Origin of the sequence: Microbacterium testaceum (genome assembly GCF_029761935.1) — a bacterium.
Lineage (GTDB): Bacteria > Actinomycetota > Actinomycetes > Actinomycetales > Microbacteriaceae > Microbacterium > Microbacterium testaceum_A.
Genome location: NZ_CP121699.1, coordinates 1,410,134 through 1,467,600, shown reverse-complemented (window position 1 = coordinate 1,467,600; position 57,467 = coordinate 1,410,134). Strand labels below are relative to the sequence as shown.

At 70.8% G+C, this 57,467-nt stretch carries 46 protein-coding genes and 1 riboswitch (2 of these 47 running past the window's edge); of the genes, 23 read left to right on the top strand and 23 right to left on the bottom strand.

All coding sequences use genetic code 11. From position 1 onward, the window contains the following. The 5 genes from QBE02_RS07110 to purH all read left to right on the top strand — a co-directional run. Positions 1-1,070, top strand: partial view of a uroporphyrinogen-III synthase gene (locus QBE02_RS07110; RefSeq protein ID WP_279367687.1) — the 3' portion only. 70 nt of this gene lie to the left of the window's left edge; 1,070 of the gene's 1,140 nt are visible here — the last part of the coding sequence; its start codon lies off the left edge, out of view; its stop codon occupies positions 1,068-1,070. Continuing rightward, positions 1,067-1,924, top strand: coding sequence for a sirohydrochlorin chelatase (locus QBE02_RS07105; protein ID WP_279367686.1), 858 nt, complete (start codon positions 1,067-1,069; stop codon positions 1,922-1,924). The genes QBE02_RS07110 and QBE02_RS07105 overlap by 4 nt, the downstream gene beginning before the upstream one ends. 40 nt (positions 1,925-1,964) lie before the next feature. Further along, a complete protein-coding gene (locus tag QBE02_RS07100) occupies positions 1,965-3,587 on the top strand; it encodes a cell division protein PerM (protein WP_279367685.1) in 1,623 nt (540 codons plus the stop codon). Positions 3,588-3,727: 140 nt separating this feature from the next. Further along, the gene (purN, locus tag QBE02_RS07095) at positions 3,728-4,327 is read left to right on the top strand and encodes a phosphoribosylglycinamide formyltransferase (RefSeq protein ID WP_268103388.1); all 600 of its coding nucleotides are present in this window, start codon (positions 3,728-3,730) and stop codon (positions 4,325-4,327) included. 65 nt (positions 4,328-4,392) lie between these two features. After that, entirely contained in the window at positions 4,393-6,003 is a 1,611-nt protein-coding gene (gene purH, locus QBE02_RS07090; protein WP_056226652.1) for a bifunctional phosphoribosylaminoimidazolecarboxamide formyltransferase/IMP cyclohydrolase, read from the top strand. Between the two features lie 342 nt (positions 6,004-6,345). On the opposite strand, the gene QBE02_RS07085 is transcribed toward purH, so the two are convergent. Together QBE02_RS07085 and QBE02_RS07080 are read right to left on the bottom strand one after the other, a co-directional pair. Further along, positions 6,346-6,867 carry a DUF1697 domain-containing protein gene (locus QBE02_RS07085; protein ID WP_279367684.1) on the bottom strand — a complete coding sequence of 174 codons (522 nt, stop codon included), beginning with the start codon at positions 6,865-6,867 and terminating at the stop codon, positions 6,346-6,348. A 115-nt stretch (positions 6,868-6,982) separates the two neighbouring features. Then, on the bottom strand, positions 6,983-8,410 hold the full coding sequence (locus QBE02_RS07080; protein ID WP_279367683.1) for a dihydrolipoyl dehydrogenase family protein: 1,428 nt from the start codon (positions 8,408-8,410) through the stop codon (positions 6,983-6,985). Positions 8,411-8,553: 143 nt separating this feature from the next. Here QBE02_RS07080 and QBE02_RS07075 point away from each other — a divergent pair, with 143 nt between their 5' ends. The 4 genes from QBE02_RS07075 (at position 8,554) to QBE02_RS07060 (ending at position 14,630) form a co-directional block, all read left to right on the top strand. Further along, on the top strand, positions 8,554-10,161 hold the full coding sequence (locus QBE02_RS07075) for an AlkA N-terminal domain-containing protein (RefSeq protein ID WP_279367682.1): 1,608 nt from the start codon (positions 8,554-8,556) through the stop codon (positions 10,159-10,161). After that, on the top strand, positions 10,158-10,655 hold the full coding sequence (locus QBE02_RS07070) for a methylated-DNA--[protein]-cysteine S-methyltransferase (RefSeq protein ID WP_268103394.1): 498 nt from the start codon (positions 10,158-10,160) through the stop codon (positions 10,653-10,655). Before QBE02_RS07075 ends, QBE02_RS07070 begins: the two co-directional genes overlap by 4 nt. 295 nt (positions 10,656-10,950) lie before the next feature. Next, positions 10,951-12,816 carry an ABC transporter ATP-binding protein gene (locus QBE02_RS07065; protein ID WP_279367681.1) on the top strand — a complete coding sequence of 622 codons (1,866 nt, stop codon included), beginning with the start codon at positions 10,951-10,953 and terminating at the stop codon, positions 12,814-12,816. After that, entirely contained in the window at positions 12,813-14,630 is a 1,818-nt protein-coding gene (locus tag QBE02_RS07060) for an ABC transporter ATP-binding protein (RefSeq protein WP_279367680.1), read from the top strand. Before QBE02_RS07065 ends, QBE02_RS07060 begins: the two co-directional genes overlap by 4 nt. Before the next feature lie 183 nt (positions 14,631-14,813). Here the strand turns inward: QBE02_RS07060 and QBE02_RS07055 are convergent, their stop codons facing one another. Beyond that, complete coding sequence (locus tag QBE02_RS07055; protein WP_074694046.1) at positions 14,814-15,266, bottom strand: GNAT family N-acetyltransferase; 453 nt, start codon at positions 15,264-15,266, stop codon at positions 14,814-14,816. Positions 15,267-15,353: 87 nt separating this feature from the next. Here QBE02_RS07055 and QBE02_RS07050 point away from each other — a divergent pair, with 87 nt between their 5' ends. Together QBE02_RS07050 and QBE02_RS07045 are read left to right on the top strand one after the other, a co-directional pair. Beyond that, positions 15,354-15,887, top strand: a complete 534-nt coding sequence (locus tag QBE02_RS07050) for a hypothetical protein (protein ID WP_279367679.1) — start codon at positions 15,354-15,356, stop codon at positions 15,885-15,887. 114 nt (positions 15,888-16,001) lie between these two features. Beyond that, entirely contained in the window at positions 16,002-18,221 is a 2,220-nt protein-coding gene (locus QBE02_RS07045; RefSeq protein ID WP_279367678.1) for an NADP-dependent isocitrate dehydrogenase, read from the top strand. 304 nt (positions 18,222-18,525) lie between these two features. On the opposite strand, the gene QBE02_RS07040 is transcribed toward QBE02_RS07045, so the two are convergent. The 3 genes from QBE02_RS07040 to QBE02_RS07030 all read right to left on the bottom strand — a co-directional run bounded on the left by QBE02_RS07040 (position 18,526) and on the right by QBE02_RS07030 (position 21,852). Beyond that, the gene (locus tag QBE02_RS07040; protein ID WP_279367677.1) at positions 18,526-19,926 is read right to left on the bottom strand and encodes a L,D-transpeptidase family protein; all 1,401 of its coding nucleotides are present in this window, start codon (positions 19,924-19,926) and stop codon (positions 18,526-18,528) included. 127 nt (positions 19,927-20,053) lie between these two features. Next, entirely contained in the window at positions 20,054-21,469 is a 1,416-nt protein-coding gene (locus QBE02_RS07035; RefSeq protein ID WP_279367676.1) for an FAD-binding oxidoreductase, read from the bottom strand. Further along, entirely contained in the window at positions 21,466-21,852 is a 387-nt protein-coding gene (locus QBE02_RS07030) for a YrdB family protein (RefSeq protein ID WP_279367675.1), read from the bottom strand. Before QBE02_RS07030 ends, QBE02_RS07035 begins: the two co-directional genes overlap by 4 nt. Before the next feature lie 171 nt (positions 21,853-22,023). Continuing rightward, positions 22,024-22,109: riboswitch (ZMP/ZTP riboswitch) on the top strand. A gap of 57 nt (positions 22,110-22,166) precedes the next feature. On the opposite strand from QBE02_RS07030, the gene glyA reads away from it, so the two are divergent. From glyA to QBE02_RS07015, 3 genes are all read left to right on the top strand, one after another. Continuing rightward, entirely contained in the window at positions 22,167-23,441 is a 1,275-nt protein-coding gene (gene glyA, locus QBE02_RS07025; RefSeq protein ID WP_279367674.1) for a serine hydroxymethyltransferase, read from the top strand. 268 nt (positions 23,442-23,709) lie between these two features. Beyond that, entirely contained in the window at positions 23,710-24,594 is an 885-nt protein-coding gene (locus QBE02_RS07020) for a bifunctional methylenetetrahydrofolate dehydrogenase/methenyltetrahydrofolate cyclohydrolase (protein WP_279367673.1), read from the top strand. A 90-nt stretch (positions 24,595-24,684) separates the two neighbouring features. Beyond that, positions 24,685-25,176, top strand: coding sequence for a cytochrome C5 (locus QBE02_RS07015; protein WP_279367672.1), 492 nt, complete (start codon positions 24,685-24,687; stop codon positions 25,174-25,176). 48 nt (positions 25,177-25,224) lie between these two features. On the opposite strand, the gene QBE02_RS07010 is transcribed toward QBE02_RS07015, so the two are convergent. From QBE02_RS07010 to hxlB, 3 genes are all read right to left on the bottom strand, one after another. Further along, a complete protein-coding gene (locus tag QBE02_RS07010) occupies positions 25,225-25,956 on the bottom strand; it encodes a DUF6882 domain-containing protein (protein WP_279367671.1) in 732 nt (243 codons plus the stop codon). Positions 25,957-26,078: 122 nt separating this feature from the next. Further along, a complete protein-coding gene (gene hxlA, locus QBE02_RS07005) occupies positions 26,079-26,702 on the bottom strand; it encodes a 3-hexulose-6-phosphate synthase (protein ID WP_141375260.1) in 624 nt (207 codons plus the stop codon). 28 nt (positions 26,703-26,730) lie between these two features. Beyond that, positions 26,731-27,303, bottom strand: a complete 573-nt coding sequence (hxlB, locus tag QBE02_RS07000; RefSeq protein WP_279367670.1) for a 6-phospho-3-hexuloisomerase — start codon at positions 27,301-27,303, stop codon at positions 26,731-26,733. Positions 27,304-27,405: 102 nt separating this feature from the next. Between hxlB and QBE02_RS06995 the strand changes: the two genes are divergently transcribed. Beyond that, positions 27,406-28,245, top strand: a complete 840-nt coding sequence (locus QBE02_RS06995) for a helix-turn-helix transcriptional regulator (protein WP_246077935.1) — start codon at positions 27,406-27,408, stop codon at positions 28,243-28,245. Here QBE02_RS06995 and QBE02_RS06990 read toward each other — a convergent pair. The 6 genes from QBE02_RS06990 to QBE02_RS06965 form a co-directional block, all read right to left on the bottom strand. Beyond that, complete coding sequence (locus QBE02_RS06990; RefSeq protein WP_279367669.1) at positions 28,239-29,039, bottom strand: HpcH/HpaI aldolase family protein; 801 nt, start codon at positions 29,037-29,039, stop codon at positions 28,239-28,241. The two genes, QBE02_RS06995 and QBE02_RS06990, sit on opposite strands and share 7 nt — an antisense overlap. Continuing rightward, the gene (locus QBE02_RS06985) at positions 29,024-29,809 is read right to left on the bottom strand and encodes a fumarylacetoacetate hydrolase family protein (protein ID WP_279367668.1); all 786 of its coding nucleotides are present in this window, start codon (positions 29,807-29,809) and stop codon (positions 29,024-29,026) included. Before QBE02_RS06985 ends, QBE02_RS06990 begins: the two co-directional genes overlap by 16 nt. Before the next feature lie 259 nt (positions 29,810-30,068). After that, a complete protein-coding gene (gene hpaD, locus QBE02_RS06980; protein ID WP_279367667.1) occupies positions 30,069-31,223 on the bottom strand; it encodes a 3,4-dihydroxyphenylacetate 2,3-dioxygenase in 1,155 nt (384 codons plus the stop codon). Positions 31,224-31,269: 46 nt separating this feature from the next. Beyond that, positions 31,270-32,790 carry a 5-carboxymethyl-2-hydroxymuconate semialdehyde dehydrogenase gene (gene hpaE / locus QBE02_RS06975; protein ID WP_279367666.1) on the bottom strand — a complete coding sequence of 507 codons (1,521 nt, stop codon included), beginning with the start codon at positions 32,788-32,790 and terminating at the stop codon, positions 31,270-31,272. A gap of 104 nt (positions 32,791-32,894) precedes the next feature. After that, positions 32,895-33,581: a GntR family transcriptional regulator gene (locus QBE02_RS06970; RefSeq protein ID WP_279367665.1), complete on the bottom strand. Its 687-nt coding sequence runs from the start codon at positions 33,579-33,581 to the stop codon at positions 32,895-32,897. Further along, complete coding sequence (locus QBE02_RS06965; RefSeq protein ID WP_279367664.1) at positions 33,578-35,041, bottom strand: fumarylacetoacetate hydrolase family protein; 1,464 nt, start codon at positions 35,039-35,041, stop codon at positions 33,578-33,580. The genes QBE02_RS06970 and QBE02_RS06965 overlap by 4 nt, the downstream gene beginning before the upstream one ends. A gap of 118 nt (positions 35,042-35,159) precedes the next feature. Between QBE02_RS06965 and QBE02_RS06960 the strand changes: the two genes are divergently transcribed. Continuing rightward, the gene (locus QBE02_RS06960) at positions 35,160-36,542 is read left to right on the top strand and encodes an MFS transporter (RefSeq protein WP_279367663.1); all 1,383 of its coding nucleotides are present in this window, start codon (positions 35,160-35,162) and stop codon (positions 36,540-36,542) included. A 357-nt stretch (positions 36,543-36,899) separates the two neighbouring features. Here QBE02_RS06960 and QBE02_RS06955 read toward each other — a convergent pair whose 3' ends face one another. The 3 genes from QBE02_RS06955 to QBE02_RS06945 form a co-directional block, all read right to left on the bottom strand. Then, complete coding sequence (locus QBE02_RS06955; protein WP_279367662.1) at positions 36,900-37,667, bottom strand: endonuclease domain-containing protein; 768 nt, start codon at positions 37,665-37,667, stop codon at positions 36,900-36,902. A gap of 529 nt (positions 37,668-38,196) precedes the next feature. Next, positions 38,197-39,636 (bottom strand): FAD-binding oxidoreductase, encoded by a 1,440-nt coding sequence (locus QBE02_RS06950; protein WP_279367661.1) that lies wholly within the window; start codon positions 39,634-39,636, stop codon positions 38,197-38,199. After that, positions 39,633-41,285, bottom strand: a complete 1,653-nt coding sequence (locus QBE02_RS06945) for a thiamine pyrophosphate-binding protein (RefSeq protein WP_279367660.1) — start codon at positions 41,283-41,285, stop codon at positions 39,633-39,635. Before QBE02_RS06945 ends, QBE02_RS06950 begins: the two co-directional genes overlap by 4 nt. A 212-nt stretch (positions 41,286-41,497) precedes the next feature. Here QBE02_RS06945 and QBE02_RS06940 point away from each other — a divergent pair, with 212 nt between their 5' ends. After that, positions 41,498-42,085, top strand: a complete 588-nt coding sequence (locus tag QBE02_RS06940; protein ID WP_279367659.1) for a TetR/AcrR family transcriptional regulator — start codon at positions 41,498-41,500, stop codon at positions 42,083-42,085. A 1-nt stretch (position 42,086) separates the two neighbouring features. Further along, the gene (locus tag QBE02_RS06935) at positions 42,087-42,728 is read left to right on the top strand and encodes a zinc ribbon domain-containing protein (RefSeq protein ID WP_279367658.1); all 642 of its coding nucleotides are present in this window, start codon (positions 42,087-42,089) and stop codon (positions 42,726-42,728) included. A 46-nt stretch (positions 42,729-42,774) separates the two neighbouring features. Here QBE02_RS06935 and QBE02_RS06930 read toward each other — a convergent pair whose 3' ends face one another. Continuing rightward, positions 42,775-43,479 carry an IclR family transcriptional regulator gene (locus QBE02_RS06930; protein WP_279367657.1) on the bottom strand — a complete coding sequence of 235 codons (705 nt, stop codon included), beginning with the start codon at positions 43,477-43,479 and terminating at the stop codon, positions 42,775-42,777. 96 nt (positions 43,480-43,575) lie between these two features. On the opposite strand from QBE02_RS06930, the gene QBE02_RS06925 reads away from it, so the two are divergent. Continuing rightward, complete coding sequence (locus QBE02_RS06925; RefSeq protein ID WP_279367655.1) at positions 43,576-45,420, top strand: FAD-dependent monooxygenase; 1,845 nt, start codon at positions 43,576-43,578, stop codon at positions 45,418-45,420. Positions 45,421-45,754: 334 nt separating this feature from the next. Continuing rightward, positions 45,755-47,227: an NAD-dependent succinate-semialdehyde dehydrogenase gene (locus tag QBE02_RS06920; protein ID WP_279367654.1), complete on the top strand. Its 1,473-nt coding sequence runs from the start codon at positions 45,755-45,757 to the stop codon at positions 47,225-47,227. A gap of 95 nt (positions 47,228-47,322) precedes the next feature. Here the strand turns inward: QBE02_RS06920 and QBE02_RS06915 are convergent, their stop codons facing one another. Continuing rightward, a complete protein-coding gene (locus QBE02_RS06915; protein ID WP_279367653.1) occupies positions 47,323-48,402 on the bottom strand; it encodes a helix-turn-helix domain-containing protein in 1,080 nt (359 codons plus the stop codon). A gap of 28 nt (positions 48,403-48,430) precedes the next feature. On the opposite strand from QBE02_RS06915, the gene QBE02_RS06910 reads away from it, so the two are divergent. Both QBE02_RS06910 and QBE02_RS06905 read left to right on the top strand, forming a co-directional pair. After that, positions 48,431-49,447 (top strand): carbon-nitrogen hydrolase family protein, encoded by a 1,017-nt coding sequence (locus QBE02_RS06910; protein ID WP_279367652.1) that lies wholly within the window; start codon positions 48,431-48,433, stop codon positions 49,445-49,447. A 5-nt stretch (positions 49,448-49,452) separates the two neighbouring features. Continuing rightward, positions 49,453-50,490: a phenylacetaldoxime dehydratase family protein gene (locus QBE02_RS06905; RefSeq protein WP_279367651.1), complete on the top strand. Its 1,038-nt coding sequence runs from the start codon at positions 49,453-49,455 to the stop codon at positions 50,488-50,490. A 149-nt stretch (positions 50,491-50,639) separates the two neighbouring features. Here the strand turns inward: QBE02_RS06905 and QBE02_RS06900 are convergent, their stop codons facing one another. After that, positions 50,640-52,079 carry a helix-turn-helix transcriptional regulator gene (locus tag QBE02_RS06900; protein WP_279367650.1) on the bottom strand — a complete coding sequence of 480 codons (1,440 nt, stop codon included), beginning with the start codon at positions 52,077-52,079 and terminating at the stop codon, positions 50,640-50,642. A gap of 118 nt (positions 52,080-52,197) precedes the next feature. Between QBE02_RS06900 and QBE02_RS06895 the strand changes: the two genes are divergently transcribed. After that, complete coding sequence (locus tag QBE02_RS06895) at positions 52,198-54,081, top strand: phosphoenolpyruvate carboxykinase (GTP) (protein WP_279367649.1); 1,884 nt, start codon at positions 52,198-52,200, stop codon at positions 54,079-54,081. A gap of 131 nt (positions 54,082-54,212) precedes the next feature. Here QBE02_RS06895 and QBE02_RS06890 read toward each other — a convergent pair whose 3' ends face one another. Beyond that, the gene (locus tag QBE02_RS06890) at positions 54,213-56,090 is read right to left on the bottom strand and encodes an ABC transporter ATP-binding protein (protein WP_279367648.1); all 1,878 of its coding nucleotides are present in this window, start codon (positions 56,088-56,090) and stop codon (positions 54,213-54,215) included. Between the two features lie 243 nt (positions 56,091-56,333). Further along, positions 56,334-57,467 carry the 3' portion of an MFS transporter gene (locus tag QBE02_RS06885; protein WP_279367647.1) on the bottom strand. Its footprint extends 318 nt past the window's final position, so the window shows 1,134 of its 1,452 coding nt (coding positions 319-1,452); the start codon falls outside the window, past its right edge; the stop codon is at positions 56,334-56,336.

Here is a 57,467-nt window from a genome sequence, read left to right as displayed (position 1 = left end):
GGTCGGGGGAACTGTCGGCCGCGCTCGAGCGGCATGGAGCGCGCGTGCGCGTGGCTCCGGCGCTCACGATCGTCCCGCACGTCGACGACGACGAGCTGATCGCGCAGACGCGGTCGCTGGTCGACGATCCGCCCGACGTCGTCGTGGCCACCACCGGCGTGGGGTTCCGCGCGTGGATGGAGACCGCCGACGAAGCGGGCCTGCACGACGCTCTGGCGCCCGTGCTCGACGGTGCACGGATCGTCGCGCGCGGTCCCAAGGCGCGCGGGGCGATCCAGCAGGCCGGGTTCGAGGCCGACTGGGTCGCCGAGAGCGAGACGGCCGCCGAGCTGCGCGACTTCCTCGTGGCCGAGGGCATCGAGGGACTTCACGTCGCGGTCCAGCACCACGGCTCCGGCGCCGACGGTCTCGACGAGGCGTTCGAGGCGGCCGGCGCGCGCGTGACCAGCCTCACGATCTACCGCTGGGGTCCGCCGCCCGACCCCGAGGTCGTCGCCGCGTCGACCCAGCAGGTGGCGCGCGGGGAGATCGACGCGGTGCTGTTCACCTCGGCCCCCGCCGCGCGCGAGTGGATCCTCGCCGCAGAGCGAGCCGACGCGCTCGACGGAGTGGCCTCGCGAGCGGCCCGCGGGCACGCGCTCGTCGCCGCTGTCGGGCCCATCACCGCGGGTCCCCTCCTCGAGGTGGGCATCACCCCGCTCATCCCCGACCGCGGGCGACTCGGCGCGCTCGTGCGCGCGGTCGTGACGCACTACGGCGGGGCGGACGCGGCGCTCATTCCCACGACGGTCGGGCGCCTCGGCATCCGCTCATCGGGGATCGTGCTCGACGGGGATTTCACGCCCCTGCCGCGTACCGGAGTCGAGATCCTGCGGGCGCTCGCCAAGAACCCCGGGGCGGTCGTCTCTCGCGCCGACCTGATCGCCGCTCTGTCGAGCGCGGAGGCCAGTGGCCACGCTGTCGAGGTGGCGGTGGCCCGCACGCGCGAGGCGCTCGGCGGGGTCGACCTGATCCGTACCGTCTACAAGCGCGGATACCGGCTCGACGTGATCGATGAGGAGGACGCATGACCGCCGTACTGATCGCCTGCGCCCACGGCACGAGGTTCGAAGAGGGCCGCGTCGTCGTGCGCGAGCTGCTCGAGGTGCTGCGCGCGACAGCTCCCGCCGACGTCGAGGTGCACGAGGCCTACGTCGACGTGCACGGTCCGTACGTCACCGACGTGGTCGCCGCAGCCCGCGAACGCACCGACGACATCGTCATCGTGCCGCTGCTGCTCTCGACCGGCTACCACACCGAGGTCGACCTGGTGGAGGCCGCCGACGGACTGCCCGTCGCCTCCGCACTCGGACCTCACCCGGTGCTGGCCGAGATCCTCGCCGATCGCGTGCGCGCCGCCGGAGCCGGTCCCGACGACACCGTCGTGCTCGCCGCGGCCGGGTCCACCCGCCCGGGCGCCGTGGTCGACGTCGAACGCATGGCGGAGCTGATGGCCGATGCCGGGGTCACCGGTCCCGTCGTCACGGCCTACGCCGCGGCGTCCGATCCCCGCATTCCGGATGCCGTGGCGACGGCACGCGCGGACGGTCGCCGCACGGTCGCCGCGAGCTACGTGCTCGCTCCGGGGCACTTCTCGCGCGTGATCGAGAAGGCGGATGCCGACCTGACCACCGCCCCGATCGGTGCCGACCCGCGCCTGGCGACGGTGGTGTGGGAGCGGTGGGCCGCGGCGCGCGCCGGTCGTGAGGTGGCTGAGCCCGTCGAAGCCCCCGGTCGTGCGTCGGCGCCGGGCGCGGTGACTGAGGCTGCGGAAGCCCCCGGGCGTGCGCTGACGCCGGACCCTTCGACGAGCGCAGGGTCTTCGCCCCGAGGGCTGCTCGCCACAGTGCGCGAGCTCGTGTCGGGCGCTCGCCGCCGCGCCTGAGGGGCGGGCTGGGGCGTCGCGGGTAGGGTTCCTCTCGCCCATGCATCGCCTTCTCATCGCACTCCTCGCCGCCCTCGACGCCGTCCTGGCGGCCGCGGGTGGCATCGCGGTCGTGCTCGCACCTCTCACTCTGCTCTGGGTCTTCGGAGTCGGCAGCCCCGACTGGGGAGCGCTCTGGCCCGCGGCCGCTGCGGTGTGGCACCTCGGCCACCTCGTCCCCGTGACGATCACGCTGCCCGACGCGTATCTGGCCGTCACCGGCATCGACCCGACCTTCGCGACCTTGACGCTCTCGCTCGCGCCCCTCGCCTTCGCGGCGTTCACCGGGCTCTTCGCGGCTCGCTCGGGGGCACGCGCCGCCGAGGCGGGTGCCGGGCTGACCGGGTGGATCTCGGGATCGCTCGTTTTCGCGGCTCTCTCCGCGGGCGTCGCGCTCACCTCGGGCGCAGCCCTCGTGTCCTCCGAGACCTGGCTCGCGATCCTCCTGCCCTCGCTGATCTTCCTCGTCCCCTCGCTCATCGGCGCCCTGGTCGGCGCGTGGCGCGTCGGCGACGACGGTCCGGTCGACGCCCTCCGCGAGAGGATCGAGCGGATGCCGACCGCCTGGGCGCCCGTGCCCGGACTCGCGCTGCGCGGACTCGCGCTCACCACCCTCGGGCTCGTCGGCGTGGGCGCCGTGGTCGTGGTGGCCGGGCTCATCGCCCGCGCCTCGCAGGTCATCGGCCTCTACCAGGCGAGCAATGCCGACCTCATCGGCGCGACCGTCATCGCGCTCGGTCAACTGTTCTACCTCCCGACCCTCGTGCTCTGGGGCATGTCGTTCGCCGCCGGTCCCGGATTCGCCCTCGGCACCGACACCGCGGTCACCCCGGCCGCGACGCAGGTCGGCGCGCTCCCCGGCATCCCGGTGCTCGGGGCGGTGCCCGACTCGACGTCGTCGTGGCTGCTGCTCCTCGCCCTGCTGCCCATTGCCGTCGGCGCGTTGACGGGGTGGATCCTCCGATCCCGGATGCCGTTCACCACCGGCCCCGAGCCCCTCGGGCCCCGGCTGGTGCTGGCGGTCGCGGTCGCCGCGCTCACCGGCGGGATGGGGGCGCTCGCCGCCGTCGTCTCGTCGGGGTCGATCGGACCCGGCCGGCTCGTCGACACGGGCCCGCAGCCGGGACCGCTCGCGCTGACCCTCGGTCTCGAGGTGCTCGTGGGCCTCGCGATCCTGCTGTTGAGCCCGAGGTTCGGGGCCGACGAGGGTGACGACCGATTCGAGGAGCGCGAGCACCGCGGGTTCTCTTTCGCCGCTCGCGAGCACGTGCCCTTCGACCGTGATGAACACGCGACGGGTCCGACCCCGACGGGGTCCCGGCTCGGGGCGGGGATCGCCCACGACGTGTGGCCGAGCTCGTACCGCGATCCGGATGCCGTGGCGACCGACACCGCGCTCGGGACACGGAGAGGCGCCGCGGACGCCGACACGTCGTCCTCGCGGGCCGGCGCGGGAGTGTCCCTCTCGGTGCCCCTTCCCCCCGCTTCCGATCCGACGCCGTCCGCCCCGGTGACGTCGGCGGAGAGTGCGGGGGCGTCGGACGACCTCACCGACGACGAGGTGCGCGCGCGCATCCGCGCGGCCTGGTCGGAGCACGGCGGAGAGCCCGGCGGCAAGCACTGACGACCACCACTGCGCACCGCGGAGGTTCCCGTGCTCACGGCGACAGGGTCGGTCGGACTGGTCGCTCGGACCGCGCCGCGCCCTCAGGCGTCCTGTCCGGCGGGCCCGCGCGCCCGAGCGCACCTGCGTAGACTGAGCGCGTGCTCACGGTCGCCGTCCTCATCTCCGGCGCCGGCTCGAACCTCCGCGCCCTGCTCGAGGCGGCATCCGCCCCCGACTTTCCGGCGCGCGTGATCGCGGTCGGTGCCGATCGCGAGGCCGACGGCTTCGCCCACGCCGAGCATTTCGGCATCCCGACCTTCCTCGTTCCCTTCAGCGCCTTCGCGTCACGCGAAGAGTGGGGCGCCGAGCTCGGGGCCCAGCTGTCGGTGTGGAACCCCGACCTCGTCGTGCTCAGCGGAATGATGCGTCTGCTCCCCGCCGACCTCGTCGCCGCGTGGGAACCGCGCATCATCAACACCCACCCCGCCTACCTGCCCGAGTTCCCCGGAGCGCACGGCGTGCGAGACGCCCTCGCCGCGGGTGTGACCCAGACCGGCGCGAGCGTGATCGTCGTCGACTCCGGCGTCGACACCGGGCCCATCCTCGCCCAGGAGCGCATCCCCGTGCTCCCCGGCGACGACGAGGACTCGCTGCACGACCGCATCAAGCCCGTCGAACGACGTCTGCTCATCGACGTCGTCCGACGGATCGCCGAAGGCGAGCTCGACCTCGCCGCCGCGGCATCCCGAACAGCCTGACCCGCTCGACGGGCGCCGGCCCGTCGCGCATCCGAACCCGACTCGAGACACAGGAGCCGAACGCCATGGCCGGACCCCGCCACGACCCCGCCGACTACCGCCCCCGAGACATCGTCCCGATCCGCCGCGCACTGGTGTCGGTGAGCGACAAGACCGGTCTGCTCGAACTCGGTGCGGCCCTCGCCGCCGCGGGCGTCGAGATCGTCTCGACCGGCGGCTCGGCCACCCTCCTGCGCGACGCCGGATACGCCGTCACGGACGTCTCGTCGGTGACCGGCTTCCCCGAGTCGCTCGACGGACGCGTGAAGACCCTGCACCCGAGCGTGCACGCGGGCCTCCTCGCCGACCTGCGTCTGGCCTCGCACGAGGCGCAGCTCGAAGAACTCGACATCCGCCCCTTCGAGCTCGTCGTCGTGAACCTCTACCCGTTCGTCGAGACCGTGGCATCCGGTGCCGAGGGCGACGATGTCGTCGAGCAGATCGACATCGGCGGCCCCGCCATGGTGCGCGCCTCGGCGAAGAACCACGCGAACGTCGCGATCGTCGTCTCGCCCGAGTCGTACCCCGCGATCATCGACGCCCTGCAGGCCAACGGCGGCACGAACCTCGTGCAGCGCCGCGAACTCGCCGCCCGCGCCTTCTCGCACACCGCCGCCTACGACACCGCCGTCTCGACCTGGTTCGCCGAAGGCACCCTCGCCGACGACATCGACCTGCCCGCGCACCTCACCATCCAGGCCGAGCGTCTGTCGACCCTGCGCTACGGCGAGAACTCGCACCAGCGCGCGGCGATCTACACGCGCGTCGGCGGTCACGGCATCGCCCAGGCCACGCAGCTGCAGGGCAAGGAGATGTCGTACAACAACTACGTCGACGCCGACGCGGCCCTCCGCGCCGCCTTCGACATGGTCAAGCCGGCCGTGGCGATCATCAAGCACGCGAACCCCTGCGGTATCGCCGTCGCCGCCCCCAACGCCCTCGACCCGATCGCCTCGGCGCACCTGCGCGCGCACGAGTGCGACCCCGTCTCGGCCTTCGGCGGCGTGATCGCCGCGAACCGGACCGTGACGCTCAAGATGGCCGAGAACCTGCGCGACATCTTCACCGAGGTGATCATCGCGCCCGACTTCGAGCCCGAGGCGCTCGAGGTGTTCAAGCTCAAGAAGAACCTCCGCGTGCTGCGCCTGCCGAACGACTGGCAGCAGGAGCGCATGGACGTCCGCCTCGTGTCGGGCGGCCTGCTGCTGCAGGACGCCGACCGCTTCCCCGACGACATCGAGTCGGTCGCGAAGAACTGGGAGCTCGTCTCGGGTGAGCGCCCCGCCGACGAGGACATGGAGAGCCTCATCTTCGCGTGGAAGTCGTGCCGCGCGGTCAAGTCGAACGCGATCGTGCTCGCGAAGGGCTCGGCCACGGTCGGCATCGGCATGGGCCAGGTCAACCGCGTCGACTCCTGCCGCCTCGCGGTCGAGCGCGCCGGTGACCGCGCCGCCGGCTCCATCGCGGCATCCGACGCCTTCTTCCCCTTCGCCGACGGCCCGCAGGTGCTGATCGACGCCGGCATCTCGGCGATCATCCAGCCCGGCGGGTCGGTTCGGGATGCCGAGGTCGTCGACGCCGCGCGCGCCGCCGGCGTCACGATGTTCTTCACGGGAGAGCGCCACTTCTTCCACTGACCCGTCGCGCTTCGCACCGCCCTCGCGACCTCGGTCGCGGGGGCGGTGTGGGGTTTCTGGTGGGGGCGCGTGGGGCGTGATGACGCTCGCCGGGGTTGCGGTGGGCGCTCGCTGGGAGAAGAAACGGTGTCAGCTGGCGGGGGGTGGGGCGCGGGACGCGGTGAACGCTCGCTGCGTCGAGAACCGGTCTCGCCTGGCTGAGGGCCGGCGCCGGAGCGCGATAAACGCTCGCTGCGACGAGAAACGGTGTCCCCCGGCGTTTCTGGGTGCCGCGCGCGTTTATCGCGCGAGGGGCGGGAGCCGGAGCCGGGGAATTCTTGCGATTGAGGGGTGCCGCCATCCTCAGGCGCTCATCGCGACGAGCTTGGCGACCGTGTTGGCGTTACGCGCCGTGCCGGTGACGCCGAGGCGCTTCTCGAACCAGGCGGCCTGCAGCTTCGACCCGCCGATGCCCTGGGGATAGCGCACGAACACTTCGCGACCGTCGAGAACGGCCTCCTCGGGGTACGGGGCCGGCACGTCGAGCGTCGTTCCCACGGACGGCGGTTCGGCGAGGAACACCGTCTGCACCCACCGACCCTCGGCTGTGCCGGCGAACGGGTTCCGTGCGTGGGCGTCCGCGAGCTCGACGTGGGTCCGTACGACGACCGGGAGGTCGAAGCCGAACGCATCGAGCACTGCGTCGCGCACGACCCCGGCAATCTCGTCGGGGGAGCGCCCGCCGTCATCGAGCACGAGGTTGCCCGCGACCTGCAGCGTCTCGACCTCGCCCAGACCGGCGGATGCCAGCACTTCGCGCAGCGCGGGCATACTCATCGCCGTGGGTCCACCTACTCCACGGATCAGGGCGACGGAGAGTGACATGAAGCGACCTTATTCCGTGGGACTCCCTCGGGAGAGGGCGGGGCGACGAGTGAGACGCGACAGGCCACGCCCCGGCCCGGTCGAGCACCGATCGGCGTCTCACGCCCGCCCCGACTCAGGCCGAGTCGCGCCCCAGGGTCTCGAGCAGGCGCAGCCACACCTCGCTGACCGTCGGGTACGACGGGACGGCGTGCCAGAGCCGCTTCACCGGCACCTCGCCGACGATCGCGATGGTCGCGGAGTGCAGCAGCTCTGCGATGTCGGGGCCGACGAAAGTCGCGCCGACCAGCACGCCCCGATCGAGGTCGACGATCGCGCGGGCCTTGCCCACGTAGTCGTCTGACTGCTCGCTCGAGCCGGCGACGCTCGCGAGGTCGTAATCGAGGACCTGCACGTTCAGGCCCTTCTCTTCGGCCTTCTTCGCGGTGAGGCCCACCGAGGCCACCTCGGGATCGGTGAAGGTGACCTGGGGCACCGCGTCGTGATCGGCGGTCGCCACGTGCGCGCCCCACGGCGCGTCGTCGATCTCGTCGCCCTTCGCCCGGGCGGCGATCACGTCTCCGGCCGCGCGAGCCTGGTACTTGCCCTGGTGGGTGAGCAGCGCGCGGTGGTTGACGTCGCCGACGGCGTACAGCCAGTCGAAGCCGCGGACGAGGAGGGTGTCGTCGACGTCGAGCCAGGCGCCCGGCGTCAAACCCACGGCATCCACTCCCAGGTCTTGCGTGCGGGGCGTGCGCCCGATCGCGACGAGCACCTCGTCGGCCGTGACCGCTGTTCCGTCGGAGAGCTCCAGGGTGGCGCGACCGTCGTCGTCGCGACGAGCCGAGGTGGTGTCGGCGCCCGTCTTGACCGTGACGCCGCGTTCGCGCAGGGAGTCGGCGACGAGCTCTCCGGCGAACGGCTCGTTGCCGCCGAGCAGACCCGAGCGGGCGATGATCGTGACCTCGCTGCCGAGGCTCTGGAACGCGGTGGCCATCTCGGCGCCGACGACCCCGCCGCCGATGATCGCGAGGGATGCGGGGATCTGCTCGACCGCGGTGGCCTCGCGGCTGGTCCACGGCGAGATGTCGGCCAGGCCCGGGATGTCGGGAAGGAGCGCAGCCGACCCGGTGCACACCGCGACCGCGTGGCGCGCGACGAGGTCGGTGGTCGTGCCGTCGGCGGCGGTGACGCGGACCGTCTTCTCGCCCCTGAGCGTGCCGTGGCCCCGCACGAGATCGATGCCCGCGCCCTGCAACCACTGCACCTGGCCGGAGTCGTCGTAGTTGCTGGTCATGGTGTCGCGCCGACGCAGTACGGCGGCGATGTCGAGGTCGCCGGTGACCGCCTGCTTCGCGCCGTCGACGTCGCGAGCGGCCCGCAGCGCGGCAGCACTGCGCAGCAGAGCCTTCGACGGCATGCAGGCCCAGTACGAGCACTCGCCGCCGACGAGCTCGGATTCGACGATGGCAGCCGTGAGGCCGGCCTGGACGGCTCGGTCGGCCACGTTCTCGCCGACGGGGCCGGCGCCGATGACGATGAGGTCGTATTCGCGTTCGCTCATGGTGTTCACGGTACCGACGACCTCCGACATCGCATCGGGGTTGCGCCCGGGCGGGTAGAGGGAGAAGTCCGGGGGGCGGGCGTCCCACGGCCGTGTCCGATTTCCGCCAGCCGATGTCGGAGGTCGGTGGCAGGGTGGATGCCATGACCACCGCCGTCCCCCAGCTCCCGGGCTTCGCCGAGCGCTACCGCGTCATCCAGTCGCGCGATCGACGCTTCGACGGACAGTTCGTCACCGCGGTCCGGTCCACGCGCATCTACTGCCGTCCGAGCTGCCCCGCGCGCACGCCGAAGGAAGAGAACGTCACGTTCTACGCCACCTCGGCGGCCGCGCACGAGGCCGGTTATCGCGCGTGCAAGAGATGTCTGCCCGAGGCTGCTCCCGGTTCGCCCCTGTGGGACGTCCGCGGTGACGTCGTGGCGCGCGCCATGCGCCTCATCGCCGACGGTGTCGTCGATCGCGAAGGGGTTCCGGGACTCGCCCGCCGATTGGGCTACTCCTCGCGTCACCTCACGCGCCTGCTCACCGCGGAGCTGGGGGCCGGTCCTCTCGCCCTCGCCCGCGCACACCGGGCCCACACGGCCCGGGCGTTGCTCGTCGGCACCGATCTGTCGTCGGCCGATGTCGCGTTCTCGGCCGGATTCTCGAGCGTCCGACAGTTCACCGACACCATCGGGGAGGTGTTCGGCATGCCGCCACGCGACCTCCGCGCGCGGCGCTCGCGCGACTCGGGGCTCGAAGCCTCGGCGGGCGAGATCGACCTCGCCCTCCCCGTCCGCGGGCCGATCGATACGACCGGTCTGTTCGGATGGATGAGGGCCCACGCGATCCCCGGGGTCGAAGAGGGCGACGACCGCTCGTTCGCGCGGGTCGCGCGTCTTCCGGCGGGGCCGGCGTGGTTCGAGGTGCGTCTCGCCGACGACGGGCGCCTTCGCCTGCGCGCCCGGCTCTCGGCCCTGGCCGATCTGGGTACCCTCATCGCCCGCGTTCGGAGGCTGTTCGACCTCGACGCCGATCCGCTCGCGATCGACGAGGCCCTCGCACGGCATCCCGAACTCGCTCCCGCCGCCGCGGCGATCCCGGGCGTCCGGGTGCCCGGGGCGATCGACGCCGACGAGATGCTGCTTCGCGCCATGATCGGGCAGCAGATCAGCGTGGCCTCGGCCCGCACGATGCAGGGGCGTTTGACCACCGAACTCGGCGAGCAGACCGCCGTCGGTCCTCGGCCGTTCACGCTCTTCCCCTCGCCGGCGGTGATCGCCGAGCGCGGGCTCGAGGTCTTGCGCGGCCCCGCCGCGCGCATGCGGGCGATCGTCGAGACGGCGGCGGCGCTGGCCGACGGCAGCCTCGAGCTCGGCGCCGGCGACGACGGTGCCGAGCAACGGGAGCGGCTCCTGGCGATGCGGGGGATCGGCCCGTGGACCGCCGACTACGTGCGGATGCGCGTGCTCGGCGACCCGGACGTCCTCCTCCCCGGAGACGTGGCCGCCCGCGCCGGTGCGGCGGCCCTCGGCCTCCCCTCCGATCCGGCCGGTTTCACGAGCTGGTCGCAGCGGCTGGCGCCCTGGCGCAGCTACGCGATGGCGCACTACTGGTACGCCGCGCCCGTGACGCAGGCCTGGCGCGCGCCGGCGGAGTCCGGGGCCGCGGTCGCCGCGGCGCCGACCCGCCGGCGAAGCCCCCGCCTCCGCACCGACATCGTCCTGCCTTCCTCACCCGCACCCGAGACCGAGAGCGAGAATCTCGCATGACCGCTGCCACCCTCCAGTTCGTCGAGACCCCCGACGGGCCGTTCGCGATCCTCGCCGATGAGGCCGACCGGGTGCTCGTATCCGGCTGGACCGACGACACCGACGCCGTCCTCGCGCGCCTCCGCCCTGAGCGACGACCCGCCGACATCCGCCCCGGCGACACCTCGGCGGCCGAGGCGGTGCGCAGGTACTACAGCGGTGACCTCGCCGCGATCGACGCCGTCGCCGTCTCGCAGTGGGGGACACCCCTCCAGCTCGCCGGGTGGGAGGCGCTGCGAGCGATCGAGGTGGGAACGCCCCTCACCTACACGGGCTTCGCCGCGGCGCTCGGCTCACCGTCGGCCGTGCGGGCGGCGGCGTCCATCTGCGCGCGGAACGCGGTCGCGCTCTTCGTGCCCTGTCATCGCGTGCTGCGCGGCGACGGGTCGATGGGCGGCTTCGCCTGGGGCACGCACGTGAAAGAGAGCTTGCTGGCACGCGAATCCGCCGTCTGACCGGCCCGTCGTCACAAGACGCTCTTGCCTCCAGCGTTTTCTCAGGGATATCCTGGAGGGCTGCCGTCCCCCCGCGGAAGCTTCACCGAACAAGGAGGATGCCATGGACCAGACCGACGCCCCCGTCGCCCCTGTTGCCGCCGCACCCTCCCGTGCTGCACGACCCGGCCGACGCCCCTAGGGCTCCGCGTCCGCGCTCCGGCGCCCCGCTCCGCCCCGATCGACGACCTTCGTCGCGCCCCTGGCACCTCTTTCCGCGCCCGATCCCGGCGCCCGCTTCGACCCCACGAGGATCATGACTCCCTCTACGCCTCCGCCCCGTCTTTCGACACCGCGCGCGCTCGCGCGGCTTCTCCCCATCGCTCGGCCCGTGCTCCCGCGTCTCATCGCGGGTGCCGTGACCGCCCTCATCGCGAGCCTCCTGGCGCTGGCGATCCCGCTGGTGCTCGAGCAGATCGTCGCCGGTCCCATCGCCTCGCTCGATCCTGCAGCCCTGGTGTGGGGCTCGCTCGCCGTGCTCGGTCTCGGTCTCGCCGAGGCCGCGATGGTGTGGCTGCGCCGCTGGTTCGTGCTCGCGCCGGCGACCAAGGTCGAGTACGACCTCCGTCAGTCGTTCTACTCGCGCCTGCAGCGTCTGCCGGTCGCGTTCCACGACCGGTGGCAGTCCGGTCAGCTGCTCTCGCGCATGATGCAGGACATCAGTATGCTCCGCCGCTGGCTGGCCTTCGGCGTCATCCTCCTCGTGGTCAACATGCTGACGATCGCCATCGGCGCCGTCCTGCTCTTCCGCTGGCACTGGCTCCTCGGCGCGCTGTTCCTCGTCACCTCGGCGCCCGTGATCTACGTCGGCTTCCGCTTCGAGAAGCGCTACGGCGCGCTGACGCGCCAGAGCCAGGACCAGGCCGGAGACCTCGCCACGTCCGTGGAAGAGAGCGTCCACGGCATCCGCGTCCTCAAGGCGTTCGGGCGGGGCGCGCACGCGCTCAGGAAGTTCACCCGCCAGGCCGAGTCGCTGCGCGAGACCGAGATCGACAAAGCCCGCGCCATCGGATGGATCTGGTTCTGGCTGGTTCTTCTGCCCGACATCGCCTTCGCGGTGTGCCTCGGGGCGGGCATCGTGCTGACGCAGCTGGGCCAGCTGCAGGTGCCCGAGCTGGTCGCGTTCTTCGCGATGGCCACGGTGCTGCGGTGGCCGATGGAGTCGATCGGCTTCCTGTTCTCGTTCCTCCTCGACGCGCGCACCGCGACCGATCGCATCTTCGAGGTGTTCGACGAGCAGAACACCATCGTCGACCCCGAGAACCCCCGTACGGTCACCGAACCCCGCGGCGAACTCACGTTCGAGAACGCCCACTTCCGGTACCAGGATGCCGCCGACACCGAGCGCGACCTGCTCGACGGCGTCGACCTGGTCCTGCACCCCGGTGAGACGATGGCCCTCGTCGGCCTCACGGGTTCGGGAAAGACGACGCTGACGACCCTGCCCGGTCGCCTGTACGACGCCACGGGCGGGCGCGTGCTGATCGACGGCGTCGATGTCCGCGACCTCACGCTCGCCGAGCTGCGGCGTCACGTCGGTATGGCCTTCGAAGACGCGACGCTGTTCTCGCAGACCGTGCGCGACAACGTGCTGCTGGGTCGAGAAGACCTGACGCCCGGGTCGGACGAGGCCGAGGACATCCTGCGCGAAGCCCTGCAGGTCGCCCAGGCCCAGTTCGTCTACGACCTGCCCGACGGACTCGACACCGTCATCGGCGAAGAGGGGCTCAGCCTTTCGGGCGGGCAGCGTCAGCGTCTCGCCCTCGCGCGCGCCGTCGCCGCGCGCCCGGCCGTGCTCGTGCTCGACGATCCGCTGTCGGCACTCGACGTCGACACAGAGGCGCTCGTCGAGGACGCCCTGCGCGAGGTCCTCAGCGAGACGACCGCCCTGGTCGTCGCGCACCGCCCGTCGACGGTCACCCTCGCCGATCGGGTCGCCCTTCTCGAAGAGGGCCGCATCACCGCGGTCGGCACGCACTCCGATCTGCTGCGCGAGAGCGACCACTACCGCTACGTGATCTCGAGCCTCGAAGAGGCCGAGCAGGCCGAACGCGAAGCCCGCACCGGGGCCATTCCCGTCATGACCGATGATGCCCTGGCCGACAAGGAGGCGACCCGATGAGCACCGCCACCGTCTCCGGAACCAGCGGCGAAGACCGCTCCGACTACACGCGCGACGAGAGCCGGTCGATCCGCCAGCGTTCGCTGCGCCTCCTCGGCACGCTCGTGTCGCCCCTGCGCTGGCAGCTCGTCCTCGCCGGTGCCGTCCTCGTCGTGTCGACCGCTCTGCGCGTCGCCGGTCCCGCGCTGATCGCCTTCGGTATCGACAATGCCCTGCCCGCCGTCATCGAACGATCAGACTGGATGCCGACCATCGGCGTCGTGGGCGTGTACCTGTTCGCGGGGATCGGCGGTGCCGTCCTCATCGGGTGGTACGTCGTGGTGGCCGCTCGGCTCACGCAGGCGGTCATGCTCGACCTGCGCAAGCGGATCTTCCTGCACACGCAGAAGCTCAGCCTCGAGTTCCACGAGTCGTACACCTCGGGCCGCATCATCTCGCGTCAGACGAGCGACCTCGACACGATCCGCGAGCTGCTGGACGGTGGCCTCAACGAGCTCGTGTCCGGCGTGCTCTACGGCCTGTTCACCCTCGGGGCGCTCTTCCTGATCGACTGGCAGTCGGGGCTGATCCTGACGGTCATGGGAATCCCCATGTACCTGTTGATGCGCTGGTTCTACTCGCGTTCGCAGGTGATCTACCGCGAGTCGCGCGTGATCAGTGCCCAGGTCATCGTGAAGTTCGTCGAGTCGATGACCGGCATTCGCGCGGTGAAGGCGTTCCGCAAGGAGCCGCGCAACGATCAGGAGTTCGGCAAGCTCGCCGCCGACTACCGCGACGTCAACATGCGCTCGATCAAGCTGTTCGGCACGTTCGAGCCCGGGATCATGGCGGTCGCCGCGGTCTCGGTCGCCGTCGTCCTGCTCTGGGGTGGCGGTCGCGTGATCGCCGGGCCCCTCGAGATCGGTGTGCTCACCGCGGCGGTGCTGTACGTGCGCAACTTCTTCTCGCCGCTGCAGGAAGTCGCGTTCTTCCTCAACTCCTACCAATCGGCGACGGCGGCGCTCGAGAAGGTCTCGGGAGTTCTCGAAGAGGAGCCGACGGTTCCCGACCCGACCGACCCCATCGACCTGTGGACCGCGAAGGGGCACGTGCGGTTCGACGAGGTGACCTTCGGGTACTCCGACGACCGCGTCATCCTGCCGCACTTCTCGCTCGACCTCCCGGCGGGGCAGACCGTCGCCCTCGTCGGGACGACGGGTGCCGGAAAGTCGACGCTGGCGAAACTGGTCTCGCGGTTCTACGACCCCTCGAAGGGGGCGGTGACCCTCGACGGGATCGACCTCCGCCGCCTGCACCCCAAGGATCTGCGGCGCGCGATCGTCATGGTCACGCAGGAGGCGTACCTGTTCAGCGGAACGGTGGCCGACAACATCGCCCTCGGAAAGCCCGACGCGACCATGGACGAGATCCGCGCCGCCGCTCGCGCCGTGGGTGCCGACGCGTTCATCTCGAAGCTGCCCGACGGCTACGACACCGACGTGAACAAGCGCGGTGGCCGCGTCTCGGCGGGGCAGCGTCAGCTGATCTCGTTCGCCCGCGCATTCCTGGCCGACCCGGCCGTTCTGATCCTCGACGAGGCCACGGCCTCTCTCGACATCCCGAGCGAGCGCCAGATCCAGAACGCGCTGCAGACGCTCCTCGCCGACCGCACGGCCATCATCATCGCCCACCGCCTGTCCACGGTGGCGATCGCCGACCGGGTCCTGGTGATGGAGCACGGCCGCATCATCGAGGACGACACCCCCGCCGCACTGATCGCGGGGACGGGCAAGTTCGCCCAGCTGCACGCCGCCTGGCGCGAGTCCCTCGTCTGAGCCGGCACCGCACACCGGATGCCACGTTCCCTCGGGGGCGTGGCATCCGTGTTTCTGCCGAACATCGCCGGGAGCACTCTGCGACCGCGCGCGACGCGTTCGCGCGGCGGCGCCCCTCACCGGGGCACAGCGGGTCTACCCGAGAACAGTCAGCGGGGGACAGCGGGTGCGGCCGAGAACGGGTCAGACGCTGGCACGGGCGATGATCTCGCCGTACTCGGTCTCGCCGACGGGCTCGAAGCCCACGCGCTGGAAGAACGCCTCGGGGCCGCCGACGCCGGGCTCGTAGATGACATCGACGTGGTCCATGCCGCGGCCACGGGCCTCTTCGAGGACAGCGGCGATCGCGTAGCTGCCGACACCGCGGCCCTGCTCGTCGGCGTCGACGTTGATGCGCCATAGCACCGAGCGGAAGTGCTCCTCGTGCGCGTCCGGGTCGAAGTTCGCGCTGACGAAGCCGACGACCTCGTCGCCGTCGAGCACGACGCGCTGCCACGACGTCTGCGGGTTGCTGACGGTCGCCGCGATGCCGTAACTGACCGGCGCGAGGAACTGCTCCTGCCCGGGCTTGAGCGACAGGGTGTTCACGGCCACGATCGTGGCGGCGGACAGTTCGACGAGACGCAGGTCAGCCATGGGCCCAGGCTAGCGGCACCCCGACCCCGCCCCCAAGATCGCATGCCGTCGCATGCGGTTCTCGTCACCTGTGCATACGCTGGGCGGGTGCACGATGCTGACCGGCCCCTGCGAGCGCCCGAGACGAGCGCGGGGCGTCACCGGATCGCCCTGTCCTGCACGGTGCACGTTCCGCAAGGCGTTCAGGATGCCGCTCTGCTCGCGTTCGAGCAGGCTCTGCAGCGCGCGCACCTGCGTGCCGCGCCGGAGCGAGCGGCCCACGCGAACCCGGGTGCGACGGGAGAGACGCTCACCGTCTACGAACGTGGCAGCTTCCTCGCCGAAACACTCTTCAACGGGACCGGTCTGTCCCTGCTGACCACCCGTGTCGGACCCCTCTCGATGCAGGCGGTCGTCGTCCTCACGACGCGCACGGTGAACGATCTCAGCCGCGTCATCGTGTCGATGGTGGTCGGGGGAGAGGTCGCGCCCGAGATCGCCCGAGAGGTGGATGCCGCCATCGACGACCTCGTCGCTCGTGGCGTCGTCGTCGAGGGACCCGGCTGGGCGCGGGCGGTCGACGTTCCCCGCGAGAGCCTGGGGCACCCGCGGACCGCGCGAGAGCACGGCATCCGGGGCTGAAAAGTCCGCACGGGACGGCGGAGGGATGCCGAGAACTATCTCGATATCAAGAGACTTTGTCCACGTGCGATAGGCTGAATCGCAACCCTGGCCGCCTCTACGGAGAGATCTGACGTGCCCGATTCCACCATCATCTACACGTACACCGACGAGGCGCCGGCACTTGCCACCGCGTCGTTCCTGCCCATCGTGCAAGCCGTCACGAAGCAGGCGGGTGTCGACGTCGAAACCCGCGACATCTCGCTCGCCGGCCGCATCCTCGCGGCCTTCCCGCAGCGCCTGACGCCCGAGCAGCAGGTCGGCGACGCGCTGGCCGAGCTCGGCGGTCTCGCCACGCTGCCCGAGGCGAACATCATCAAGCTGCCGAACATCTCGGCATCCATCCCGCAGCTGAAGGCCGCGATCGCGGAGCTCCAGTCGCAGGGCTACGACATCCCCGACTACCCCGATGAGGCGTCGAGCGTCGAGGACAAGGACGTGCGCGCGCGCTACGACCGCATCAAGGGCTCCGCCGTGAACCCCGTGCTGCGCGAGGGCAACAGCGACCGCCGCGCCCCGCTCGCGGTGAAGAACTACGCCAAGAAGCACCCCCACCGCAACAAGGCGTTCGCCGAGGGTTCGAAGACCCGCGTCGCGACCCTCGGCCACGACGACTTCCGCTCGAACGAGAAGTCGGTCGTGTTCGGCGACGACGACGTGCTCAGCATCCAGCACGTGGCCGCCGACGGCTCCACCACCACGCTGAAGGAGGGCCTCAAGGTCCTCCAGGGCGAGATCGTGGATGCCACGTTCCTCTCGGCCGCGGCCCTCGACGCCTTCCTCGCCGACACCCTCGCGCAGGCCAAGGCCGACGACGTGCTCTACTCGGTGCACCTGAAGGCCACGATGATGAAGGTCAGCGACCCGATCATCTTCGGTCACGTCGTCAAGGCGTTCTTCGCCGACGTGTTCGACCGCCACGGCGACGCTCTCGCCGCGGCCGGCCTGACCCCCAACGACGGCCTCGGCTCGATCCTCGCGGGTCTGTCGAACGTCGAGGGCGGTGACGCCATCGCCTCCGAGATCCGCGACGCTCTGGCATCCGGCCCCCGCCTGTCGTACGTCAACAGCGATAAGGGCATCACCAACCTGCACGTGCCGAGCGACGTGATCGTCGACGCGTCGATGCCCGCGCTCATCCGCAACGGCGGGAAGCTGTGGGGCGCCGACGGGGGAGAAGACGACACCCTCGCCGTCATCCCGGACTCCTCGTACGCGGGCGTCTACCAGGCGACCATCGAGGACGTCATCGCGAACGGCCCCCTCGACCCGGCGACCATCGGCTCGGTGCCGAACGTCGGTCTGATGGCCCAGGCGGCCGAGGAGTACGGCAGCCACGACAAGACGTTCGAGATCGCCGCTGCCGGCCGCGTGCAGGTCGTCGCCTCGAACGGCGACGTGCTGCTCGAGCACGAGGTGAGCACCGGCGACATCTGGCGCGCGACCCAGACAAAGGACGTCGCGGTGCGCGACTGGGTGAAGCTCGCCGTCACCCGCGCCCGTGCGACCGGTGTCCCGGCCGTGTTCTGGCTCGACGAGACCCGCGCGCACGACCGCAACCTCATCGCCAAGGTGCACGAGTACCTCGCCGACCACGACACCGAGGGCCTCACCATCGAGATCCTCGCCCCCGCCGAGGCGACGACGTACTCGCTCGAGCGCATCCGCCGGGGCGAGGACACGATCTCGGTCACCGGCAACGTGCTGCGCGACTACCTCACCGACCTGTTCCCGATCCTCGAGGTGGGCACGAGCGCCAAGATGCTCTCGATCGTCCCACTGCTCGCGGGCGGTGGCCTGTTCGAGACCGGTGCCGGCGGCTCGGCCCCCAAGCACGTGCAGCAGCTCGTCGAAGAGGACTACCTCCGTTGGGACTCGCTGGGTGAGTTCTTCGCCCTCGCGGCCTCGCTCGAGCACCTCGCCGACACCACGGGCAACGACCGTGCCCGCGTGCTCGCGCAGACCCTCGACGCCGCGACCGGCACGTTCCTCGAGAACGACAAGTCGCCCGGGCGCGCCCTCGGCACCATCGACAACCGCGGCAGCCACTTCTACCTCGCCCTGTACTGGGCGCAGGAGCTGGCGAAGCAGTCGACCGATGCCGACCTCGCCCAGGTCTTCGCCCCGGTCGCCGAGAAGCTGGCCGCGGGAGAGCAGACGATCGTCGCCGAGCTCAACGCCGTCCAGGGCCACCACGCCGAGATCGGCGGGTACTACCGCCCGAACACGGAGCTCGTCGAGAAGGTCATGCGCCCCTCGGCCACGCTGAACGCCGTGGTCGACGCCCTGCGCTGATCCTGAAACCCGGAAGGGGCGGATGCCACACGGCATCCGCCCCTTCTGCATGTCCGGGCCGCGGCTCGGCTCGTCGGCGCCGCACACCTCCTGCAATCCGCTGGTTTCGGGCCCCTGGGAGGGCCCGGACGGGCCAGCGCGCAGGAGTTGTGCGCGCCGGGCCCCGGAAGCGGGGTGTCGGGGCGAGCTTGAGGACGGAAGTCCTGCGTTCGGTCACGGCGGGGCGACGCGAGACGCGAGGCGCACAGGGAGAAAGGCAGACGGGCGGATGCCGAAGCATCCGCCCCTCTCCAGGGATCCGGGCTCAGTAGTGGACCGAGACCTCGGTACCGCGGTAGGCCCAGTCGTACAGCTCCTTGGCCTGCGGGATGGTCATGTTGATGCAGCCGTGGCTCATCGGCGTGCCGAAGTTGTTGTGCCAGTACGTGCCGTGGAAGCCCTCGTCGCCGTTGAAGTACGCGACCCAGGGGACGTCCTTGGTGCAGTAGTCGTAGCCGGGGACGCAGCCCATGTCCTGCATCGCGGTCTTCCAGCCGATGCGGAAGTTACCGGTGTGGGTGGCGTGATCGCCCGCGCCCGACGAGATCGTGTACGTGCGGTACACCTGGCCGTTCTGCCACAGCGTGGTGGTCTGCGTGCTGAGGTTGACGTCGATGCGGCGCTCGGTCTTGGTGGTGTCGAACGGCGTCTCGGTCACGGGCAGGGCGTAGCGACCGTTGCCCTCGGTGAGCTGCTTCGCGAAGGCTGCGGCCACCCCACTGGTGTCGCCGAGCGCGCGGCCCGTCTGCCCCTCGGTGAGCGCCTTGATGACCTCTCCGCCGGTGTCGACGATCACGTCGGCGTTGACGGCGGCGCGGTCGACCGCGCCCGGGAGGCCCGCGACGGCGGACTGGATCGCGGCCTGATCAGCCGAGATGGCGAAGTCGCCCTTGCCGTCGGGGGTGACCGTGAGCCACGAAGCGGCGGTCGCGCGGTCGACGGGGACGGTGCGCTCCTCGCCGACGTAGAAGCCGACCGAATCCAGGATGCCGTTGAGCGTGGCGACAGCGGCACCGGCCTCGTCGGTCGAGACGGGGGCGTCGACGGGCACGAGGCTCGCGGTGACGGTCGCGGTGCTCTGGCCCGCGTCGAACGCGGACTGGAGGGCCGCTGTCACGGCGGCGACGTCGATGCCCTCGCCGGCTTCGGCGGGGGTGGCGACGTACGCCTGCGAGCCCGCGTCGTACGCGATGGAGGCGTCGACGGGCGCGCGGTAGGTGCCGGGGGCGCGGCTCTTCAGCGCGGTGGCGGCCTCGTCGGCGTTCACCTGCACCTGCACGCCGGTTCCCTCGGGGAACCACGAAGCGGGCTTCCACATGGGGTTGTCGGCGAAGGCCTTGTCGGCGAGGGCGGCGGCGTCGACGGTCGCGCCGAGGTCGGCTCCCGTGACGGTGACAGCGCCGGCGGGGGAGTCGACGGTGATCGCGGTCTCGGCCAGGCGGTTCGAGATCGCCTGGGCGGCGGCGCCGGCGGTCAGGCCGCCGATCTGTACGCCCGCGACCGATGCACCCGGTGCGATCAGCACGAGGGAGGCGGCGATGAGAGCCACGGCCGTCGCGCCGGCGGGGATGCCGATCCAGAGGCCGGAACGGTTCTTGCGCTTCGTCGGCTCGGGCGGTGCCCAGGCGTAGGTCGCGCCGTCGGTGCCAGGTGCGCCGTCGGTCATAAGTCAAACCCCCCGATAGTCAGTCTTCCCATGCTACGAGCGGATGTTGCGCGTACACCGTGAGCAATATCACGGTCTGATCACGTCGGTGGCGCGACGCGGCCGGAGCGGCCACGCAACGCACCGCTCAGGGGGTGAAGACCTTGCCCGGATTCAGGATGCCGAGCGGGTCGAAGACCCGCGCGATGTCGCGCTGCAGAGCCCACTGGTCGTCGCCGAGCTCGTCGGCGAGCCAGCGCCGCTTCAGCACGCCGATCCCGTGCTCTCCGGTGAGGGTGCCGCCCAGCGCCAGTGCCGCGCGGAAGAGTTCCTCGGCCGCCTCCCACACGATCGGCGGCACCTCGGGCCCCTCGAACACGAAGTTGGGGTGCAGGTTGCCGTCGCCCGCGTGGGCGACCGCGGGGATGACGAGGCCGAACTCGCGCTCGATCCGCGCGATCTCGTCGAACATGTCGGGCAGGGCGCTGCGCGGCACCGACACGTCTTCGATGAGGGTCGTGCCGAGGGTCTCCATCGCGGGATGCATCGCGCGGCGGACGGCCAGTAGCGCCTCGCCCTCGGCGGCGTCCGCGGCGACGGTCACCGTGCCTCCGGCGGCGCGCAGCACCTCGGCGACCGCGCGCGCCTCGTCGACGGCAACGGGTCCGTCGGTCTGCACGGTCAGCTGGGCGGCGCCGGCGACGGGGGCCGGCAGCGACAGCAGGCGGTGCACGGCCGCGAGGCTCGTGGCATCCATCAGCTCCATGATCGCGGGCTGGATACCGGATGCCGAGACCGCGGCCGACGCGACGGCGGCGGCCCGCACGCCCTCGAACAGAGCCGTGAGGGTCACGCGCTCGCCCTCGACGAGGCGACGGAGCTTCAGGGTCGCGCCGACGACGACGCCGAGCGTGCCCTCCGACCCGATGACCAGGGAGGTCAGGTCGAGGCCGGTCACGCCCTTCACACTGCGGTGACCGAGGTGGAGGAGGCGTCCGTCGGCGAGCACCAGGTCGACGCCGAGCACCGCGTCGCGCACCACGCCGTACTTCGCGCACAGCAGGCCGCCCGCGCCGGTGGCGATGTTGCCGCCGACGGTCGAGATGGCCCGACTCGCGGGATCCGGCGCCCACCACACCCCGTACGGTTCGAGCTGCGCGTTGAGATCGGCGTTCAGGATGCCGGGTTCGACGATTGCCAGCAGATCGTCGGGGCGTACCTCGAGCATGCGGTCCATGCCGCGCAGCGACAGGCTGATTTCGCCGCCGCCGGTGTTCGCGCCTCCGGCGAGGCCGGTGCCCGCTCCGCGAGGGACCACCGGAGTGCGGGTGGCCGTGGCGACGCGCATGACCGCTTGGACATCGGCGACGGATGCCGCGTGCACGACGCCGAGGGGGAGTCCCTCGGCCGCGTGGCCCGACTTGTCGGCCCGCGCGGCGTCGAGGGCCGCGGGCGAGGTGTCGACACGCTCGCCGAGCTCGGCCCGCAGAAGCGTGAGCGTGCGGTCAGCCGCCGCCCGGGAGCGCGCGGACGGCGCGGAATCCGCCGTCCCGTCGGGCGTCATGCCAGGCGCCGGCGGCCGTTCAAAGCGCCCAGGACGACGGCGACGATCGCGAAGACGAGGCCGATCCAGGCCTGCCCCATGCTCCACCAGGCCACCGTGGCGGCGGCGTAGACGAACAGTTCGACGAGGGCGCGCACGAAGGGGTGCACGGCGAGAACGGCGCGCGGCGAGACGAAGAGCGCCCACACCAAGATCGCCAGGGCCGGGGCGCCGATGCCGGCCACGATGTTCCAGGGGAACGGCCAGGCCAGGAAGCCCCAGACCGCGAGGGTCACGAAGGCGAACAGGCCGCAGACGACGCTGCCGATCTCCCACGCCGACGGCCGGGGGCGCATGCCGGGAGCGAGAGGCGCCTGGGCGCGGACGTTGCGGGAGTCGGTCACCCCGCCATTTTACGCGGGCCTCGGGCCGCGGCATCCGCGATCCCTCGGCGTCGAGCCGACGGCGCCGCGATCGAGGCCCGGCCGAAGGGACCGGACCCCGGTGGGGCGGAACCTGTGGAGGAACGGTGGATGCCACGACGCGTGGGGCCCGGAGGGGTTTACCCGCTAAAGTGGCACCGTCGCGACTGGCGTTGAGGTGGGGAACCACCGGGGAGCGACCGCTTGACGGTATTCGACCGCACGCCTGGGTCGATGCGGTATCTACGCGGGCTCGCCGAGCCCGCGGCATCCGGAACCATCGTCAAGGAGATCGCATGACCGATCCGTACTTCAACGCCCCCCTCTCCGAGGTCGACCCCGAGATCGCCGAGGTCCTCGAGCGCGAACTCAACCGCCAGCGCGGTTTCCTCGAGATGATCGCGTCCGAGAACTTCGTGCCCGTGTCGGTGCTGCAGTCGCAGGGCTCGGTGCTGACGAACAAGTACGCCGAGGGCTACCCCGGTCGTCGCTACTACGGCGGTTGCGAAGAGGTCGACGTCGCCGAGTCGCTCGCCATCGAGCGCGCCAAGCAGCTGTTCGGCGCCGAGTTCGCCAACGTCCAGCCCCACTCGGGCGCCTCGGCCAACGCCGCGGTGCTGCACGCGATCGCCCGCCCCGGTGACACGCTGCTGGGCCTCGCCCTCGACCAGGGCGGTCACCTGACCCACGGCATGAAGATCAACTTCTCGGGCCGTCTGTACGACATCGTCGCCTACGGCGTCGACCCCGAGACCAGCATCATCGACATGGACGAGGTGCGCCGCCTCGCCCTCGAGCACAAGCCGAAGGTCATCATCGCCGGCTGGTCGGCCTACCCCCGCCAGCTCGACTTCGCCGCCTTCCGCGCGATCGCCGACGAGGTGGGCGCGCTGCTGTGGGTCGACATGGCGCACTTCGCCGGTCTCGTCGCCGCGGGCGTGCACCCCTCGCCTATCCCGCACGCCCACGTCGTCTCGACCACCGTGCACAAGACGATCGGCGGCCCCCGCTCGGGCCTCATCCTCACCAACGACGCCGACCTGGCCAAGAAGATCAACACCGCGGTCTTCCCCGGCCAGCAGGGCGGACCGCTCATGCACGTCATCGCCGCGAAGGCGACGGCGTTCAAGCTCGCGATGACGCCCGAGTTCACAGAACGCCAGGAGCGCACCCTGCGCGGAGCAGCGATCCTCGCCGACCGCCTCACGCAGGACGACGTGAAGAACGCCGGCATCGCCGTGCGCTCGGGCGGCACCGACGTGCACCTCGTGCTCGTCGACCTGCGCGAGGCCGAGATCGACGGCAAGCAGGCCGAAGACCTGTTGCACGACATCCACATCACGGTCAACCGCAACGCGGTGCCGAACGACCCGCGGCCGCCGATGGTGACCTCGGGCCTGCGCATCGGCACCCCGGCGCTCGCGACCCGCGGCTTCGGTGACGCGGAGTTCACCGAGGTGGCCGACATCATCGCGCTCGCGCTGATCCCCGGCACCGACGTCGAGGCCCTGCGCGCGCGCGTCGCGACCCTCGCCGACGCCTTCCCGCTGTACCCCGACCTGCAGCAGTGACCCCCGGCCGGGGCGGGGCTGCTGAGGCGGCCCCGTCCCGGTGGGCGGCCGCTCTTCGCGCGGCGCCGGGTCCCGGCATCCGGCCCCCGCTTCCCGCCGCGCAGCCCGCGCGTCGCATTCGCGCGGCGCCCAGCCGCGACAAACGCTCTTCCTTCCGAAACACGGTGCGAGGCGGCGTGTCTCGACAGGATCGGCGTTTATCGCTGAGGGGGTTGCGGGGCGGCGACTTCGCGACACCACGAACGACAGACACAGAACGAGGGATGCCATGACGGCGACGATTCTCGACGGTAAGGCCGCGTCGGCGGCGATCAAGGCGGAGCTCACCGAGCGCGTCGCGGCCCTGCGCGCGAAGGGCGTGGTCCCCGGTATCGCGACGGTGCTCGTGGGCGCCGATCCCGCCTCGCAGCTGTACGTCGGCATGAAGCACAAGCAGTCCGAGGCGATCGGCATGAACTCGATCCAGGTCGAGCTGCCCGCCGAGGCCACGCAGGACGAGGTCGAGGCCGTCATCGACCGGCTCAACGCCGACCCCGCGTGCCACGGCTACATCGTGCAGCTGCCGCTGCCGAAGCACATCGACACCGACGCCATCCTCGAGCGCATCGATCCGGCGAAGGATGCCGACGGCCTGCACCCCACGAACCTCGGTCGTCTGGTGCTCAACGTCAACGCCGCGATCCACACGCCCCTGCCGTGCACGCCGCGCGGGGTCATCGAGCTGCTGCTTCGCAACGGCTACGACCTGAAGGGCAAAGAGGTCGTCGTCGTTGGACGCGGCGTGACCATCGGCCGCTCTATCGGGCTGCTGCTGACCCGCCGCGAGATCAACGCCACCGTGACCCTCACCCACACCGGCACCGCCGACCTGGCGAAGCACCTGCGGGAGGCCGACGTGATCGTCGCCGCCGCCGGCGTGAAGCACATCGTGCGCGCGGAGGACGTCAAGCCCGGCGCGGCCGTCCTCGACGTGGGTGTCACGCGCGAGACCGATCCCGAGACCGGGAAGTCGCGCGTGTACGGCGACGTGCACCCCGACGTCGCCGACGTAGCCGGCTTCGTCTCGCCGAACCCCGGCGGGGTTGGACCCATGACCGTGGCCCTGCTGATGACCAACGTCGTCGAGGCGGCGGAGCGCGCCACCACCCCCTGACGGTGAACCACGGCATGCCGCCGGTTGAACAGACGGAGCGTCGCACGCAATGGGGAGGCGCGAGCGCGTGCGACGTGGCAAGGTTTTCTCATGACTGAGTCCGTGCTGAACGACCTCCTCCGCCGCGTCACCGAGAGCGGCCTGCTCGAAGACGCCCAGATCGACGAAGACAGCGTCATCGGTTCCGGACACCTGGATGCCGCCGGCGTCGAGGTGGAGGTCGACCTCGACCCCGAGATCGACGAAGACGAAGCCCCCGACCTCGACGCGATCATGAGCAACCTCAAGGACGTGCTCTCGGTCGGCGAGGAGCGTTGGCGCGCCATCGTCGAAGAGATCTCGAGCGACATCGAAGACGCCCTCGATGACGACGAGCTCGATGCCGACGTCGACCTGCGCACCGACCTCGAGGCGATCGGCGTGGGCGTGTTCGCCGACGCGATCATCGTGGTCTTCGCCGGTCAGACCTCGTTCCCCGACGCTCTCGTGCACGTGCAGCTCACGCCCGAGCTCGAGGTCGAGGACATCGAGATCATCGGCGACGACGACGAAGACGACGACGAAGACGCCGACGAGGACTGACTCCCGTTCGAAAGGGCCGCGCCGCATCGGCGCGGCCCTTTCGCGTTCTCAGGCGGTGCCGCCGAGGGAGCCCTTCATCGACGTGATCCGCGCCTGCTCGTCGAAGTCGAAGGTGACCGAGCCGGACGAGTCGGTGACGACGGCGCCCGAGAACGCCTCGTCGGTCCACGTCATGCTCCACCCGGCCAAGCGCGCGAGGTTCCACACGGCTCCGCGCGGATCGGCGGGCGTCGTGGTCGACAGGATGCGTGGCATCCGGATCATCGCTTCGGCGACGGTCAGCGCGGGCAACGGGGCATCGAGAAGCAGCACCGCGCGCGTGCCGGATTCACCCGAGGGTGCGGAGTAGTACGCCGAGCGGCCGGTGATGTCGACGGCGGCTCCGGCGATCTCGTGCGAGACCTGCGCGATCCAGTCGGCGTCGCCCGGGGCATCCGCGGGGAACGGAACCTCGGGTGAGGTGAGCTCGGCGATCCCGTGGGTCTCGCCGTAGGCGCGCAGCTGCGCGGCTACTCCCTGATCGCCGCCTCCCGCGGGGTGCGCCCACCCCCACAGCACGGAGCGGGGACCGGGGGCGATCGACGCGATGAGGTGCGCGCCGCAGACGAATCGGCGGGTCGGGTCGGTGGTCGACGAGAACGCGAACGTCCCCGTCGCGAGGTCGACGTCCCATCGGTGGTCGCCGAGCTCCTCGGCCGCCTGGCCCAGTGCGTCCTGGCGGAGGGCGGTGAAGAACGAGGCGCGGTCGGCGAGAGCCCGGAGAGTCGGATAAGTCGTCACCGCTCCACGCTAGACCGGTCGCTCGGGATCGCACGGACGAAACGAGGACTCGCCCTCGAAACGGCGAAGGGCCGGACGAGTGATCGTCCGGCCCATCGCCGTTCTCAGGACGCGGTCGGCGCTCAGACGATCGCGGCGCGGAGCTCGGCCGCGGCGGCGCCCACATCGGAAGCGCTGTAGATGGCGCTGCCGGCGACGGCGACCTGCGCGCCCGCCTTCTGCACGTCGGCGATGCTCGACGCGTTGACGCCCCCGGCGACCGAGAACGGCACGCCCGAGGCTTCTCCGTCGCGCAGCAGCGTGGCGAAGGTGAAGCCCTCCTCGGCCTGCTCGTCGAGGCCGGCGTGCATCTCGACGAACTCGACGCCGAGGGCGATGACCTCCTTCGCGCGGGCCGGCTTGTCGGCGACCCCGATGAGGTCGACGACGACGCCCTTGCCGTGCTTCTTGGCGGCGGTGACGGCTCCGATGATCGTGCTGTCTCCGGCGCTGCCGAGCACCGTCACGAGGTCGGCTCCGGCGCCGAAGGCGATGTCGGCCTCGAGCTCGCCGGCATCCATCGTCTTCAGATCGGCGAAGACGATCTTGTCGGGGTGCGCCTTCTTGATCGCGGTGATGGCCGACAGGCCCTCGCTCTTGATGAGCGGGGTGCCGAGCTCGAGGATGTCGACGTGCGGGGCCGCGGCGGCGGCGAGGTCGAGGGCGGCCTCGGTGGAGAGGGTGTCCATGGCGAACTGCAGCTTCATTGGGTGTCCTGACTGTCGGGGTGGAGGGTCATTCGAGGTTCGCGTGGCGGGGCCACAGGTCGTCGGCCGAGAGGCCCGAGCGCCGCCAGAGCGCGTCGAACATCGCGTCGCCGACGAGCACGACGGCCTGCTCGAACAGGCCGCCGGCGTATTGGGTGGAGGCCGTGCCCGAGCGGTCGAGCTTCGTCGCGGCGGGGACCACGACGAGGGCGTCCGCCGCCTGCCCGAGGGGCGAGTCGGGAGCGGTGGTGATCGCCACGATGCGGGCGCCGACCTCGGTGGCCGTCTCGACGGCGCGGACGATCGCGGTCGTCGTTCCCGAGCCGCTGGCGGTGAGCAGCACATCCCCGGCGCGGATCGCGGGGGCGGTGGTCTCGCCGACGACGTGCACGGCGAGGCCGAGGTGCATGAGGCGCATCGCGGTCATCTGCAGCGCGAGGCCCGAGCGGCCGGCGCCGAGGACGAACACGCGGTCGGCGCCGCCCAGCACCTCGAGCACGTCGTCCACGCTGTCGCCGGTGGCCAGGCGGTCGACGACCGAGGTCAGCTCGCCCGCGATGCGGGAGAGGGATGCCGCGATGCCGGCGTCGGGGGAAGTCATGGCCCCATGCTTCGCCGGCGGAGCGGCGCTCATGGCCGGTCGACGGCACAGGTCGACCTACCCGATCGGGTAGGTGCCGATCCGTCGGCTAGGTTTGGGCGGGTGAAGCCGTCCGTCGAGTTGTCGTCCCCCGCGTCTCGCGCCCTCGTCATCGAGCACGAACGCATCGTCGCCGAGCAGGCCGACCGCCACGCCGTGACCCTCGAATCGGTGCTGGCGATCCTGCGGTCCACGCGCCTCGACGACCGCGCGGCACGCGCCCTGGCCGTGGAGACCGCGGCCGCCGCCCTCGTCGTGCTGCGGACCTCCACCGATCAACATCGCAGCGCCCTGCTCGAGCCCGTCACCGGGGCCTTCGCCCGGTTGCGCACCGACCTTCGCCCGCTCGTTCGACACGGCGACCTCGACGTGCAATTCGTGGAGCCGCCGGCGACCGGGCGCGCCCTGCCGGGTGAAGTCGCGCACGAGGCCCGGGCGATCGTTCGCAGCGCCGTGCTCGCCCTGCTCGACCGGGGTACTCCGCACCGCGTGCGCATCCAATGGGATTGCGACGGGCTCAACCTGCTCATCGGCATCCGCGACGACGGAGCAGGCACCCTCACCGCTCACGACGACTCGCTGGGACCGATCGTCGAGCGGGTCAGCGCGCTCAACGGGGCGTTCGACGTCGCTTCGACCCCCGGGTGGGGGTCGGAGCTCTCGGTCGTCCTGCCGCTCGATCCGCCGCCGCGACCCGACTTCCTCGACGAAGCGGTCGATCTCAGCCCCCGCGAGAGCGAGGTACTCAGCCTGGTCGTGGCCGGCTCACGCAACCGCGCGATCGCCGAACGCCTCGGCATCAGCGAGAACACCGCGAAGTTCCACGTGTCGAATCTGCTGCGCAAAGCCGGGGTCTCGACCCGCGCCGAGCTCGCGGCCCTCGGGACGGCGCGCGCTCAGTAGCTCTCGCGCTGCTCCGCGCGGGCGGTGACGAAGCGTGCCGCCAGCGCCTCCGACGCGCGGGCGAGCAGAGCCACGTCGGCGCCGACCGCGACGAAGTCCGCGCCGGCGTCGAGGTAAGCCTCGGCCACCGCGGGGTCGAAGGCGTTCACGCCGACCGGGGTCCCGGCATCCGTCGCGGCGGCGAACACGCGATGCACCGCGGCCACGACGTCGGGGTGCGACTGCTGCCCGAGCAGGCCCATCGAGGCCGAGAGGTCGCTGGGGCCGACGAAGACGGCATCCACTCCCTCGACCGTCGCGATCGCGGCGGCGTTGTCGACGCCCGTCGTCGTCTCGATCTGGACCGTGAGAGAGACGTGCTCGGCGCCCTCGGCGAGATAGCCGTCGACCCGGTTCCAGCGGGCGCTGCGGGCGAGGGCGCTGCCGACTCCGCGCACGCCCTGGGGCGGGTAGCGCGTGGCGGCGACCGCGGCGCGTGCCTCGTCGGCGGTCGAGACCATCGGCACGATGAGGTTCTGCGCGCCCAGGTCGAGCACCCGCTTGATGGTCACGGGGTCGTTCCACGGCACGCGCACGACCGGGGTGACCGGATAGGCGGCGGCCACCTGCAGCTGAGTCAGCACCGATTCCAGCGAGGTCGCGGAGTGCTCCATGTCGAGCAGCAGCCAGTCGAGGCCCGAGCCCGCGGCGATCTCGGTGATCGTGGCGTTTCCCGAGCACACCCACATGCCCGCGAGGGGGCGATCGGATGCCGCGAGGGCGGCCCGGAAAGTCGGGGTCAGACGAAGCGGCACGAGATCGTTCCCATCGGTCCGTAATCGCACAGCACGTCGTCGCCCTGCGACACCCACATCGGGCGCGTGAACGATCCTGCCAGGATGATCTCGCCCGCCTCCAGGCGCGCGCCGTGCTGGTGGAACTTGTTCGCCAGCCACGCCACCCCGGTCGCCGGGTGGCCGAGGACGCCCGCGGCGACGCCGGTCTCTTCGATCTCGCCGTTGCGGCTCAGCACGCCCGGGACCCACCGCAGGTCGATCTCGTCGGGGCGCTTGTGCACATCGCCGAGCACCATCGCCCCGTAGGCGGCGTTGTCGCTGATCGTGTCGACGATCGTGCGGCCCTCGAGCTCGATGTGCGAGTTGAGCACCTCGAGCGCAGGTACGGCGTAGTCGATCGCGGCGAGGGCGTCGTCGAGCGTGCAATCGGGACCCTCGAGCGGGGTCTTCAGCACGAACGCCAGTTCGACCTCGATGCGTACGTTCGAGAACAGGGCGACCGGGATCTCGTCTCCCGAGCGGTAGACCGTGTCGTCGAACATCACGCCGTAGTCGGGCTCGGTGATGCCCGTCGCCTGCTGCATCGCCTTCGACGTCAGGCCGATCTTGCGCCCGACGAGGGTGCGACCCGCGGCGATCTGCCTATCGCGCCAGCGGCCCTGGATTGCGTAGGAGTCTTCGACCACGGCATCCGGATACCTCGCCGTGATCCGCGGGATCACCGCGTGCGCGCGATCGGCCTCGGCGAGCTCGGCCGCGATGGCGTCGATCTGTGCGTCGGTGAGCATGTGTTCCTCTCGGTGCGGCGGACACAACGCAGGAGATCGACCGTGCCGCGAGCGGAATCGGCCGCTGCCGGCCCTTTCGCCGCACGGATCTCCTGCGTTGTGCCTCGGCGCGGTCGGTGCCGGCGGGCGCTCGCCGCCGGAGTCGGTGCGGGAGCCCGCCCGGACACACCGCAGGAGATGCCGCGTGCGATGGGCACACCGACGCGGCCACCTGCGGCGGCGCGGTGAGAACTCCTGCGTTGTGTCACGGTGGGGCGGGTCAGAGCTGGTTGCCGAGCTTGAACTCGGCCGGGGCGGATGCCGCGGGCTCGGGGGCGCGGGTGTAGCTGAAGCCGTCGGCGCCGATGGTCACGGCCATCTCGCTCGAGTCGGTGCGGGCGCGCACCGGCTGCGGGTTGCCGTCGAGGTCGAGCACGAGCGAGCCCTCGGTGTACCACGACGGCACGACGGGGTTGCCCCACCAGTCGCGGCGCTGGTTGTCGTGGACGTCCCAGGTGATGACGGGGTTGTCGGGGTCGCCGGTGTAGTAGTCCTGCGTGTAGACCTCGACGCGGTGCCCGTCGGGGTCGCGCAGGTACAGGTAGAACGCGTTCGAGACGCCGTGGCGACCGGGGCCGCGTTCGATGGCATCCGATCGACGAAGGGCGCCGAGCTTGTCGCAGATCGCGAGGATGTTGTGCTTCTCGTGCGTCGCGAAGCACACGTGGTGCATGCGGGGGCCGTCGCCGCCCGTCATAGCGGTGTCGTGCACGGTGGGCTTGCGGCGCATCCAGGCCGCGTATACGGTGCCCTCTTCGTCCTGGATGTCCTCGGTCACGCGGAAGCCGAGCGACTGCATGAAGTTCACCGCGCGCGGCACGTCGGGGGTGATCTGGTTGAAGTGGTCGAGACGCACGAGCTCGCCGGGGGAGTGCAGGTCGTAGCGCCACGACAGGCGCTCCTGGTGCTCGGTGTCGAAGAAGAACTCGTACGGGAAGCCGAGGGGGTCGACCACGCGCACCGAGTCGCCGATGCCCTTCGTGAAGCCGTTCGGCTCGCGGCGCACCTCGCAGCCGAGCTCCGTGTAGAACGCGACGGCCCTGTCGAGGTCGTCCGCCGCGCGCACGCGGTACGAGAACGCCGCGACGGCCGCGACCGGGCCCTTCCGCAGCACCAGGTTGTGGTGGATGAACTCCTCGGTCGAGCGGAGGTAGATCGCTTCGTCGTCCTCTGCGGTGACGTGCAGCCCGAGGATGTCGACGTAGAAGACACGGGATGCCGCGAGGTCGGTCACCACGAGCTCCATGTACGCGCAGCGCAGGATGTCGGGTGCGGGTGAGGCAGGCGTGGGGATGGGGTTGTCCGACTGGATCGGTGCCTCTTCGGTCACCCAGAACCCGGAGGAGGTCTTCTGCTCTTCGGTGTGTTTTGACATGGTTCGCATCCTTGCGTGTGTGTCGGCGTCTCGGGGTCGGGCGGGCTCAGTGCGCCTGCGCCTTGCCGAAGGTCGGGTTGTGGGCGCCGCCGAGCGTGATGTGCACGGCCTGCTGGTCGGTGTAGAAGTCGATCGAGCGGTAGCCGCCCTCGTGGCCCAGGCCCGAGGCCTTCACGCCGCCGAAGGGCGTGCGCAGGTCGCGGACGTTGTTGGAGTTCAGCCACACCATGCCGGCCTCGACGTTCTGCGCGAACAGGTGCGCGCGCGTGAGGTCGTTGGTCCAGACGTAGGCGGCCAGGCCGTACTTCGTGTTGTTGGCCAATGCGAGGGCCTCGTCGTCGGTGTCGAAGGGGGTGATCGCCACGACGGGTCCGAAGATCTCCTCCTGGAAGATGCGGGCGTCGGGGGCGACGTCGGCGAACACCGTGGGGCGCACGAAGTTGCCCTCGTCGAAGCCCTCGGGGCGGCCGCCGCCGGCGACCAGGCGTCCCTCGGTCTTGCCGAGCTCGACGTACGACATGACCTTGGCGTAGTGCTCGGGGTGCACGAGGGCGCCGACCTCGGTGTCGGGGTCGTCGGGGAAGCCGACCTTCACGCGGTCGGCCTGAGCGGCGTAGCGCTTGACGAACTCGTCGTAGACCGAGCGCTCCACGAGGATGCGGCTGCCCGCGGTGCAGCGCTCGCCGTTGAGCGAGAAGACGCCGAAAATGGTCGCGTCGATCGCGGCGTCGAGGTCGGCGTCGGCGAAGACGATGGCCGGGCTCTTGCCGCCCAGCTCCATCGAGAGGCCCTTGAGGAAGGGCGCCGAGTTGGCGAAGATCAGCTGGCCCGTCGAGCTCTCACCGGTGAATGAGATCAGCGGCACCTCGGGGTGCTTCACGAGCGCGTCGCCGGCGTCTTCGCCGAGGCCGTTGACGAGGTTGAACACGCCCTCGGGCAGGCCCGCCTCTTCGAAGATCCCGGCCCACAGCGACGCCGACAGCGGGGTGAACTCGGCGGGCTTGAGCACCACGGTGTTGCCGGTGGCGAGCGCGGGACCGAGCTTCCACGACTCGAGCATGAAGGGGGTGTTCCACGGCGTGATGAGGCCCGCGACACCGATCGGCTTGCGGTTGACGTAGTTGAGCTGACGGCCCGGCACCTTGAAGGCGTCGTCGGTCTGGGCCACGATCAGGTCGGCGAAGAAGCGGAAGTTCTCGGCCGCGCGCCGGGCCTGACCGAGCGCCTGCGTGATCGGCAGGCCCGAGTCGAACGACTCGAGCTCGGCGAGGCGCTCGTCGCGCGACTCGACGATGTCGGCGATGCGGTGCAGCACGCGCGAGCGCTCGCGCGCCAGCATCCGGGGCCAGGGTCCCTCGGTGAAGGCCTTGCGTGCGGCCGCGACGGCGAGGTCGATGTCGGCCTTCTTGCCGGCGGCGGCCTGCAGGTAGGTCTGGTTGGTCACCGGGTCGAGCACGTCGAAGGTGTCGCCGTCGACCGAGTCGACGAACCGGCCGCCGATGTAGTGCTGGATGCGCTCGGGCAGATCGGCCGGGATCCGGCGGGCGGTGGTGAGCGGGGTGGTCATGGGTGCTCCTTCGGTGAAGAGGGGGGGGATGCCGGGTGGCAGGCGAACCGCGACGGCGATGTCGTCGGGCGCGAGGTCATGGCATCCGGAAGGGTCTTTCGAGGTCAGAAAGCGGGGAGGCCGAGCACTTCGTCGGGGTGCTCGTGGATCATGTACGCGTCGAGGGTGGCCGAGCGGTGTCGGCGCGAGACCTTCTCGATCTCGGCCAGGGGAGCGCCGTTCTCGATGAGGACGAGGATGTTCTCGTGCTCGCGCACCGACTCCGCGGCACGGCCCGGCACGAAGCTGAACGTGGAATCGCGCAGGTGCCCGAGGCGCGCCCACTCGGCCTGCACGAGCTCGAGCATGCGCGGGTTGGCGCACTTCTCGAACAGGATCGCGTGGAACTCCTGGTTGAGCGCGGTGAAAGCACGCGGGTCGAAGTGCTCGAGCGTCTCGACCATCAGCTCGTTGACCTGGCGGGCACGGCGCACGTCGTCGGCGGTGAGCGCGCGCGCCGACAGGGCGGTGGCGGCCCCCTCGAGCAGGCTGAGGGCCTGCATGCTGAAGCGATAGGCCGTGTCGTCGACCATCGACACGCGCGCGCCGACGTTGCGCTCGAACATCACCAGACCCTCGGCCTCGAGCTGGCGGATCGCCTCGCGCACCGGCACGACGCTCATAGCGAGCTCACCGGCGATCGAGCCGAGCACCAGGCGGTAGCCGGGGGTGAAGTCCTGCGAGGCGATGCGCTGCTTGATCCAGTGGTAAGCCTGCTGCGACTTGCTCCTGCTGGCGGTGACGTCGCTCATCGGGTGACCTCGCTCTCGTACCGGGCGCGCCATTCCGCGTTCATCGGGAACAGTCCCTCGATCGGATGACCGGATGCCACCTGACCGGCGATCCACGCGTCTTCGGCCTCTTGCGCGAGGGCGGCGTCGACCACCTCTTCGGCGATCGCGGGCGGGATGACGATCACGCCGTCGCCGTCGCCCACCAGGATGTCGCCGGGTTCGACGGTGGTGCCGCCGCAGCCGACGGCCACGTCGGTTTCCCACGGCACGTGACGGCGACCCAGGACGGCCGGATGGGGACCAGCGGTGAAGACGGGGATGCCGACCGCGGCCACGGCCTCGGCGTCGCGAACCCCGCCGTCGGTGACGATCGCGGCGGCCCTGCGGGCGTGCGCGCGGATCGCGAGGATGTCGCCGAGCGTGCCCGAGCCGGTCTCGCCGCGGGCCTCGATGACGATGACCTCGCCCTCGCTGACCGCGTCGAACGCGCGCTTCTGGGCATTCTGTCCCCCGCCGTGCGAGGCGAAGAGGTCCTCGCGGTGCGGGACGAAGCGCAGCGTCCGGGCTGTGCCGACGAAGCGGCTGCCCGGGGTGAGCGGGTGCACGCCGTCGATGGTGACGTCATTGAGGCCGCGCTTGCGCAGCTGTCCGCTGAGGGCGGCGACCGGGACGCGCGAGAGCTTGTCGCGCAGGGCGGGGGAGAGGACGGGGGCCGGAGGGGTGAGCCCGGCCGCCTCGGCCGAGCCCCAGGCCTCGGTGCGCTGGGTGTCGTCGACCGCGGGGAGCGAGCCGATCGCGGGATTGAAGGACTGCGCGCCCTGGGTCACGGTCGTGCGGAGCCGGCCGGTCGAGTGAGCGCCGGCATCCACCTGCACGTCCACCACATCCCCGGGCACGACCACCGAGGAGCCGGCGGGGGTGCCGGTGAGGATGACGTCACCGGTCTCGAGGGTGAAGTGCTGCGAGAGGTCGGCGACGATCTGGGCGAGCGAGAAGATGAGGCCAGCGGTGGAGTCGTCCTGCACGAGGTCGCCGTTCACCCACGTGCGCAGGCGCAGGGCGGCGGGGTCGACCTGACGGGCGTCGATGAGCGCGGGGCCGAGCGGCGTGTAGCCGTCGCCGCCCTTGGAGCGGACGTTCGAGCCCTTGTCGTTCGCGCGGAGGTCGTAGAGACCGAAGTCATTGGCGGCGGTGACGGATGCCACGTGCGACCACGCGGCATCCGGAGCCACCCACCGCGCCGGCTCGCCGATGACCAGGGCGATCTCACCTTCGAACGCGAGGAGTTCGGTGCCCGCGGGGCGCACGATCTCGGACCCGGATGCCGCGAGCGAGCTCGACGGCTTGAAGAAATACGACGGGGCGGCCGGTCGACGACCCCGCTGGTCGGCGCGCGAGCCGTACGAGAGGTGGACGGCCACGATCTTGCCCGGGCGTGCACCGAGGACGGTGAACCGGGGGTCGGTGGTGTCGTTCATGAAGCTCCCTTGCGTCGTATCCGAAATCGTATACGATGACGAACGCCCCAGCAACACCACGCCTCGTCGCCGACGACGACGTCCCGGGGTCTGACGATGACGTCTCGAAGGAGTCCCCATGTCCCGCTCTCAGCCGCAGGGCTTCACGCCCACCGGCACCATCTCCACCCCGAAGGACCGCCGCCGCGTGGTCTTCGCCACCGTTGTCGGCACCACCGTCGAGTGGTACGACTTCTTCCTCTACGCCTCGGCCGCCGGTCTCGTGTTCGGCCAGCTGTTCTTCGCGCCCGCCGGTCCCGGTATCGCGCAGATCCTGTCGTTCCTCACGGTGGGTCTGAGCTTCCTTTTCCGCCCGCTCGGCGCCTTCCTCGCCGGCCACCTCGGCGATAAGTACGGCCGCCGCGTCGTGCTCATGCTGACGCTCATCATGATGGGCGCCTCGACCACCCTCATCGGTGTGCTGCCGACCTACGAGGTCATCGGCGTCGCGGCCCCCGTGCTGCTCATCCTGCTGCGCGTGCTGCAGGGCATCTCGGCCGGTGGCGAGTGGGGCGGCGCGGTGCTCATGGCCGTCGAGCACGCCCCCAAGACCAAGCGCAGCCTCTTCGGCGCCTCGCCGCAGCTGGGCGTGCCCCTCGGCCTGCTGCTCGCCAGCGGCATGCTCGCCCTGATGGCCGTCATCGCCCCGGGAGACGCCTTCTTCGCGTGGGGCTGGCGCGTGCCGTTCCTGCTGTCGTTCGTGTTGATCCTCGTCGGCTACTACGTGCGCAAGAAGGTCGAAGAGAGCCCGGTCTTCGTCGAGCTCGCCGAGCGCAAGGAGCAGACCCGGATGCCGATCGTGCAGCTGTTCCGCAAGCACTCGCTGCTCGTGATCATCGCCGCGTTCGTGTTCGCCGGCAACAACGCCGTGGGCTACATGACCACCGGCGGATACATCCAGCGCTACGCGACCGACCCGAAGGGCCCGCTGGGCCTGGCCACCGCCGACGTGCTCGGCGCCGTGACCCTGTCGGCCGTGACGTGGCTGCTCTTCACGTGGCTCGGCGGGTGGCTCGGCGACAAGATCGGCCGCCGCAACACCTACATCATCGGCTGGCTGTCGATGCTCGTGGCCATCGTGGCGCTGTTCCCACTGGTCAACTCCGGCAGCATCGTGCTGCTGACGATCGGCCTCATGCTGCTCACGGTCGGCCTCGGTCTGACCTACGGCCCGCAAGCCGCGCTGTACGCCGAACTCTTCCCGGCATCCATCCGCTTCTCGGGGGTGTCGATCGCCTACGCGCTCGGCGCGATCCTCGGTGGCGCGTTCGCCCCGACCATCGCGACCGCCCTCGTCGAGAGCACCGGAACGACCGTGTCGGTCACGGTGTACCTCGCGATCATGGCCGTGCTCGGTCTCGTCGCGACGCTGCTGCTGCGCGACCGCAGCGGCATCCCCCTCGGCCCCGACCACGAGGCCGAGCAGGAAGTGAGCCCGGTGCGGGGGCTGTCGAAGGTCTGAGCCGGTTGTCGGACGGCCCTGTCGCGCTCCGGCGCGGTGGGGTCGTTCGGCGTTGTGCGGCGCGCGGTTCAGGGCCGCGGCCGGGCTCAGCGGCCCCGGCGAGCTTATTTGCCTGAGATGGTCGGTGCTGCCCGGGCCGGCTGGCCGTTCGAGGCAAGTGAGCGCTCGGCCTGTCGGTTGGTTTGCCTCAGGTGGTCGGTGCTGCTCGGGCCGGCTGGCCGTTCGAGGCAAGTGAGCGTGTGGCCTGTCGATTGATTTGCCTCGGTTGGTCGGTGTTGCTCGGGCCGGCGGCCCCTCGAGGCACGTGAGCGGATGCCGTGGCTCGAACAACGCGGGGTGCCCGGCCGACGGCGCGCGTCAACCGAGGCGCGGTCCGCGGGAGAGCGCCGCGCGCGCCCTCTTCGCGAACTCCTTCCGGTGCTGCGCGAGGTCGGACGCGGTCACGCGAATGATGCGCCATCCGAGGTCGGCGAGCATCTCGTAGCGCCGGATGTCGCGTGCCCACTGTCGTGGGTCGATCAGGTGCTGCTCGCCCTCGTACTCGATGCCAACCTTGCGGTGGGGATATGCGAGGTCGACGAGGGCTACGACCTCGCGCTCGACGACCACGGGGTGATTCAGCGACGGTTCGGGCAGGCCCGCGGCCAGAAGCAGGAGTCTGGTCTGGGTCTCTTTCCTCGACCGAGAGCGTGTACGCACCAGCGGAAGCGCTTCCCGCAGTGCGGCGGCGCCCCGCCGGCGTCCTGCCTCGAGAGCTGCCGTGAGCTCGGCGATCGTCGCGAGCGCTGGTGGGTCATCGGAGCGCATGGGCTCGCGCACCAACGCATCGCCGAGCGCGACCAGGTCGTCCCGCTGCAGCAGGGCGCCCATCATGGCCCAGGTCGTTGCGGGGCTCGTCACCCGCAGCCCGCTCACGGGTTCGATGCGGACACTGCCCATCCCCTCTGTGAGCGAGATGCCGCGCACCCCGCGCGCCCTCCTCGCGCGCGAAGGCAAGAGCACCCCGACATCGATGGGGCGCTCGACGAGCCGGTTCCCGTCGCGGAGGTGGAAAACCGATGAGGGCAGCGGCGCGCCCCACGCCACCGCCGCGGCGACCAGACAGAAGAACTCGCACTCCCGCATGCGTGCGGCATAGGCGGCTGACCGATGCCGTACGGACGCCTCGAACGCACCGTCCGGCCGATCAGAGCACGTCCGTACTCCGTGGAAAGGAGAGGAGAGGTCGGCAGCCCGAAGCCGACTTCGCGGCACCCCGAGATTCCTCGCCGCAGAGACCGAGAAGGACTCGGGTAGCTCGACGGGAAGGGGAGCAGCTCTCACCCCCGAAACATCGCACACCGCGCAGGGCCGTCGGCGCGGCATCCGCGATCTGTGGATAACAGGGCGGGTCTCCGGCGCAACGCGCCGTCTGCCCGGGGGTTCGTTTTCCTCAGATGGTGGTTCGGTCCGCTTCGTGCCGACCACCTGCGGCATGCGACATCTCCTGCCCACGTCGTTTGCCTGACATGGTCGCCGCGTGCGCGTGGGGTCGACCATCTGCGGCAAACGAGTGCCCGGAGCCCAGCGTCGCGCGCGTCGCCTTCCGTCCCGCGTGCGCGACGGAGACCCCCCGCGCCGATGGCCCAGCATCCCGGTCAGCGCGGGCCGGACCTCAGATCGAGCGGTCGGGCGTCAGGATGCCGCGCGGATCCAGCGCGGCCTTGATCGCGCGCTGCACGTCGAGGGCCACGGCATCCTGCTGCCAGGGGAGCTCGTGACGCTTGACCGATCCGATGCCGTGCTCGCCCGAGATCGTTCCGCCGAGCGAGAGGGCGAGGCGCGTGATGTCGTCGATCACGAGCTCGGCCGCGGCGTACTCCTCGGGGCTCTCGCCCGCCTCGACCGTCGGGTGCAGGTTGCCGTCGCCCGCGTGCGCGACCACCGCGATGCGGCGACCGTGACGCTCGGCCAGCTCGCCGATGCCGCGGAACACCGTCGCCAGTTGCGCGACCGGCACTCCGACGTCGCACGACACCCGCAGTCCCTGCGCGGTGAGCGCGGGATTCGCCAGGCGACGGGCCTCGAGCAGGCTGTCGGAGTCGCTGATCTCGGTCTCTGAGGCGCCGTGCTCACGGCAGAGCGCGGTGATGGCCTCGGCGGTGCCGAGGGCCGTGAGACCCACGGTCTGACCGACGAGCATCGCCGCACCAGGCGTGGGGAGGCCGCTCGGGTGGAACGCCTCGATGATCTCGACGCTGCGCGCATCGATCAGCTCGAGCACCTCGGGGGCGGCCTGGCCCGACACGATCGCGGTGACCGCGCGGCCGGCATCCTCGATGTCGTCGAAGCTCGCGCGGAAGGTGCGCGGCTGCCCGGGTGGCACGGGCTTGAGGCGCACGGTCGCGGCGGTGATCACGCCGAGCGTGCCCTCCGAGCCGGTGAACAGGCTGGTCAGGTCGTAGCCGGTGGTGTTCTTGCGCGTGCGCGCGCCGGTGCGCATCACGCGGCCGTCGGCGAGCACGACCTCGAGGGCCGCGACGACGTCGGTGGTCACGCCGTGGGCGACGCAGCGCAGGCCGCCGGCGTTCGTGGCGATGTTGCCGCCGATCGTCGACCACTGCGCGCTCGCCGGGTCGGGCGGGAAGAACAGGCCGTGCGCGAGGGCGGCGGCATCGAGATCCGCCGTGATCACCCCCGCCTCGACGTCGGCGAGGCGATTGTCGACGTCGATGTCGATGATGCGGTTCATCGCCTCGAGCGAGACGACCAGCCCGCCGGCGTACGCGACGGCGCCACCGGAGAGCCCGGTTCCCGCTCCGCGGACGGAGACCCGGATGCCGCGGGCGTGCGCCCACGCGAGAGTCGTCGACACGTCGTCGGCCGAGGTCGCCCGCACCACGGCGATCGGCGGGCCTTCGGGCTGCGCGCGCGAGCTGTCGACGGCGTAGGCCGCGAGGTTCGCGGGATCGTCGAGGAGGCGATCGCCGAGCGCGGAGCGGAGCTCCGCGAGGGCGTCTTTCGGCGACGCGCCCGCGATGGCCTCTGTCGCATCAGCCTTCGCGCGCGACACCGCGTCCCGCACCGCGCCCGCCCGCCCCGCGGGCTCGCTCACGAGTTCACCTTGATGATCTCGCGCTGGTAGGGCGCGATCACGGTGCCGCTGATGCGCAGGTCGAGCAGCAGGAAGGGCCGCTCGGCGGGGTCGCGGCGGGTCCATCCGGCCAGTGCCTCGAGGTCGGCGACCTCGCGCACGACCACTCCCTCGGCGCCGAAGCCGCGGGCGACGGCGGCGAAGTCGACCTCGGGGATGAGCATCGGCTCGCGGGCGAGTCCCTTCAGGCCGTACAGGTTGATCTCGGCGCCGTAGGCGGCGTCGTTCCACACCACCGCGATACCGTGACCGCCGGCCGTGCGCACGGCGCTCTCGAGGTCGGCGATCGCCATGAGTCCGCCACCGTCGCCGGTGGTGAGCACCACGGTGGCATCGGGGCGGGCGGCGATGGCCCCCGCGACCGAGGGGAAGCCGAGTCCGATCGACTGGTAGGCCGTGCCGACCATCATCACGCGGTCGGGCGAGGCGACGGGCCAGTACATGTTCGACCAGCCGAGGAAGTGCCCGCCGTCCGATACCACGACCCGGTCCTCGGGCAGCAGCTCGCCGATCCGTGCGGCGGCGGAGCGGGGGTCGAGTCGGCCATCCGGAGCCACTCCTTCGCCGGCCTCCTGCTCGCGAAGAGGGGCGACGTCGACGCGGTCGCGCCAGCCCGACGAGACCGCCCCGCGAGAGCGCAGGCGGTTCGCGATCTCGTCGGCCGCCACCGCGGCATCCGCCCGCACGAACCCACCCACCTGGGCGTGGGTCGCCGTGGACGCGACATCGATCTGGAACACCTGCGTGCCCGGGGCGAAGAGCTCGCCGAAGCGCATCGTGAACTGGTTGAGCCCCGCGCCGAAGACGACGGCGACGTCGGCCTCGCGCACGAGCTCCATCGCCCCTGCGGCGCCGAAGCCACCCGTGACGCCGAGGTCGTGGGCGGTGTCGGGGAAGATGCCCCGACCGAGGGCGGTGGATGCCGTGATCGCCCCGGTCGTCTCGGCCAGGCGCCCGAGCGCGGGGCCGGCGTCGGCGAGCCAGGCTCCACGACCGGCGAGCAGGAACGGACGCTCGGCGGCGGCGAGGGCGTCGGTGATGCGGTCGAGCGTGGCGTGCGCAGCCGGACCGTGCGGGGCCAGGGGAGAGGGGATCGTGACGGTCGCGGCATCCGTCAGCTCTCCGGCCTCACGCGTGACGACGTCGTAGGGGATCGCCAGCACCACGGGCACGCGGTACGTCAGCGCGTGCTCGAGCGCGATGAGCACGGTGGCCGAGGCGTCGCGATCGCCGACGGTATAGGTGCGCACGCCCACGGCCGAGGCGAGCGCGACCTGGTCGACGCCCCACGGGCGCGGGCCCGAGGTGGGCTCGTCGCCGACCACGAGCAGCAGGGGGATGCGCGCCTGCGCCGACTCGGCGAGGGCGGTGAGCGTGTTGGTGAAACCGGCACCGTAGGTGGCGGTCGCGGCGGCGATGCGGCCCGACGCGCGATAGTGCGCGTCGGCGGCGACGACCCCGCCGGCCTCGTGCCGCATCGCGGTGAAGACGGCGTCAGTGTGACGGTGCAGGGCGTCGAGGAAGTACGCGTTGCCGTTGCCCATCACGCCGAAGACGTGGTCGAGATGACGGCCGAGGGTGTGGGCGACGTGCGCGGAGACGATGGGCATGCGGAAGCCTTTCGCGAAACAGGAACGGGAATGAGCCGTATGTGTCTCGCGCGGGTCTCGCGCTACGTGCCCCTTTTTCGAGCAGCGACGCACGACCTCGTGCGCCTGACGGTGCGATCCTATGCGATCGCGCTTTTCGCCGCGCGCATCCCGACGCGCAGGCCGCGGACCACAGTGTTATCGTTCAATAACACCCCGGAGAGGAAGAGTGGATGCCGCACCCCCGGCGCCGTCCCGCACGCGACGACGAGTTGCTCTCGGCATCCGTCCGTGCCTTCGCGGCCCGCGGTTACTTCGGGACGTCCACGGCTCGAGTCGCCGCGGAGATGGGGGTCTCTCAGCCGTACGTCATCCGCACCTTCGGGTCGAAGCTCGAACTGTTCGTCCGCACGCACGCTCACGCCGCGGGGGCGATCACGCGGACGTTCCGCGAGGCCTCCGGGGGTGGCTTCGACGCCCACCGCCTCGGAGCGGCCTACCGTTTCCTGGTGCTGTCTCATCCGGCGGACGTGCTGGTGTGGGCGCACGCCTTCGCGGCTGCCACGGCGGAGCCGACGATCGGTGCGGAGTCGCGTCGGCAGTTCGACGAGGTGTATCGCACCCTTCGTGACGCCGGTGGGTCCGACCACGAACTGTGGGCGTTCATGGGGCGCGGGATGCTCATCAACAACCTGCTCCTCATGGAGGCGCCTCGCTACGCCGGCGACTACGACTTCGGCCCCCTCGTCGACCTCGTCTTCGGGCCACCGCCCGAGTCCTTCCCTGGCGCCACCGGCGCCCCTCGCCTCGATCAGGAGTGACATGAGCGACCTCGTCCCGTTCACCGATAACTTCACCGATCTGTCCAACATGGACGGGTTCCAGTTCGAGTTCCGCTGCGAGCGCTGCGGCAACGGGTACCGCTCGGCCTTCCGCCCGGATCCGCGCGCGGCCGGGCAGAAGCTCGCCCGCGGCATCGGTAACCTCTTCGGGGGATCGGTCTCGCAGTTCGCATCGATGGCTGACCGCTTCCTCGACCGCGGCACGAACTCTCCGGCGAAAGACGATGCCCTGCGCGCGGCGACCGCCGAGATCGCGCCGCGGTTCCACCAGTGTCGAGGGTGCAGCGACTGGGTCTGCGGCGACGGGTGCTGGAACGACGGAGTCGGCCAATGCGTCCGTTGCTCTCCGAACGCGACGGAGGAGCTGGCGCAGTTGCAGGCCGAGGCGCGACGCCGGCAGGTGCAGGAGCGACTCGAGACGGTGGACCTGATCGCCGGGACCGATCTGAAAGCCCCGGCGCGCCCCCGGTGCGGCGCGTGCGGCGCGCAGTCGCACGGGGGGAAGTTCTGCGGCGAGTGCGGCTCACCCCTCGCGGTGGTCGCGACGTGCGGCGGGTGCGGATCGGAGAACCCCGCCGGTGCGCGCTTCTGCTCGTCGTGCGGAACGGGCCTGGTCGGCTGACATCGGGTGCCCCCTCAGGGGTGTCTCAAGGGGCTTCTCGCCGCGCCTACAGCGCCCCGCGGATCGCCGCGGCTGCGGCGGTCAGGCGCGCCGCGATCGCGGCGTCGTCGAGGTCGGTGGCCACGTGCACGGCAGCGACCGCGGCGGGCTCGCGGCCCTGCACCGGCAGCGGCACGGCCACCGCACGCAGTGACGGCACCACCTCGTCGTGGCTGGTCGCCCACCCGCGCTCGGCGGCCTCGGCCACCTCGGCCGCGAGGCGGGCGTCGACGGCGTCGGGCCACCGGCGCGGGGGCAACTGCGCCAGGATCGCCCGTCCCGGTGCTCCCCGGGTGACAGGATGCCGCGCCCCCGGCCGCTGCGCCACAGCGGTGACGGCGTGCCGGGGCTCGACGCTGGTGAGGGTCACGCATTCGTCGTGGTCGAGGACGACGAGGAAGCAGGTCATGCCCAGCTCGTTCGCCGCGGCGGTGAGCTCGGGCAGAGCCTCGGCCTGCAGGTCGGCGGCCACTCCCGCGGCCAGGGCGGCGAGTCCCGTTCCCAGTCGCACGGCGCCCGCGGCATCCCTCGTCACCAGCCCGTGGTCCTCGAGCGTGCGCAGCAGGCGGTAGGCCACCGAGCGGTGCAGCTCGACGCGGGCCGCGAGGTCGTCGATCGAGAGCGGTGAGCGGGCATCGGCGAGCTCTTCGAGAAGGCGGATGCCGCGACTGAGGGTCTGCGAGGCCGGGGCGGCGTCTTGCCGTGGCGACATGGCTCGGCTAACCTCTCGTTCGATAGGTGAACGTCACGTTCGAATATAGAACAGTGCGGGCGGCGGCACAACCCGACATCGACGTCAGGAGAAACGATGCAGTTCCACCACCACGGCTACGTCTCGGGCGACCCGCGCGTGCAGAACGCCACGGGCACGGGTCTTGATCGGCCCGCCGAACTGCCCGACGAGGTCGACGTGCTCATCGTCGGTTCGGGACCTGCGGGCATGCTGCTCGCCGCCCAGATGTCGCAGTTCCCGCAGCTCACGACGCGCCTCATCGAGAAGCGCGACGGGCGTCTCGCGCTCGGGCAGGCCGACGGCATCCAGCCCCGCAGCGTCGAGACGTTCCAGGCGTTCGGCTTCGCTGACCGCATCACCGCAGAGGCCTACAACATCGGGTGGATGAACTTCTGGGCGCCCGACCCCGAGAACCCCGACCGCATCGTCCGCACCAGCCGCACCGAGGACTACGGATACAAGATCAGCGAGTTCCCGCACCTCATCGTCAACCAGGCGCGCGTGCTCGACTACTTCGCCGAGGCCGCGGCGCACGGGCCCGCCCGCATCGCGCCCGACTACGGCGTCGAGTTCCTCGGTCTCGAGGTGCGCGACGACCACGTCGAGGTGCGCGTGGACACCGCCGCCGGAGAGCGGACCATCCGCGCGCAGTACGTCGTGGGCTGCGACGGGGCCCGCAGCGGCGTGCGCCAGGCCATCGGCCGCACGCACGTCGGCGCCGCCGCGCGCCACGCGTGGGGCGTGATGGACGTGCTGGTCGAGACCGACTTCCCCGACTGGCGCATCAAGTGCGCGATCAACGCGGCCGCGGGCAACATCCTGCACATCCCGCGCGAGGGTGGCTACCTCAGCCGCATGTACATCGACCTGGGCGAGGTGGCCGCCGACGACGACCACCGCGTGCGGCAGACCCCGATCGAGGAGGTCATCCGCCGCGCGAATGAGATCCTGCACCCGTACTCGATCGACGTGAAGCAGGTCGCCTGGCACAGCGTCTACGAGGTGGGGCACCGGGTGACCGACCAGTTCGTCGACGACCTCGAGAGCCCCCGTGTCTTCCTCACCGGGGACGCGTGCCACACCCACAGCGCGAAGGCCGGGCAGGGCATGAACGTCTCGATGCAGGACGGGTTCAACCTCGGCTGGAAGCTCGGCCACGTGCTCACCGGCCTGGCTCCCGCCGAGCTGTTGCGGTCGTACGACGCCGAGCGCCGCCCGGTCGCTCAGCAGCTCATCGATTTCGACCGCGAGTGGTCCTCGCTCATGGCCCGCAAACCCGGCGAGATCACCGACCCCGACGAACTCGCCACCTATTACCTCGCCACGGCCGAGTTCCCCTCCGGGTTCGGCACGCGCTACGCCCCCTCGCGGATCGTCGCGGGCGACGCGGCGCAGGAGCTGGCATCCGGATTCCCCGTCGGCAAGCGCTTCCAGAGCGTCGAGGTGGTGCGGGTGTGCGACGGCAACGCTGTGCACCTCGGTCATCACGCGAAGGCCGACGGGCGGTGGCGGATCTACGCCTTCGCGGATGCCGACGGCTCGGCGCTGCGGGAGTGGGCGGGGGTCGCGCGGGGCATCGTGGAGCGCTTCACGCCCGAGGGCGCCGACCTCGACGCGGTGTTGGACGTCAAGGCGATCTTCCCGGGGCGGTGGGAAGACGTCGTCGACGTGCCTGCCCTCTTCCGTCCGCGCTCGGGGCCGCTCGGCCTGATCGACCTCGAGAAGGTGTTCGCCGCCGCCCCCTCGGCCTGGACGAATAGCGACATCTTCGCCGAGCGCGAGATCGCCGCCGACGGAGCCGTCGTGGTGGTGCGTCCCGATCAGTATGTCGCGCACGTGCTCCCGCTGACCGACCCCGCCGGGCTCGAGCGCTTCTTCGCCGGGGTGATGGCGATGCCCGCGGTGCCCGCAGCGGGCTGACGCGGGTGTCGCCGCCTCGCCCGGGCGCTCCCGATAAACGCCGATCCTCGCCAGACACGCTGCGTCGCGGCGTTTCCGGCAAGGAATGGCGTTTATCGCGGGGTGGCGGGGCGCCGGACGGGCGCGGCGGGGCGTCGCGACCATGCGACGTCGCCTCGCGTCCACACGGCGTCTCCCCACAACCACGCGACGCCGGACGTCACCCCCATGCGACGCCGCCCTTGTCATCCACGGTGGCGATCCCGGCATCCGCTTTATACGCAACGTCTATCGGCGCACCCCCGTGTGCTGACGAGAATGGGCGGGACACCCCCGCATCGATCCAGGAGGATTCATGACCGATTCGCGCGAGAGCGAACTGCTGGCATCCGTACCCACCGGCCTGCTGATCAACGGGGAGTGGCGCCCCGCCACCGGCGGCAAGACCGTCGCCGTCAACGACCCCTCCACGGGTGAGGTCATCCACCGGATCGCCGACGCGTCAGTCGACGACGGCATCGCGGCGATGGACGCCGCCGCCGACGCGTTCCCGTCGTGGGCCGCGACCCCCTCGCGCGAGCGCGCCGAGATCCTGCGCCGCGCGTTCGACCTGCTGCAGGAACGCAAGGAAGACATCGCTCTGCTCATGACGCTCGAGATGGGCAAGCCCCTCGCCGAGGCGCGCGGCGAGGTCGGCTACGGCGGAGAGTTCCTGCGCTGGTTCAGCGAGGTCACCGCCCACACCCAGGGTCGCTACGGTGCGAACCCCGAGGGCACCGGCCGCATGATCGTCTCGCAGCACCCCGTGGGTCCCTGCTACCTCATCACCCCCTGGAACTTCCCCCTCGCGATGGCGACCCGCAAGATCGCCCCCGCGCTCGCCGCGGGGTGCACGGTCGTCATCAAGCCGGCCACGCTCACGCCGCTGACGACGCTGTTCTTCGCGCAGATCCTGCAGGACGCCGGTCTTCCCGCCGGCGTCGTCAACGTCGTCACCACCACGAACACCGGGCCGGTGTCGGAGCGCATCATCTCCGACCCGCGCCTGCGCAAGCTCTCGTTCACCGGCTCGACCCCGGTCGGCGTGAAGCTCCTGCAGCAGGCCGCGCCGGGCGTGCTGCGCACCTCGATGGAGCTCGGCGGCAACGCCCCCTTCGTCGTGTTCGACGACGCCGACCTCGACAAGGCGGTCGAGGGGGCGATGCTCGCGAAGTTCCGCAACATCGGCCAGGCCTGCACCGCCGCCAACCGTTTCATCGTGCAGCGCAGCGTCGTCGAGGAGTTCACGGCCCGCGTCACCGAGCGCGTGCAGGGCTTGAAGATCGGCCGCGGCACCGAGGAGGGCGTGCAGATCGGACCCCTCATCGACGACCGCGCGGTCGACAAGGCCAAGACCCTCGTGGGTGACGCCGTCGAGCGCGGCGCGAAGGTCACCGTGGGCGGCTCGCCCATCGACGGCCCCGGCACCTTCTTCGAGCCCACTGTCGTGGCCGACGTGCAGCCGGGCAGTGACATCCTCCGCGAGGAGATCTTCGGGCCCGTTCTCGCAATCATCCCCTTCGACGACGAGGACGACGCCGTGCGTCTCGCCAACGACACCGAGTACGGCCTCGTCTCGTACGTCTTCACCGAGTCGCTCGCGCGCGGTCAGCGCATGATCGACAAGCTCGAGACCGGGATGATGGGCCTCAACGTCGGCGTCGTCTCCAACGCCGCGGCCCCCTTCGGCGGGTGGAAGCAGTCGGGCCTCGGCCGCGAGGGCGGCGACGAGGGCATCCACGAGTACCTGCAGACGAAGTACACGCTGACGGCCAACCCCTACGCCTGATCGGGCAGGACCACCCGATGCCACGACCCCGGCGCCCCGCGAGGGCCCGGGGTCGTGGCATCCGTCGTTCCGGGTGACGACCGCGGGTACCGGCGTCAGTGGCCGGCCGAGCGCACGGATGAAGGGGTCTGCGCGAACTCGCGCTTGAACGCGCGGGTGAAGCCGTCGACATCAAGAAAACCGGTGCGCCGCGCGGCCTCGGCCACGCTCATCCCGCCGCCCAGCAGGGACCGGCTGCGACGCAACCGGCAGGAACGGATGAACGCCGCCGGGGATTCGCCGTCTGCGGCGAAGAGCTTCTGCAGCGTGCGAAGCGACAGGTGGAAGTGGGCGGCGATCCGCTCGGGGGTGAGATCGGGATCGACGCACTGCTCGTCGATCCAGAGGCGTATGCCCTCGACGAGAAGGTGTGGATCGGTGGCGGGCGCGCCCGCGTCGCGGCCCTGGACGACCGCGCGGAGCAGTCCGATGAGCGCATCGCCGATGGCTTCCGCCTCTTCGGCCGCCGGGCGCTGGATCGACGAGGCCAGCAGGGTGAGCGCGCGCAACTGCGCGGAGTCGGGGATGTCGACCGCGGTCAGCCCGGCGAACGTGTGGCCCGCGCTGGTGAGCGTGCGGCGGGGCAATTGCAGCACCACCTCGCTCATCGAAGCGGGAAATGACAGCGCGTACGGGGAGGCGGCGTCGTACATGACCGCCGATCCGGAGCCCAGTTCGGCCGTACGGCCGTGTTGACGGATCCATCCGCGTCCACGACGGTGCAGCGAGAGGAGCACGTCGTCGCGTGGCTGACGGCGAATGAGGTCCTGGTCTCGGTAGACCGTCGACGCCTCGCTCATGACGCGGGTCACCGTGACGGCCGGGCCGAGCCTGACCTGAGCCAGGCTGGCGTGAAAGGCGGCCGCGGTCGCGCTCACGCGGAGGGGGACGAAGGCGCCACTGCACGCGCGCGTCCACTCCGCGACGGAGGAGACAGCCACAGGTGACATGCGGGGATGGTACGCCTGGTTCCCCCTCGCCTGCCTGTCGATCGGGGATGCGGTCGGATATCGTGCGCGAATCGCCGGATGCCGTGACGTCCGTCGATGGGTGGTGCGTGCATCGCCGGACACCGTGCGCGCGAAGTCGGAGACGCGGGCACCCCTCCCTCCTAACGTGTGGGCACCGCGGATCATCCGATGCCGCTCACCCGAAGGAGTCCTCATGCCCGATTACCGCAAGAGCTTCCGCGCCGCCGCCGTGCAGGCCGAACCCGTCTGGCACGACCTGGACGGGGGCATCGACAAACTCGAGGCGTTCGCTCGCGACGCGCGCGACGGTGGCGCCGAGATCGTCGCCTTCCCCGAGGTCTGGCTGCCCGGATACCCCTGGTTCCTGTGGCTGGATTCGGTCGCCTGGCAGTCTCAATTCGTCGTGCCGTACGCCGCGAACTCCCTCGAGATCGGCAGCCCCGAGTGGCAGCGACTCGAATCGGTCGCCCGGTCCCTCGGCATTTCGCTCGCGTTCGGATTCAGCGAGCGCTCGGGCGGATCGCTCTACATGGGGCAGGCGGTGATCGACGCGGACGGAAGAACCCTCAGCACGCGCCGCAAGCTCAAGCCGACCCACGTGGAACGAACGCAGTTCGGCGACGGTGACGGCTCCGACGTCGTGGTCGTCGACACGCCCGTCGGTCGCGTGGGTTCGCTCAATTGCTGGGAGCACCTGCAGCCGCTCACCAAGTACGCGATGTTCTCGCAAGACGAGCAGTTGCACGTCGCCGCGTGGCCGAGCTTCTCGATCTTCGGCGGCGCCGTCAACGCCCTCGGGCCCGAGGTCAATGTCGGTGCGTCACGCCAGTACGCCGTCGAGGGGCAGACCTTCGTTCTCGCTCCGTGCGCGACCGTAGGACCAGCGGCGCAGGAGCTGTTCGCCGACACCGATGCCAAGCGCGCCATGCTGCCACTCGGCGGCGGATACGCCCGGATCTTCGGTCCCGACGGAAGCTCGCTCGCCGACCCGCTCGCACCCGACGAGGAGGGCATCCTCTTCGCCGACATCGACTACTCCGCGATCCTCGCCGCCAAGAACGCCGCCGACCCCGTGGGACACTACTCTCGGCCGGACGTCTTCACCCTCCACCACCGCGACACGGGGCGGTTGCCCAAGGTCGCGGCATCCGCTCGTGACATCCCTGCTGCGGAGCCGGTCGTGGCAGACGACCTCGTCAGCGCGGAATGACGTCGATGGGACTCGAGTCCTCGATCGCGCCGAAGCTTCGGCGCCCCGACCGCCGGCCGAAGCACACGCCCGGCTCGTATCAGCCTCCCTATCCCTCGTTCTCGGCGCGTTTCGGTGACGAGGTCGACGCCGTGGTGATGGCGTCGTTCGGGGTGCAGAGCCGGGACGCAGACGATCCTCGGGCCGCTGCCGCCCTGGGTGAGATGCGCGAGGCGCGCTCCGCGCACGACGGTCCCGGCTCCGTGCAACGCGCTCGCTACATCGACGCACAGGGATATACGACGACGATCGACACGGCGTATTGGAGCGACCCGCGCGCCTTCGAGCGCTGGTTCGCGTCCGTAGGCGCCGCGTGGCTCGACCCCGACCGCGTGGAGGACGGCGTGGGGCGCTTCCTCGAGCTCGTCACGCCCGACCTGGAGCGCTTCGAGACGATCTTCTCCACCTCCGACCGCCCCGAGGGTGTCGCCGAGGTGGGGACGGAGATGAGCGGGATGATCGAGGAGCACGCCTATTGGGGGTCGATGCGCGACCGCCTTCCGCTCGCGCAGACCGATCCGCTCTGGCCCTCGGGCGAGCTCGTCGTCACCGGATCTGGTCGGGTGCGGGACGTGCGTCTGCATGGCAACGCCTGCCTGATCCGATCGGGGCAGGACATCACCGACACCGGCGATCGTGAGCGCGATCTCTACCTGTCGACCGTCGAACCGCCGCTGCGGGCGGGGATGGATTTCCTCCGCGACGAGGGCGGATCCATCGGGTGCTACGACAATCGCTTCATGGTGGTCCTCGACGAGGACGATCAGCCCACCGACCGGACCTTCGGAATGAGTTGGTGGCGCGACATGGCGGCGCTGGAAGACTGGGCGGCCTCTCACCCGACCCACGTCGAGATCTTCGGAGCGGCGATGCGACATCTCTCGAGTTTCGGGCCGGAGACGCGCCTGCGGCTCTTCCACGAGGTGACCGTTCCGACCGACGTCCAGCAGCGATTCACCTACGTCGGTTGCCACGACGAGACGGGTCTGCTGCGCGCACGGTAGGGACGATCGGATGCCACGACCCCGCGCTCCCCAGGCCCCGGGGCCGTGGCATCCGTGCGTCCGTCCTCCTGCGCGAGTCGCCACGTTTTGTCGCTTGCGAGCCTCCCGAGGCGACCCATCTTGGCGCCTCACGCGTGTGATGCCCCCGGTCAGCCGTCCGCGTGGCGATCGAGGAACGAGAAGACCTCCGCGTCGTCGACGCCCGGGAACATCCCGCGGGGGAGCGGAGAGAACATGTGCCGGTGCACGCGCGCGCTCGGCCAGGCCTTGCCCTGCCAGCGTTCGGCGGCCTCGGTGTCGGGGCGGCGGCAGCAGGACTCGTCGGGGCAGTGCGAGACGCCGCGCTTGGGGGTCTCGCGCCCGCGGAACCATCGCGCGTCGTCGAAGGGCACGCCCACCGTGATCGAGAAGTCGCCGTCGCTCGTCGTCCCGGTCTGGGTGGAGCACCAGAAGGTTCCGGCGGGGGTGTCGGTGTACTGGTAGTGCTCGGTGGTGCGGTTGTGCTCGGCGAAAGCGGAGCGCGCCGAGAACTTCTTGCACACGACCTGGCCCTCGACGCTGCCGGTGACGTCGGTGGGCAGGGGGAGTCCGTCGTTCTCGTAGACGCGCGAGATCGCTCCATCGCCGTCGACGCGCAGGAAATGCAGACGGATGCCGAGATGCGTCGTCATAAGGTTGGTCATGCGCATCGCGGCGGCTTCGTGCGTGACGCCGAACGCGTCGCGGAAGTCCTCGACGGCGAGGTTCTTGTCCTTCTTCGCCTGGGCGAGGAACGACATCGCGCTCGTCTCGGGCATGAGGCAGCACGCCGCGTAATAGTTGATCTCGAGACGCTGCTGCAGGAAGTCGGCGTAGTCGGTGGGCGGGCGGTGGCCGAGCAGGCGGTGCGCCATGGCCTGCAGGGCCATCGACCGCAGCCCGTGGCCTCCCGGGATGGATGCCGGGGGGAGGTAGATGCGCCCGTTCTCGAGGTCGGTGACCGAGCGCGCCGAGTGGGGGAGATCGCTTACGTAGATGAGCTCGAACCCGAGCTGCTCGGCCATGATGCTCACCGTGCGGTGGGTGAGCGCCCCGGTGGAGTGCCCCGCGGCCTTCAGCTGCTTCTCGGCCAGTCGCTCGATGTCGGGCAGGTGGTTGTCGATCTCGCGCATGCGCAAGCGCAGTTCGGTGTTGGCGCGGCGTGCCTCCTCGGGGCTCGCGATCGTCGCGCGCTCGCGGCGCTGCAGTTCGCGGTGCAGCCCCAGCACGGCTTCGATCGTCTCGTCGCTCGTGCCCTTGGTGACCTTGACCGGCGGGATGCCGAGCTGGCGGAAGAACGGGGACGTCTGAGCCTTCTCGAGCTCGATCTCGAGCGCGGCCCGCCGGTTCGGGGGGTCGCGCGAGAGCAGCTCGGTGACCTCGGTCTCGGTCGCGCGCGCGATCTCCTGCAGCAGCGAGAGCTTGGGCTCGCGTTTGCCGTTCTCGATGAGGCTGAGCTGACTGCCCGCCACGCCGACCAGCGCGCCCAGCTCGTCGAGGGTGTACCCCCGCGCGAGGCGGTGATGCCGGATGCGATGACCGAGCGTGGTCAGTTCGAACGACGAAGCCATTCCTTGACCATATCGAAAGAATCGGGTTTTTTACATCAAAAGACGCGGGAAAATCCTCGTTTGAGGCCCTCAAGATAGGGGAAGACCACCGATTTCGCTCTCAACCGAGGAGAACGACATGGCACTCGCCGACATCTTCACCCTCCGCTCCACCGGCCGCACCGCCGCGGCCCCCGCCGCCCGCCCCGGATACGGCGTGAAGCCCGCCGTCGAAGGCCCCGGCCTCGCCGCCCTCACCGCGTGGGTCGACCAGGTGGCCGCTCTCACCCAGCCCGACCGCATCCACTGGGTCGACGGCTCGGCCGCCGAGAACGACGCCCTGCTGCGCGAGATGGTCGACGAGGGCAAGCTCATCAAGCTCAACCCCGAGTGGCGTCCCGGTTCGTACCTCGCCCGCTCGCACCCCGGCGACGTCGCGCGCCTCGAGTCGCGCACGTACATCGCCTCGAACCGCGAAGAAGACGCTGGTCCCACGAACAACTGGATCGCCCCCGCCGAGATCCGCGAGACGCTGAACGGCGTCTTCGAGGGCTCGATGCGCGGTCGCACCATGTACGTCGTGCCGTTCTCGATGGGTGCGGTCGGCGGGCCCCTGAGCCACATCGGCGTGCAGATCACCGACAGCGCCTACGCCGTGGCATCCATCGGCGTGATGACCCGCGTGGGCACCTCGGTCACGCAGCAGATCGCAGGCGGAGCGCCGTGGGTCAAGACGGTCCACTCGGTCGGTGCGCCCCTCGCCCCGGGCGAGCAGGATGTCGCGTGGCCCTGCAACGACGAGAAGTACATCGTGCACTTCCCCGACACCCTCGAAGTCTGGTCGTTCGGCTCGGGCTACGGCGGCAACGCGATCCTCGCGAAGAAGTGCTTCGCCCTGCGCATCGCCTCGGTCATCGGCCGTGACGAGGGCTGGCTCGCCGAGCACATGCTGCTCATCCGCGTCATCGACCCGAAGGGCAAGGCGTACCACGTCGCCGCCGCCTTCCCCTCGGCCTGCGGCAAGACGAACCTCGCGATGCTCCGCCCGACGATCCCCGGCTGGCGCGTCGAGACGCTCGGGGACGACATCACGTGGATCCGACCGGGTGAAGACGGACGCCTCTGGGCGATCAACCCCGAGGCCGGCTTCTTCGGCGTCGCCCCCGGCACCGGCGAGTCGACCAACGTCACCGCGATCGAGACGCTCTGGGGCAACACGATCTTCACCAACGTCGCGCTCCGCCCCGACGGCGACGTGTGGTGGGAGGGCCTGACCGACGAGGCGCCCCCGCATCTCACCGACTGGGAGGGCAACGCCTGGACGCCCGCGTCGGGCCGCCCCGCCGCGCACCCCAACTCGCGCTTCACGGTCGGCGCCGCCCAGTGCCCGCAGATCGCCGAGGACTGGGAGGCCCCCGAGGGCGTCCCCCTCGACGTCATCCTGTTCGGCGGTCGTCGCGCCACCAACGTGCCGCTGGTCGTCGAGGCGACCGACTGGTCGCACGGTGTGTTCATCGGCTCGACGGTCTCGAGCGAGAAGACCGCCGCCCAGGAGGGCACCGTCGGCGAACTGCGCCGCGACCCGTTCGCGATGCTGCCCTTCTGCGGCTACAACATGGGCGACTACTTCGGCCACTGGCTGAAGGTCGGCCAGAAGCTCCGCTTCGACCGCGCTCCGCGCATCTTCCAGGTCAACTGGTTCCGTAAGGGCGACGACGGACGCTTCCTCTGGCCCGGATTCGGCGACAACGCCCGCGTGATCGACTGGATCATCCGCCGCGTCGACGGACAGGTGGATGCCGTGGACAGCCCGATCGGCCGCCTGCCCAAGGTCGAAGACCTCGAGCTGTCGGGTCTCGACCTGCCCGCCGCCGACCTCGAGGAGCTGTTCTCGATCGACCGCGCGTCGTGGCTCGCCGAGGCCGACCTGACCGAGGAGTTCTACGACACCTTCGGTTCGCACCTGCCAGCCGCCCTGCGCGCCGAGCTCGCCGCGCTGCGCTACCGCCTGCAGCGCTCCTGAGACCGGCTCGCCCTCCGCGCCGTTTCGTGCGGACAGGGCGAGCCCTCGAATCGACGCCCCTCCCGTTCTTGGCGCGCGGGAGGGGCGTCGTGCGTATATCGATTCGCTCCTCGCTCGCGCCCGGCAGCGGCTCAGACCAGCAGCTGGTGCTTCGCGAGGTCGCGATAGAGCGGGGTGGATGCCACGAGCTCGCTGTGCGTGCCCCGACCGACCACCCGGCCCTTGTCGAGCACCACGATGAGGTCGCTGTCGACGACCGTCGAGAGGCGGTGCGCGATGACGAGCAGGGTGCGGTCGGCGGCGACGGCGTCGATCGCCTCGCGCATGCGCTGCTCGTTGACGCCATCCAGCGACGAGGTCGACTCGTCGAGCAGCAGCACCGGGGGAGCGGCCAGCAGCGCGCGGGCGATCGCGAGGCGCTGGCGTTCTCCGCCCGACAGCATCACGCCGTCCTCACCCACGGGGGCGTCGACGCCGAGCGGACTGCGCTCCAGCACGTCGCCGAGGTTGACCGCGCGCAGCACCCGCTCGCAGTCGGCGTCGGATGCCGCGGGCGAGGCGAGTCGCAGGTTGTCGGCGATCGTGCCGGCCAGGGTCGGCGCGTCCTGCTCGACGTAGCCGAAGCGCGCGCGCAGGTCGTCGCGGGCGAGGTCGCGCGCGTCGACGCCGTCGATGAGGATCGCCCCCTCCGTCGGATCGTAGAACCGCTCGATGAGCGCGAGGATCGTGCTCTTGCCCGCACCCGAGGGCCCGACGAGCGCGACGCGCGATCCGTGCGGCACCTCGAACGACACCCCGCGCAGCACGTCGCGGTCGTCGTCGACCTCGGCGGCGGTCTCGTCGGCCGCCCGCTCGAGGTGCGCCTGCTCGAGCACCGATCGGGCTTCCGCGGCGGCGGCCTCGCGCGCCTTCACGACGTCGTCGGGGTAGCGGAAGTGCACGTCGCGGAACGCGAGGGCCACGGCATCCGGAACCGCCGCAGGCGACGACGGACGGTCGGCGTCGTCTTCGAGGGGGAGGTCGAGCACCTCTTGAATGCGCCCCAGCGCGCCCAGCGCCTGGTTGACCGAGGTGATCGCGCCGATGGCCGAGGCCAGAGGCTGCACGAGCAGGAAGAGGAAGATCACGAACGTGACGAGCGCGGCGACGTCGATGGCGCCGGATGCCACGCGGTAGCCGCCGACGCCGAGAACGACGAGCAGCGACACCTGCAGGGCGACGAAGGCGATCGGCACGATGAGCGCCGACACCCGCGCGATGCGCACGCCCGCGGCGTACGCGGCCGTGGCGTTCTCGGTCACCGCCGCGATCTCGCGCTCGGTCGCCCCCGACGCGCGGATCGTGCGGATGGAGCCGACCGCGCGCTCGACGCCCGACGACAGCTCGCCGACCTTGGCCTGCTGATCGGCGGATGCCGAGCGGATCCGCGTGCTCAGCAGCACGACCACCGCGAGCGAGGCGCCGACGACCACGATGATGAGCCCGAGCAGCAGCGGATCGATGACGGCCATCGCGATGACCGCGCCGACGAGGATGAGGGCGTTGCCCACGGCATCCGCGAAGCCCTGGGTGAGCACCGCGTACAGCAGGGTCGTGTCGGTTCCCACGCGCGAGACGAGATCGCCGGTGCGACGCGCGTCGAACTCGCTGATCGGGAGGCGCAGGATGCGCGAGATGAGTCGCCGCCGGCTCGAGAAGACCACGGCGGTGCCGGTGCGCTGCAGCAGGTAGTGCTGGAAGCCCGAGATGACCGACGACAGCACGACGAAAGCCACCAGCAGCCACACCAGGGCGCCGAGGGGAACGCTGCTCTGCACGCGCGAGATGACCTCGCCGACGAGCAGCGGCTGCGCGAGCGTGGCGGCGGCGCCGAGCACGCTGAGCACGGCGACGACGACGAGCGTTCTCTTGTGCTCGAGCAGGAAGGGGACCAGCTGACGGAACGACGCGCGCGGGCCTTCGGGCGCGCGGCGGCCGCGCCGACCACGCGCGGGAGCGGGAAACGACATGCTCACCTCGGGAAAGGAATGGGGTGCTTCGACCGTACCCCGCCCCACCGACACCGCCGGTCGGTCCCCTCGATGGCGTGCGAAACTCCGGAGAAATCCCGCGAAGCGCCGTCGTTCCCGGGTGAAGACCCCCGGGGCGCACCGATCTTCAGGAGTTCGGCCCGCCCGCCGACGAAGCCCGATCGCAACGACGGATGCCACGAGGCCTGGGCCCCGTGGCATCCGGTGTCGAGAACGAACCCGTTACGGCGCGGTCGCTCCCGCGGCGAGGTTGTCGTCGTAGTCGACGTCCTTCGTCTCGGGCGAGAGCACGAGTGCGACGAGGGTCAGCACGCCCATCGCCGAGAGGTACACGCCCACGAGCCACGGGTTGCCGCCACCGGCCGCCCACAGCGCGACAGCGACGATCGGGGCGAGGGCCGCGCCGAGGATCGACGACACGTTGTACGAGATCGCCGACCCCGTGTAGCGCACGTTGGTCGGGAAGAGCTCCGGCAGCACCGCGCCCATCGGCCCGAAGGTCGCCCCCATGAGCATGAAGCCGAGGATCAGGAACGACTGCACCAGGACGCGCGTGAACGCCGGGTCGGCGTGCGGCACCAGGAAGAACGAGAACGTCAGACCGAACACGATGATCGCGGCCGTGACGCCGATGAGCAGGCGCTTACGGCCGATCCGGTCGGCGATCGGGCCCGACAGCATCGTGAAGACGCCGAAGAACACCACGCCGATGATCTGCATGATCACGAAGTCGGTGTAGCCGTAGCCCAGGCCCGGCACGAACTCGGCCGCGTTGAACGCCGTCCCCGCCTTCTCGGCGGCGGCCTGGGCCCCCTCGAGGGTGGGCTTGATGCCGTACGAGAGCGTGAAGCTCGTCATGAGGTAGAAGAGCACGTACGTCGCCAGCATGATGAACGTGCCGAGGATGAGCTGCTTCCAGTTGCGACGCACGGCCTCGCCGAGCGGGAACTTCTTGATGGCGCCGGTCTTCTCGGCCTTCGCGAACGATTCGCTCTCGACCAGTCGCAGGCGCACCCAGAGTCCGACGATCACCATGACCGCCGAGAACAGGAACGGCACGCGCCAGCCCCACGCGAGGAACTCGGCCGAGCGCTGCGCGGTGCCGTCGGGGTGGGGGAGGGCGAAGTTGATGAACAGGAAGACGCCGTTGGCGATGATGAAGCCGATCGGGGCACCCAGCTGCGGGAAGGTGCCGAACAGGGCGCGCTTGCCCTTCGGGGCGTTCTCGGTGGCGACGAGCGCCGCGCCCGACCACTCGCCGCCCAGTGCGAAGCCCTGCGCGAGACGCATGACCAGCAGCAGGACCGCGGCCCACACACCGATCTCGTTGAAGGTGGGCAGGCAGCCGATGAGGAA

What these genes read in the sequence shown, in the direction of transcription:
- QBE02_RS07105 (WP_279367686.1), top strand. Translation starts at nt 1,067, where the DNA reads ATGACCGCCGTACTGATCGCCTGCGCCCACGGCACGAGGTTCGAAGAG.
- QBE02_RS07100 (WP_279367685.1), top strand. Translation starts at nt 1,965, where the DNA reads ATGCATCGCCTTCTCATCGCACTCCTCGCCGCCCTCGACGCCGTCCTG.
- purH (WP_056226652.1), top strand. Translation starts at nt 4,393, where the DNA reads ATGGCCGGACCCCGCCACGACCCCGCCGACTACCGCCCCCGAGACATC.
- QBE02_RS07085 (WP_279367684.1), bottom strand. Translation starts at nt 6,867, where the DNA reads ATGTCACTCTCCGTCGCCCTGATCCGTGGAGTAGGTGGACCCACGGCG.
- QBE02_RS07080 (WP_279367683.1), bottom strand. Translation starts at nt 8,410, where the DNA reads ATGAGCGAACGCGAATACGACCTCATCGTCATCGGCGCCGGCCCCGTC.
- QBE02_RS07075 (WP_279367682.1), top strand. Translation starts at nt 8,554, where the DNA reads ATGACCACCGCCGTCCCCCAGCTCCCGGGCTTCGCCGAGCGCTACCGC.
- QBE02_RS07070 (WP_268103394.1), top strand. Translation starts at nt 10,158, where the DNA reads ATGACCGCTGCCACCCTCCAGTTCGTCGAGACCCCCGACGGGCCGTTC.
- QBE02_RS07065 (WP_279367681.1), top strand. Translation starts at nt 10,951, where the DNA reads ATGACTCCCTCTACGCCTCCGCCCCGTCTTTCGACACCGCGCGCGCTC.
- QBE02_RS07060 (WP_279367680.1), top strand. Translation starts at nt 12,813, where the DNA reads ATGAGCACCGCCACCGTCTCCGGAACCAGCGGCGAAGACCGCTCCGAC.
- QBE02_RS07055 (WP_074694046.1), bottom strand. Translation starts at nt 15,266, where the DNA reads ATGGCTGACCTGCGTCTCGTCGAACTGTCCGCCGCCACGATCGTGGCC.
- QBE02_RS07040 (WP_279367677.1), bottom strand. Translation starts at nt 19,926, where the DNA reads ATGACCGACGGCGCACCTGGCACCGACGGCGCGACCTACGCCTGGGCA.
- QBE02_RS07035 (WP_279367676.1), bottom strand. Translation starts at nt 21,469, where the DNA reads ATGACGCCCGACGGGACGGCGGATTCCGCGCCGTCCGCGCGCTCCCGG.
- glyA (WP_279367674.1), top strand. Translation starts at nt 22,167, where the DNA reads ATGACCGATCCGTACTTCAACGCCCCCCTCTCCGAGGTCGACCCCGAG.
- QBE02_RS07020 (WP_279367673.1), top strand. Translation starts at nt 23,710, where the DNA reads ATGACGGCGACGATTCTCGACGGTAAGGCCGCGTCGGCGGCGATCAAG.
- QBE02_RS07015 (WP_279367672.1), top strand. Translation starts at nt 24,685, where the DNA reads ATGACTGAGTCCGTGCTGAACGACCTCCTCCGCCGCGTCACCGAGAGC.
- hxlA (WP_141375260.1), bottom strand. Translation starts at nt 26,702, where the DNA reads ATGAAGCTGCAGTTCGCCATGGACACCCTCTCCACCGAGGCCGCCCTC.
- hxlB (WP_279367670.1), bottom strand. Translation starts at nt 27,303, where the DNA reads ATGACTTCCCCCGACGCCGGCATCGCGGCATCCCTCTCCCGCATCGCG.
- QBE02_RS06985 (WP_279367668.1), bottom strand. Translation starts at nt 29,809, where the DNA reads ATGCTCACCGACGCACAGATCGACGCCATCGCGGCCGAGCTCGCCGAG.
- hpaD (WP_279367667.1), bottom strand. Translation starts at nt 31,223, where the DNA reads ATGTCAAAACACACCGAAGAGCAGAAGACCTCCTCCGGGTTCTGGGTG.
- hpaE (WP_279367666.1), bottom strand. Translation starts at nt 32,790, where the DNA reads ATGACCACCCCGCTCACCACCGCCCGCCGGATCCCGGCCGATCTGCCC.
- QBE02_RS06970 (WP_279367665.1), bottom strand. Translation starts at nt 33,581, where the DNA reads ATGAGCGACGTCACCGCCAGCAGGAGCAAGTCGCAGCAGGCTTACCAC.
- QBE02_RS06965 (WP_279367664.1), bottom strand. Translation starts at nt 35,041, where the DNA reads ATGAACGACACCACCGACCCCCGGTTCACCGTCCTCGGTGCACGCCCG.
- QBE02_RS06960 (WP_279367663.1), top strand. Translation starts at nt 35,160, where the DNA reads ATGTCCCGCTCTCAGCCGCAGGGCTTCACGCCCACCGGCACCATCTCC.
- QBE02_RS06955 (WP_279367662.1), bottom strand. Translation starts at nt 37,667, where the DNA reads ATGCGGGAGTGCGAGTTCTTCTGTCTGGTCGCCGCGGCGGTGGCGTGG.
- QBE02_RS06945 (WP_279367660.1), bottom strand. Translation starts at nt 41,285, where the DNA reads ATGCCCATCGTCTCCGCGCACGTCGCCCACACCCTCGGCCGTCATCTC.
- QBE02_RS06940 (WP_279367659.1), top strand. Translation starts at nt 41,498, where the DNA reads ATGCCGCACCCCCGGCGCCGTCCCGCACGCGACGACGAGTTGCTCTCG.
- QBE02_RS06935 (WP_279367658.1), top strand. Translation starts at nt 42,087, where the DNA reads ATGAGCGACCTCGTCCCGTTCACCGATAACTTCACCGATCTGTCCAAC.
- QBE02_RS06930 (WP_279367657.1), bottom strand. Translation starts at nt 43,479, where the DNA reads ATGTCGCCACGGCAAGACGCCGCCCCGGCCTCGCAGACCCTCAGTCGC.
- QBE02_RS06925 (WP_279367655.1), top strand. Translation starts at nt 43,576, where the DNA reads ATGCAGTTCCACCACCACGGCTACGTCTCGGGCGACCCGCGCGTGCAG.
- QBE02_RS06920 (WP_279367654.1), top strand. Translation starts at nt 45,755, where the DNA reads ATGACCGATTCGCGCGAGAGCGAACTGCTGGCATCCGTACCCACCGGC.
- QBE02_RS06915 (WP_279367653.1), bottom strand. Translation starts at nt 48,402, where the DNA reads ATGATCCGCGGTGCCCACACGTTAGGAGGGAGGGGTGCCCGCGTCTCC.
- QBE02_RS06910 (WP_279367652.1), top strand. Translation starts at nt 48,431, where the DNA reads ATGCCCGATTACCGCAAGAGCTTCCGCGCCGCCGCCGTGCAGGCCGAA.
- QBE02_RS06905 (WP_279367651.1), top strand. Translation starts at nt 49,453, where the DNA reads ATGGGACTCGAGTCCTCGATCGCGCCGAAGCTTCGGCGCCCCGACCGC.
- QBE02_RS06900 (WP_279367650.1), bottom strand. Translation starts at nt 52,079, where the DNA reads ATGGCTTCGTCGTTCGAACTGACCACGCTCGGTCATCGCATCCGGCAT.
- QBE02_RS06895 (WP_279367649.1), top strand. Translation starts at nt 52,198, where the DNA reads ATGGCACTCGCCGACATCTTCACCCTCCGCTCCACCGGCCGCACCGCC.
- QBE02_RS06890 (WP_279367648.1), bottom strand. Translation starts at nt 56,090, where the DNA reads ATGTCGTTTCCCGCTCCCGCGCGTGGTCGGCGCGGCCGCCGCGCGCCC.